Raw genomic sequence first — 57393 nt, forward strand, 5'->3', positions numbered from 1 at the left:
AAGTACGCCATGCTCGGCGCACCAAAAAAGAACCCCGCAGCTCTTTGAACTGCGGGGTTCTAAAGGTCGCAAATACGAAGCCGAGACTTAGGCCTCGAGGAAATCGCGCGTGATAGAAGAGTCAATCTTGACGCCAGGGCCCATGGTGGAAGAAACCACAACGGACTTGACATAACGACCCTTTGCAGAAGAGGGCTTCACGCGCAGGAGCTCGGTGAGAAGAGCACCATAATTCTCTGCAAGCTTGGAAGCATCAAAGGAAACTTTACCCATAGCAACGTGGCAGATGCCATAACGGTCTGCACGATACTCAACACGACCAGCCTTGAGCTCGCCCACCATCTTTGCAACGTCCATAGTAACGGTGCCAAGCTTGGGGTTGGGCATCAGGCCACGGGGGCCAAGGATACGACCGAGACGGCCAACCTTACCCATCATGTTGGGGGTAGCGATAACAGCATCAAAATCGATGTTGCCCTTTTGAACCTCAGCAACAAGGTCATCAGCACCGACGATATCAGCGCCGGCCTCCTGAGCCTCACGGGCTTTCTCGCCCTCAGCAAAAACAGCAACGCGAACGGTCTTACCAGTGCCGTGAGGAAGACTGATGGAGCCACGAACGTTCTGGTCGGCCTTACGGGTGTCAACGCCCAGACGGATTGCAACGTCAACAGTCTCATCAAACTTTGCGACAGAAAGCTCTTTCACAAGCTCCATCGCCTGCATGGGGGTATACAACTTGCTCTGATCGAGCTTTGCTGCGGCCTCGTTGTACTTCTTTCCGTGCTTTGCCATTGTTCCTCCTTGTGGTCAACGGGCGGCGTGCCCTCCCACATCTACACTCGCTTTGCGGCGAATCCGCATGCGAGAAAACTACAAACTAACAAACAGAACTACTCAGCGATAGTGACACCCATGGAACGAGCGGTACCAGCGACAATCTTCTTTGCCGCCTCAATGTCATTTGCATTGAGGTCGGGCATCTTGATCTCAGCGATCTTGGTGACCTGCTCATCGGTGAGCTGACCAACCTTGTCGCGCTGAGGCACAGCCGATGCACTCTTGAGACCAAGCTCCTTCTTGATGAGGAAGGCTGCGGGAGGAGTCTTGAGAACAAACTCAAAGGTGCGATCCTCATAAACAGTGATCTCAACGGGGACAACGTCGCCCATCTTGTCCTTGGTCTGTGCATTAAATGCCTGGCAGAACTGCATAATGTTGACCTGAGCAGCACCCAGAGCAGGGCCTACGGGAGGTGCAGGGTTTGCCTGACCAGCAGGAATCTGGAGCTTAATAAAGTGTGTAACCTTCTTCTTGGGCATTGGATGCCTCCTGTATAAGTCTCGAACTTGCTATCTGCAAACGGGTACCGAGAAGCAATCCTCACCGATGTCGGACCCGCATTGAAGCCAAACTACTAATTAATCGAAGCAACCTGATCCATGGTGAGCTCGACGGGTGTCTCGCGACCAAAGATAGTAAGCATTACCTTGATCTTGCCAGACTCAGGCATAATCTCAGAAACTGTACCGTCAAAATCAGCCAAAGGACCAGAGACAACGTGGATGGATTGACCCACCTCAATGTCGGTGGTCGTAATCTTGGCGGGAGCAGAAGAATCGCTGCGAGGATTGACGCGGCGCATAATCTTGTCGTACTCGCTACGGCGCAAGGGTGTAGGCTTGCCGCCAATGCCAGCAAAACCCGTTACGCCAGGAGTATTGCGGACAACAGCCCACGTGTTGTCATCAATCTCCATACGCACAAGGACATAGCCAGGAAAGACCTTCTCGTCCTTGGTGATACGCTCGCCACCTTCCTTAAGCTTGGTAACCTCCTCCATAGGAATCTGGATATCAACAATCTGATCCCTCATGTTGTAGGTATCGATACGATGCTCAAGGTCAGTTTTGACTTTGTTTTCGTAGCCTGAATAGGTGTGAACGACATACCAACGCTTTGCCATGACTACCCCCTCAGACCTGTAAAGCCAACCAATATGGAGACAAAGCCCATATCAACAAGCCAGACGCAAATACCAAAGATAACTAATGCAACGATAACGCCGAGAGACCAATTGCGCAGCTCGTCCTTAGAAGGCCAAGTAACACGATGCATCTCAGACTTGACATCGGCAAAGTAGTTGCGAATACGACCAAAGAAACCGGTCTTTTTCGCTTTGGCGGGTTTTGCAGCCTTGGAAGACGAAGACTTGGCAAGATGCTGCTTTGCCTTGGGCTCCTCGGTGCTTGCCGCAGCCTGAGCCTCGGCAACCCTCTCACGCTCTGCGGCGCGGGCTTTACGGGCGCTTCTCTTGTTACGATCTTTGTTCGACATTCGCGAACCTCTTCCGGGCTCTCATGGGTAAAACTTCGTCTTTATCATGCAAACCGGCTAGCACCCAAGGGGTGATAGCCGGTGGTGTTTCTGGCAGGCCAGGAAGGACTCGAACCCTCGACATACGGTTTTGGAGACCGTCGCTCTACCAACTGAACTACTGGCCTATGTATGACCCTATTTTAGCGGGTCTCCCTGTGAAGGGTATGCTTGTGGCACCACGGGCAATACTTCTTCATCTCAAGACGATCAGGGTTGTTCGACTTGTTCTTCTTGGTGGTGTAGTTGCGACGCTTGCACTCGGTGCAGGCGAGAGTAACCAGTGTACGCATAACTCCTCCTATTACAAAGCCACAAACGTGACTCGTTAGTGACGCGGTTGAAAACATTAGCAGCTTATGCAGCATTTTGTCAAGAAATGATTACTCTGCTTGCATACATCACAGAATTATCAAAGCTTGGAAGTGTCCAAATGCCCTTGTAGGGGGCCACATGAGGTTTAAGCCGAACTCTTACACGGGAAATTTTGGGCCCTAGATAGATCTGCTTTCCTACAGATAGATCCGCTTCCCTAAGATCTGCTTCCTACGGATAGATCTGCTTTCCCACTCTGGCACAAAAAAACCCGGCACCACTGGGATGCCGGGTTGCGACTATCTACAAAAGTACTAGTCGATGATGGTGGAAACACGACCGTCGCCGACGGTGTGGCCGCCCTCGCGGATAGCGAACTTGAGGCCAGGCTCCATAGCGATGGGGTGAATCAGGTCAGCCTTGATGGTGACGTGGTCGCCAGGCATAGCCATCTCAACCTTGGTGCCGTTGGCGTCGGTGAGCTCCTGGATGTCGCCCGTGACGTCGGTGGTACGGAAGTAGAACTGAGGACGGTAGCCAGAGAAGAACGGCGTGTGACGGCCACCCTCGTCCTTGGTCAGAACGTAGATCTCACCGGTGAATGCGTGGTGAGGAGTAACGCTGCCGGGCTTGCAGAGGACCTGACCGCGCTCGATGTCCTCGCGCTTGACACCACGGAGCAGGATACCGACGTTGTCGCCAGCCTCGCAGAAGTCCATGGTCTTGCGGAACATCTCGATGCCAGTAGCAACAGACTTCTGGGTCTCCTTGATACCAACGATCTCAACAGGCTCGTTGAGCTTGAGCTCGCCGCGCTCGACACGACCGGTAGCAACGGTACCACGGCCGGAAATGGTCATGACGTCCTCAATAGCCATCAGGAAGGGCTTCTCGTTGTCACGAGCAGGCGTGGGGATGTAGGAATCGACTGCATCCATGAGCTCCCAGATGCACTTGTACTCAGGAGCATCGGGATCGGTGCTGGTGGACTCAAGAGCCTTGAGAGCAGAACCACGGACGATGGGCAGATCGTCTCCGGGGAAGTCATACTCGGAGAGGAGGTCACGTGTCTCCATCTCAACGAGCTCGATGAGCTCGTCGTCGTCAACCATGTCGCACTTGTTCAGGAAGACGATGATGTAAGGAACGCCGACCTGACGGGCGAGCAGGATGTGCTCACGAGTCTGAGCCATGGGGCCGTCGGTTGCTGCGATGACGAGGATTGCACCGTCCATCTGAGCAGCACCAGAAATCATGTTCTTGATGTAGTCAGCGTGGCCAGGGCAGTCAACGTGGGCATAGTGACGGCTCTCGGTCTGGTACTCAACGTGAGCAACAGAAATGGTGATACCACGCTCGCGCTCCTCGGGAGCCTTGTCGATCTGATCGAAGGCCTCAAACTTAGCCCAGCCCTTGAGGGAGAGGACCTTGGTGATGGCGGCCGTGGTGGTCGTCTTACCGTGGTCAACGTGACCGATGGTGCCGATGTTTACGTGTGGCTTACTACGATCGAACTTCTCCTTGGCCATTGCCATCCTCCTTCGGGAAACAGCCTTTTGGCCGCCCTTCTAAAACCTGACCTGCTTATGTCATGCGGCGGAAGAAACCACCGCTTGAACTCTGGTACCGGTGACTGGATTCGAACCAGTGACATCGCGGGTATGAGCCGCGTGCTCTAACCAGCTGAGCTACACCGGCATTTCGACGAAACCGCCGTCATGCTTGAAAACAGAAATGGAGCCCGCGACCGGATTTGAACCGGTGACCTCTTCGTTACCAACGAAGTGCTCTACCGACTGAGCTACACGGGCACATGGTGGGGATGTCTGGACTCGAACCAGAGAACCCATAGGGAGCGGATTTACAGTCCGCCGCAGTTGCCGCTGTGCCACATCCCCATTCCGTTTTCAATTGCTTCCGTGCTCGCACGAATGCATTAATCACGTTAGCGGAAGAAATACTACGGTTCAATGCTTTTCTTGTCAAACAAAAAATATCCATTCCACGGTACCGGGCGTTTCCATATGGGGCGATTGGAGTCAGGCTGGGGTTGCATTACGGATATATTAATAGAGGTAAGATTGCCTTTAAGCTGCAGTTTTATCTTCCAAAGCATTAGGCTTCTAGGTGCCGGTCCCCTATCTGGGTATTGAGATACTTCTTTCACAAGCAGTTCACAAAGCTTCTTTCTGCAGGCGCCCGCAATAACATCGAGGTCCCAAGCCCCCTGCGGCAGATGCAAAACGCCTCCAGCCCTCGTAAACGCTTCACACGCGTCACTGGATCCTCGTAGAGGATGGCAAAAGTACCCCAAAGCCCTGCTCAATTTTTTACTGCGGGTGCTTTATGAACCCTCTGCAAGCAAAAAGGTGTTTCTTGAACCCGTTGTCTTCCATTTAATACAGGCGGTTCAAAACCGTACCAAATGGCTCGAGAAATCCCAGATAAAAATTTCTGCAAGGGCGCATTGTGAACCCGATATGGGCTAAAAAGTGCTTCTTGAACCCGTTGTAGCCATTTTTCCACAGAGGGTTCAAGACCGTACCAAGTGCACAAGAAAAGGGCAGGTAAAAATTGGCACAAGGATGCTTATTGAACCCGATGTGAGTAAAAGGGCGCATATTGAACCCGATGTGGGAAAAGGTGTGGGCGAAAGGGTGCATTGTGAACCGCCTGTGGGGGAGCGCGGGTAAAAGGATGCACGCAGAAGGATACATTGGAAACCGCCTGCAGCTAAAGGCTGCTATCGTTCACAGCATGAAAAAAGGCCAGAGCCGAAACCCTGACCTTGTGTTTTCTGGAGCCAGCAGAGGGAGTCGAACCCCCAACCCACGGTTTACAAAACCGTTGCTCTGCCATTGAGCCATGCTGGCTTGCGTCGCACATTATGCCATAAGCCGCCCCAGTGCGTTGCTCGATATAACGAAGAGTCCATATTCCAAGAAAAACTACGCAAGACATTCAATCTGAGTTTGCTTTGCCAGCTCCATAGCCACGGCAAGCTCAAAATGCCCCGTCTCGGGCGTAAGGCAGTTCGCCGTAGCGCAGGCCATCGCAAATCGCAGCTGTTCGGATGGCACGTCCCCCCGTGCAATAGCAACATCAAACGCACCAATCATCGTATCACCAGAACCCACCGGGTTTACTAGCTCGATAGCAGGCGGAGTACCCTTAAACACGCCCTCATCAGAACACATCACTGCTCCGCGAGAACCCAACGACACTACAACCTCTTCTATTCCTCGTGCATGTAACTCGCGCGCAGCTGCAACCACCTCGTCAAGCGAGCAGGGCTTGTGACCCAAAATAGCTGCAATTTCATCGGTGTTTGGTTTAATCAAGAAGGGCTTCCCTTCAATACCGCGCACCAAATAGTTCCCTGAGGTATCCAAAACCGCGCGCGCACCCATTTTGCGCACAATACGCACTAGTACGGCATACACGTCATCCGCAACCCCAGCGGGAGCTGAACCCGAAAATGATATGACATTGCATTTTGCAGCAATTTCGCGAAGTTTCTCTTTTAAGCGTTCAAGCTCAGCAACATTTATAGAACGCCCAGGCTCGAGAAACTCGGTTGAACGCTTATTAGGCTCAAGAATATTAATACAGCAACGAGTCTCTGCCTCAACACGAACGAAGTCTTCTTCTACCCCATCTGCCGCAAGCAACTCACAAAGCAAGCGTCCGTTGTTACCCCCTACAAACCCTGTCGCAATAACTTTTTCGCCACATGTATGCACGGAGTGCGCAGCATTAAGCCCCTTTCCACCTGCAGTATCAATACACGTCGCAACACGCTGCACCTCTCCCACGCTTATAGGCGCCTCGAGGGTATACGCCTTATCAATTGAAGTATTAAGTGTGACCGCTGCGATCATTACAAGCTTCTCCTTACCGCATTGTGTCCATACACACTGCGCCATACGTGATGTCTATTGGCACCGCATGCATACAGCGTCCATACACATCGCGTACACACACAATCTCGCGCGTATATCACAAAACCTTATTTCCCATGGCGAACATTTTTTGAGATTTGATACCACCTGGGCTGCCATTAAGTACCAAAATTGCAAGCAATCTTCCAATAATGCCGATAAAACCTACACCGCTAATAAAAGACGATGTACATTATTCTCGTTAAACACATCATCTTGCAATGTGGTAGCTATAAAAAATACCAGTTTACCTGCATATTTACCGCGAACGGTCAAACATGACCGCTCACAGTAATGAGCTGGTTCTTTTTTTCAAAACCCAGATTGAAGTGAGAGTCCACTGGTTCTATTTTTGTTGCAGTGGAAATGTGGTACCTACCAGTTTTCACAGGTTTTTCTACATAACTGCCATATTACGGGCACAGATACTGTATCTGCTCTCCCCAGTTTGCACATAAGACGATGGCATAGGAACAAATGAAAGGTGACGTAATGGTCGGTTGCATCCTTACTGGACACGGCGAGTTCGCGAGTGGTCTTGGTAGCGCAGTTGAAATGGTTGCTGGCCCCCAGGACAACCTAACGGTTGTAACTTTCCGTGAATCTGAGGCAGGCGACTACACAGCTCGTATCGCTAGCACTATTAAAGATTCCGTCACAAATTATGGCAACACGGTAGTTTTTTGTGATCTCATGGGTGGCACGCCTTTCAACCAAGCAATGCTTGTCTCTCAAGAAGTCCCCGGCGTAGATGTAGTTACCGGCACAAATCTACCCATGCTGCTTGAGTGCCTTACATCCATTAGTAATGAAACCACAGCACCAGAGCTCGCTGCCCTCGCACTTGAGGTCGGTCAAGAAGGCATTGCAAATCCTGTACTTGGTGTTGGTGCTGCTGATGATACGTACGACACAGAAGAGGACGGCATCTAATGACTAGCAGCTTCTGGCAGCAGGTTCTTTCTTCATCCGTCGCTCTTCTTATCCTCTTTGCCATTATTACGCTGGTCTATGCCCTTGTGAGCTACAGCAAAGGTCGCAAGCAACGCAATTACTACAAAGAGCTTCACAGCAAACTCAAAGTGGGCCAGCAGGTTGTTTTTGCTGGTGGCTTGATTGGTGTTGTAACACGCGTAGGTAATGAAACCTGTGACATTCGTCTTAAGTCCAATGCAGAGGTCGAAGTTTCTCGCTTTTCTATTCAGCAGATTGACGGAGTGAAATAACTCCGCGTGGTCACACAGCTCATCAAAAGTCTGCAGTAGCAGACGGAAAGGGGCGCATAATGGCAGAGCCCAACATCGTATTGGTTCGTATTGATAATCGCCTTATTCATGGACAGGTCGCCACCCAGTGGACTGGCAGCGTTGGAGCAAATCTCCTCCTTGTTGCCAATGACGAAATTGCCACCAACAAGATGCGTCAAAATCTCATGAATATGGCAGCGCTCGCAGGTGTTGCTACGCGTTATTTCTCTATTCAAAAGACTATTGATGTCATCCATAAGGCTGCGCCTCGTCAACACATCTTTATCATCGTTGAAAATCCTCAGGATGCCCTACGCCTTGTCAAAGGCGGTGTCCCTATCAAAAAGCTCAACATTGGCAATATGCATATGTCCAGCGGCAAGCGACAGGTTGCAACCTCTATCGCGGTTGATGATGCGGATGTTGCTGCTTTTAAAGAACTTCAGGATGCGGGTGTTGAGCTCTGGATTCAGCGTGTCCCCAGCATTCCCGCTGAAAACACTGACAAGCTCTTTAAGTAAGCAAGTCTTACGAACAGCTTTTTGCACTTAGCCACACGTTGGCACTTGTGCACAACTTATTTTGGTCATTCTGCCTGACGAGGGCCCCGGCAGGCATTTGCTCCAATATGGCCACTAGCGGCAATGTCTTTGGTCCTATTCTCTTCCTCATCATCTTTAACTTGGTTCAGTTTGCTCTGCGCTTTGGTTTGATGAACTGGTCCTACAAGATGGGCATGTCTGCGCTTGATAGCCTCATGGCAAATATGCAGGCCTTCACCCGCGCGGCTTCCATCCTCGGTGTTTTTGTAGTTGGCTGCCTTACCGTCACCATGGGCGGCACTCAAATCAATGCTGTTATCCCCAATGGCACCACTCAAGCATATGTTGCGCACACCGCAACCGTTGCTAACGACGAGGTAGCAAACTTCGAGGTCATCAAGACCAACGATAGGGGTGTCACACTCTCTGGTATGAATGACAAGGATGGCAATCCCCTCTCTGGTACCGACGCAAACGGCAACCCCGCCACTGCAGGCGCTGTTGATCTTGGCAATGGCATGAGTGAAGTTACCTATATGGAGATGGTGGAATCCTCCGTCAACATTGACATTGCAAACATCCTTGACAGCATCTGCCCCAAGCTTGCTCCAATGGCAATCGTTATGCTGCTCTATTACTTGTTCTCCAAGAAGAACTTCACGCCTATGAAGGGTATCGTGCTCGTACTCATCATCGGCATCTTGGGCGCTGGTCCCTTTGGCCTCTGGCCAAGCATTTGGGGCTAGGCTTTCCTAGCACGTCCCCGCAGGACGCACGAGCATATCTTGTTCGTGCGTCCCCTTTTTTCTTGAACCCATGCCGAAATATTTTTGCTATTACTTGTACATAGCCCACCTGAAAGGAGGAGAAAGGTGACTATCGCCTCTCGCAAACAGCCTCTCTATGACCAATTAGTTGATATCCTCAAAGAGAAGATTGAAAACGATTTGGAACCTGGCGACCTTCTTCCTTCTGAACGTGAGCTTTCCCTACGTTACGGTTTATCTCGCACAACAGTGCGTCAAGCAATGGGTGAACTTGAGGCCTTAGGCTTGGTAACACGTGTGCACGGGCGTGGCACCTTTGTTGCCCATTCCGAAACTGAGGTAACCAATCTTTCTGCTACATACAGCTTCACCGACCAGATGCGTCGCGCTGGCCGTAATCCCCAAACCAAAATCTTGGAATTCAAGCTGGCAGAGGCGCCCAAGCAGGTTGCAGAAAAGCTTGGTCTCCGCCTAGGAGAGCACATCTACCAACTCCAGCGCCTAAGGTTGGCTGATGGTATCCCCATGATGCTGGAACGCACGTATCTGCCTGCAACACAGTTTATAGGCTTGAGCTACGATGAGGTCTCTACAAGGGCGTTGTACGAAGTAATGGAGCAAGAATACCACCAGACAATTCGCCTGGCCCAAGAGGACTTTAGTGCAAGCATTGCTCGTTCGGATGCAGCTATCTACCTAGACATCCCTGAAGGATCGGCAATTTTAAAGCTCGTACGAATCACTTTTAATGAGAAGAACGTACCCATTGAATTTACCCGTAGCGTTGCCCGTGCTGATCAATTCAAATACCGCATCACTCATTTCAGAGGCTAAGCAAAAATCGGGCTAAGCAAAATCGCTGTTGAGATTTCAAAGCTATGCAAATCCTGGCTTTGCTTGTCCTCTCTCTAATCCCTAAGACAGAAAAAATAGCCAGCTTTGCTGGACTAAAGGAAGCGTGATTACATGTACAAAAAATCGATTGATGAGCTCACCGCTCTCGGGGCTGACATCACGACTCAAGAAATTGTGCAACAGCCCGAACTTTGGGAAGACACGCTCTCCATTTATGACAACAACATTGAGACTATTGCTAAATTTGTTGCCAGAGCAAAGACTCTAGGTGGAGACCGTCACACCCATGTTATCTTTGCAGGCGCTGGAACTTCTGCTTATGCAGGCGATACCCTTGTCCCCTATCTACGCCGTCAGGGCGACAACGATAAATTCATCTTCCAGGCATTGGCAACCACTGATATTGTTTCTGCACCTCGCGATTTCCTGCGCCCTGAGGACCCTACGGTGCTTGTCTCGTTTGCTCGTAGTGGCAACAGCCCCGAAAGCCTAGCAGCAATTGAGCGTGCTGGCCAAGTTGTTGAGAATATCCTCTACCTCAATATCACCTGCGCACCCGATGGCAAACTTGCCGTACAGTTTGCAGAGCGTAGCGATGGTCTCACGCTGCTGATTCCTCGTGCTAACGATCGGGGTTTCGCCATGACTGGTAGCTACAGCTGCATGACTTTGCTTGCTGCCCTGATTTTTGACACCTCCTCTTATGAGGACAAGGCTGCTTGGATTGCACAGGCCGCCAAGATGGGTCGTGAGGTTATCGAGCGTGAAGATGAGATTTGCAGTTGGCTTGAGGGCGACTTTACTCGCATTACCTACCTAGGCTCTGGTGCGCTTGGTGCAATGACTCGTGAAGCCCAGCTCAAGATTTTGGAGCTAACCGCTGGAAAAATTGCAACCTCGTTTGATACTTCTATGGGCTATCGTCACGGACCCAAATCCTTTGTTAATGAAAAAACACTGGTCTTTGACTTTGTCAGCTCCGAACCTTACACCCGCCAGTATGATCTCGATATTCTCAACGAGATTGGTGGCGACGGCATCGCGCAACACACTGTTGCCATCCAGCAGCAAAGCAAACTACGCGGGCGAGTCTTTTGACTTCGAAGACGACCATCTCATGCCTGAGTTATATCTGGGACTGCCCTACATCTTGTTTGCACAGACCGTTGCACTCAACACCTCAATCAAGGTTGGCAATACTCCTGATACACCTTCCCCTACTGGCACTGTCAACCGTGTCGTGAAAGGCGTGAGCATTCATCCGTTTGAGTCCTAAGCAACTTGCTCTTATACCGTTTGCAGACCCGCGTTGCTTCGGCTCTCGCATCGGAGCCGCGGGTCTTTTACCCTAGTGTGGATGTAACTAATTCCCTAGTCTCTGGTGAGACAGAAATGAGGCGTTATGAGTACTTATGCCATTTACGCTGATAAGTTTGTGTTGGCAGGAAGGCTGGTGGGGCCTGGTTATTTGCCCGTGGTTGAAGGCAAATTTGGCAACTTTACTTACGAGAAGCCTGCGTGCGAAATTTTGGACAAGACGGGCAAGTGGATCGCTCCTGGTCTCGTGGACATCCATATCCATGGTTTTTATGGTCACGCAACAACTGATATAGATCCTGATGGTATCAACGAATCCAGTCTTGGCTTGGCAAAGTTTGGTACGACGGCTTGGTGCCCAACCACTTTTACCAACCCTGTAGAAACCATCGGTCGCGAGGTGGCCGCCATTGCCGAAGCCAATCACAAGCGAGACACCAACTTCTTGGGTGCACGCATTGCTGGCATCTTCCTCGAAGGGCCTTTCTTTACCATGAAGCACGTGGGTGCTCAAAATCCCGACTATCTTATTGATCCTAAATACGAGATTTTTGCCGATTGGCAAGAAAAAGCTGATGGTCTTATTGTCCGCAGCGGCCTCGCTCCTGAGCGTAAGGGCTCGGTTGAGTATATCTCCCGTCTGTCTGCCGAGAGTGTCGCTTGTGCCATTGGCCATTCTGACGCGACGCACGAACAATGTCTCCAAGCTGTTGATGCGGGTTGCACAACCTTCTTGCATACCTACAACGGAATGCGAGGTCTACACCACCGCGAGCCAGGCGTTGTAGGTGCGGCAATGACCACTCCAGATACTTTTGCCGAGGTCATTGGTGACGGTAAGCATGTGAACCCTGTCTCTATCAAGGTGCTGATTGAAACCAAGGGCTGGCAGCATACGCCTCTTATTACCGACTGCTTGGGTTGTGGAGGCCTACCAGAAGGCCACTATATGAGCGGTGGCCTACCCGTTGAAATGCGCGGCGGTGCCTGCTATCTCACTGAAGGCCATAATGCTGGTAGTTTGGCCGGTAGCGTGGCTCGTCTTATTGATGTAGTTAAAAACCTATATGACTGGAATTTGGTGACAGCTGAACAAGCTATTCGCATGGCATCCGAAGTCCCCGCTCGCGCAACACGCGTAGATCACAAGGTTGGCTTTATCATGCCTGGTCGCAATGCTGATTTCATCGCGCTTAATCCAGATATGACGCTTGATGCAACCTATATCGGTGGCGCACTTGTTCCTGTAGAGTAGACGATGCGTTAGCATGTGCGGTTTTCGGTAGCGCACGACCAATGATGTGAGGCACCCTCGTGTCCGCGGAATAATTCCCCCCATTCTGCGGTCGCGTGCCAAAAGCTCCAATGCTTCTGCATTGGAGCTTTTCTTTGTTACGCAGGGCTCAAGGCTCATGTTTTCTTTACAACGTAAGAGCTGCGCGAGTTGCTATGTAAGGACTACGCAAAACACTATGCACAAGGACTTCACCAAGCACTACGCGCAATAACTTCACCAAACACTACGCCTTATTGGTAGAGCCTAAGTTGTCCATATGACTCATGACAACTGCTTTGATGTTTTCCATACCAGGAGCTGCAGGTTTTTTGGGATCAAAGTTGGCTGGATTGGTAGCCATGTAATCCATAAAGCCTTTGGAGTAAGCTTGGCGAAGTTCGGTAGCATAGTTCACTTTGCAGATGCCGTTTTGAATGGCCTCGGCAACTTGATCGTCAGGTACGCCAGAAGTACCGTGCAAAACTAGGGGGATCTCCAAACGGCTGCGAATAGCCTTAAGCACGTCTTGCTCAATATGTGGGATGCCTTGATAAACGCCATGTGCCGTACCCACCCCTACCGCAAGGCTCGTGCAATGGGTACGCGCAACAAACTCCTCAGCCTCATCGGGATCGGTATAAGGATTCTCGCCCGCAACCATAGGGCCATCGTCTTCCTTGCCGCCGACTTTGCCAAGTTCTGCTTCAACAGGAAGCTGGATTGCTTGGGCAATCTTAGTAACAGAAGCAGTCAAAGCAATGTTGTCCTCAAAGGGAACGTGGCTGCCATCAATCATAACCGAGGTATAACCAGCGCGAATGGCTTGGGCACAGCGATCAAAGCCATCCCCATGATCAAGATGCAGCGCAACGGGAACACTTGCGGCCTCAGCAGCAGTGCGCGCCATAGCAACAAAGTAATCAAGGCTCGCATATTTCACAGAACCAGGCGTGGTCTGCATGATAACTGGCGAGCGCTTCTCCTCTGCCGCTGCTACAACCGCCATAACAAACTCGAGATTTTCGACATTAAACGCACCAACTGCATAATGACCAGATTGTGCCTCGAGCAACATTTGCTTGGTATCAACAAACATGGGGTACCTTTCTTTTTCGAAATGAGCTTGCTTTATACTTTCGATATCGCAAGATCTGCTTTCTTATTTATGAAATAGACAAGCAAAACCATTGCTTTTCTCTTAAGAGCTAAGCCCATTCTACGATGTTTTGTTTTTAATTTTTGACTGTATTTATGCAGGTATATAGCCTAATTTAGCCATATTTGAAATGCTCTGATAGGTATTTGCTTTCTTTTATATACCGCGGAATGATTTGCCTGAGTTTTTTGTCTTAATGCAATAAAAGAAAAGTTATAAACTTATTTTGAGAAAGCAAAGCGAAAGCATATCTTCTTCATACTTGTAAAGAGGAAAGCACATGACAGAGCACCTAGCGAAAAACACAACGCCTACTAGGCTTTCTTTCGTCGAAGACCGTCGCGCCGAAATCATGAATACTATCGAGCAAAAAGGAAAGGTTCGCGTTGATCAGCTTGCGGAACTATTTGGTGTTTCGCGCGTGACTATTCGCGGGGATCTTGATACGTTGAGCCACGATGGACGTCTCAAACGCACGCATGGAGGGGCAGTTGCCTTTTCAAAAACCGTAACCACTTCGGTGCAGGAGCAACGCATCAACATTAATGCCGAAGCAAAACGTCGCATTGCTCTCCGAGCGGCACAGCTCGTACCTAATGGGAGCTCAATTTTGCTTGATTCTGGTACCACTGCGATTGAACTTGTACGTGCATTGAACAATCACAAGGATCTGACTGTGGTCACCAATGATCTCAGCGTTGCAGATTTGGTGGACCGCTCAATGCCTGCAGCCGATGTGATTTTTCTTGGTGGGCTGCTGCGCAAAGGGCACCGCTACGTCAGCGGTCCTCTTACTTTACGCTCGCTCGATTCGCTGCGTCCCGATATTGCTTTTGTGTGCCCTACTTCCTTTGTCCCCCAGCGTGGATTTATGACAAACAACCAAGCAATGGCCGCCCTCAAGGAAGCGTTTTGCCACTGTGCAGACAAGACCTATATTTTGATGGACTCCAGCAAGCTCGGTGCAACAGGGCTACTACGTTTTGGAGATGTCGGCGATGTCGATGCTATCGTTACTGAAGCAGACCCTGCTGGCCTCATTGCTGCTGCAGCTGAAAATGGAGGCGCTCAACTTATTGTGGCATAGCTGTGATATAGCGCTTTTGGTGCGGCGCCCTAGTAGGCAATCCATACCTTTCCCCGCAGGTAGTTCACGTTGCACCCTTTTGACTGTGCTCTCCTCACAGACGGTTCAATAAGCACCTTTTTGCCCGCATCGGGTTCAAAATGCGCCCTTGCACCAATTTTTACCTGGGCATTCTTCGGCGGTTTGGTACGGTTTTGAACCGTCTGCATTAAATGGAAGACAACGGGTTCACAATGCACCCTTTTTCTTGCAGAGGGTTCAAAATGCACCCTCGGAAGAAAATTTACCTGCACTTTTGTGAAAGCAGAGCGACGGTTTTGAACCGTTTGTATGGGTTGCGGACACTTTCGAACCGTCTGCGGGAACGCGCGACGCTATTGAACCGCCTACAACTACTGCACCTGAAGGCCGCGAAGAGCGACGGCGGCAACGCTACTCGCGACCGAGCAAGGCATTAAGTTTGGCACGCGTCTCAGGGTCCAAGCGGTCTTCAACAGTCATGCGAGCGTGCGTACGCGCGTCGAGTTCACGCGCAACTTCATGATCAACGCGTTCCATTTCTTGCACAAGCAAAGCGCTCGAAATCTTGGTAACTGACGATGCATAAGGGCCCAGTCCAGCCGTCGAACGAATGGCCCTATCGGAAGTCACCAACGCAACATCCCTGCCCGCCCGACGCGCCTGCGAGCAATAACGTTCAATTACTGAATCGGCACTTTCGCCTTGCTCGGAAAATACGATTTTGACACCTGCAGCTTTTAATATTGGACGCTCGGGCGAGAGATTTTGCGCACCGTCATACACAATAACAGCCTCGTAGCTACCTTGTGCATACGCAGCAACATCGGCAAGCAAAGCTTCGCGTGCACGCTCAAAAGGGTCCACAGCAATCGAGCCGCCACCCGCTGCACGTCCGCTACCACCAGCAGACATGTGTACAGGATTGCCATCCTCGTCTATCAAATCTTCGTAGCGTGGAGTTGCACGCAACACGTTATAGCCATCAACAACAAGCAGGGCTTTTCTTGCCACGCTACTCAGCCTCCGAAACACGACGAAGCCACTCGTAGCACATCACGGTTGCCGCCTGCGCCACGTTGAGTGACTCAATACGTCCACGCTGAGGCAGTTTACAGCCAAAATCACAGTGCTCCATCACAAGACGGGATACACCGTCGCCCTCGGACCCCATAACTAATGTAAGGCGCCCTCCCATAGGAGCAGACCACACGCTATCCTCGGCATGCTCGGTCGCAGCACAGGCCCAAAAACCCACTTCTTTAAGTTTATCGAGCACTGCAGGCAGATTGGCTACCTGTACTACGGGAATATGCATAACAGCACCAGCAGAGGTTTTATATGCGCCAACACCTACACCAGCCGCACGTACCTTAGGGATGATGACACCAGCAGCTCCCACCACTTCGGCAGATCGGACAATAGCGCCAAGATTTCCCTGGTCAGTGACATGATCTAGCACCACGATAAGAGCGTCCCCATCGCCTGCGCGTTCAATCACATCGGACAATGAGGCATAACGATAAGGCGCCACCTGACAAGCGATGCCCTGATGTGCACCATGTGATGACACCACATCCAGGCGGTCGCGCGAAACTTCCTCAACAGGAATACCTGCAGCCGACAATCGCTTGACAAGACTTCCTAATGACGCATCGCCTGTAGCAACCAACGCCCGTTTCAGAGGAACCCCCGCTTCAAGCGCTTCAGCGCAAGCACGACGGCCCTCGATATAGTCTGCACCTGAACGACGCTCACTAGGGCGGCGCGCACTTGCATGACGATTGTCACCACGATGCTCATTGGGACGTCTGCCACTAGCATTGCGCATATTGCCACGCCGCGAATCGTTCTGCTTGTTCGGACGAGACGAGCTATGACCAGCGGCTTTTCTTGGCTGCTTGTTATTCAAAATCTACACCCCACCTCTAAGCGTATAACGCCAGAGAGTCGATTAATTCTTTGTGCGAAGACGAGCACCGGCTGCTGTGTCTTCAACTGCTAGTCCGAGCGCGGCAATACCATCGCGAATAGCGTCAGCGGTGCCCCAGTTTTTCTGAGCGCGCGCAACTTGGCGAGCAGCCAGCAGTGCTTCAGCCGCCTCAGCCGCAGAATCACCAACATAGCCCGCCTGCTCACGTGCAAGATCGATGAGACCTGCAGGCAGCTCTTCCTCATCGCGGGAAAGCTCGATACCCAACACCTCGGCAAGCTCGATAATGGCATCGGAAGCACGCAGCGCCAGTGCAGTCGAAATCTCAGCACCCGCAGCATCAAGATAGCTATTTGCAGCGGTAACCAGCGCAAAGATTGCCGCTAAACCACCAGCAGTGTTAAAGTCATCATCCATTTGGGTGACAAATTCGCTATGAGCCTCATCAATAGCAGCACCAAGAGCGCGATCTTGCTGGGTCAACGTACCATCCTGAGGAGCATTCTGTGCTGCCCAACGTAGATTTTTAACGCAAGTCTGTAAGCGCTCAAGCGTACCTACAGCACCATCCAAGCGCTCAAAAGAAAAGTCCAATGGCGAGCGGTAGTGAGTTTGCAACATCAATAGACGCACTGCACCTGCAGGATACTTGTCCAAAACTTCCTTGAGCGTGTAGAAATTGCCCAAGCTCTTGGACATCTTTTCGCCCTCAACGCGTAACATGCCCGTATGCATCCAAGTATTTGCCAAGGGTTGACCCCAAGCGCAATACGCCTGAGCAGTCTCGTTTTCGTGATGCGGGAACACGAGGTCTGCACCGCCACCGTGAATATCGATAGGCGTGCCCAAGTAATGATGAATCATTGCACAGCATTCGGTATGCCAACCTGGACGACCCTCACCCCAAGGCGATGGCCATGAGGGCTCGCCTGGCTTTGCGGCCTTCCACAGTGCAAAATCCAAAGGATCACGCTTGTCGGTATTTTCCTCGACACGCGCTCCCACCTGCAGTTGATCGATGTTGCGACCAGATACAACGCCATAGCGATCGTCACTTCGTACAGAGAAATACACATCTCCCGATTCGACCTCGTAGGCATGACCGCCTTCAATCAAGGTTGAAATCATGTCCTGCATGGCGGCAATCTCACGCGTTGCACGGGGACGGATATCCGGATCGAGCACACCTAAACGATGCATCTGCTCGATAAAGGCGCAAGAATATTCCTCAGCAACCTCAGCAGCAGTGCGGCCCTGCTCATTTGCCCGATTAATAATCTTGTCATCCACATCGGTAAGGTTCTGCGCAAAGGTAACTTCGTAGCCTTTGTAGGTGAGATAGCGACGAATCACGTCAAAAGCAAGAAATGTGCGGCCATTACCAATGTGAATCTGATCGTAGACAGTAGGACCACAAACATACATGCGCAGCTTGCCGGGCTCGATAGTCTTGAGTTCTTCTTTGCGGTGATTTTGGCTGTTGTAGACGAGCATAAAAACTCCTCGATAGTAGTCGTGTGTGCTGATTTTAACGCGCCTGTGTGACAGGCGGATTCAAGACCTGCTTTTCTTCAAGCAAAACCACAGCCCATGCGGCAATTCCTTCGCTTCGACCCACAAAACCCAGATGCTCAGTCGTGGTAGCCTTGACGCCTACCTGCTGCAAATCCAAATGCATCGCAGTAGCCAGACGTTTGCGCATCATCTGACGATAAGGTGCCAGGCGCGGCGCTTGGGCAGCAACCGTACAGTCTGCGTCCATAATCTGCCAGCCATTGTCGCAAAGCAAAGCACATACGCGTTGGAGCAGCACAATCGAGTCCGCATCTTTATATGCAGGATCGTTATCGGGAAACATCTGTCCAATATCGCCAGCGCCTTCGATACGAGCAGCGCCAAGCAGGGCATCCATCAGGGCATGCGTTAATACATCGGCATCTGAGTGTCCTGCAAGTCCACGGTCAGACTCCACCGTAACGCCACCCAAAATACAGGGACGTCCTGCCGTCGCATCAGCAAAAGCATGCACATCAAAGCCATGCCCAATACGCATATACTGTCCTTTCAAAGCCGACATCAAGCCAGCCTGATCCCCTTAAAAGCCACAACCTTCTTGTGACAAGCGCTGCTCAAGTAGTGCCTCTGCCAAAAGTGCATCTTCGGGAAGCGTCACTTTGAGGTTGTTATTTCCGCAGTTTACACACGCAACACGCCCGCCTTGTCGCTCAACAAGGGATGCATCATCGGTGCCTACAAATCCCTCCTGCGCTGCCAAACGATATGCCTCAAGCAGAGCAGTCCGATGAAAAATTTGAGGCGTCTGAGCGCACCAATAAAAGCTTCTGTCAGGAGTCGAGATAACCGTTGTCCCTTCCACAAGCTTGAGCGTATCAATTGAAGGGCTGGCAGCAATCGCACCAGCAAGCGTAGCATCTTGCTGCAGCTGATCAATACAGGCCTCGAATGCCTCAGGTCGTGCAAGCGGCCGCGCTCCATCATGCACTGCAATCAGTTTGCAATGAGCGGGAATACGGCTCAGGCCATGTGTAACCGACTCCTGACGAGTCGTCCCACCTTCGACATAGCAAATGGGATGGATGAGAGTCAGCGTATCTTCGATGAGCTGTTGGGTCTGTGCAATATATCCTTTGGGTACCACAACAACAAGTGAACGTACCGAAGCGGTGCGGTCAGCCGCAAGGACCGACCAACACAAGACGGGCATACCGGCCAGCGATACGTACTGCTTGCCTGCAGGGTTACCAAAGCGCTGACCTAGACCTCCCGCAACGATGATTGCACAGGTAGACCTATCAGCGTTGCAATCGCCTTGGCGCTGCGCCTGTGCAGCGTTTGCGACCTGCACGTCCTGACGGCAAAGCTCATCGCAGCAACTCATACACGGTTCCCTTGCATACGCTGCAGCGTATCAAGCAAAATATTGGGATTGCGAACACCCAAATCGCCAACATGTTCGGGATGCGCTGCAATAGCGTCAATCAAACGACGCAGTGATCCATACTCATTGACCAGCTTGTCAGCTACACCATCGCGCACAACCGAAACATTGCTCAGCGTGCGCAGGCCCAAAGGCGTAAGCGGTGAATCTTCGCTACGATCTTCAAAGCCCAAAGCCGCGGCAACTGTCTTTGCAGAACGCATTTCCCCATTGCGCATCTCATGGAAAGCGCGACGTATTGCGCGGGCATTTTCCTCAGTAGAATCAGCCGCATAGTCACGAATCATCAGCGTGTACGTCTCGTCCATGTCGCCCACAAACTCGTCACGCTGCATCGCAATGGTGCGCCCCTCCGAACCAAGCTCCATGATCACACCGCTAAGCTCCTGCGACTCGGTCATCAGCACTTCAAAGAGGTAGAGCACATCCGTAACATCACGTATGGTGACGTAATCATCAAGCTCAAGCGTTGTCAGGCGAAGCAGACCATGATCAAGCTGCATACGAGTATTTTGCATCGAAACCAGCAGCTGGTTGACCATACCCATCAATTCGGGCACGGTGCGCATTTGAGTGCCGCGGCCATCGATAAAAAAGTTGACAACCTGACGACGCTGAGACACAGAAATCACCAGTGCCTTGGTCAATAAGCTCATACGCGCGGCCGTGCGGTGACGCATGCCTGTCTCGGATGTTGGCAGAGATGGATCGGGATTGAGGTGATAATTGGCACGCAAAATCCTTGTGAGATCCTTGTCCACCACGATGGCGCCGTCCATCTTTGAGAGTTCAAAGAGGCGGTTTGCCGTAAACGAGATATCCAGCTTAAAGCCATCATCGCCAGCAGCGATAACATTTTCCACATCACCGATACAGATAAGCGCACCAAGATGAGCGGCAATAATCATGTCAAGCGCATGGCGAAGAGCTGTGCCAGGAGCAGCTTGGCGTATTGCTTCCTCAAAACGCTCGGCGGTAGTTTTTTCGTTATCAGCTGGCGCGAGTATGTCCATGCATTACCTCCATATGCGAAGACGGGCTGCGTCGATTCTGTCCTGTACCCTTACCCTTACCAGTATAAGGCGGTCGCGCGTCTCTAACAGTATTCTCCTCGTCTTTCTCGTTTCTCCTCCTCTTTCTCGTTTTCTTGTCACGGTATTTTTTCTTCTTCATCTCAACCCAGATATCTTCTCTATCTCAACCCAGATATCTTCTCTATCTCAACCCAGATATAAACAGTAAACATTCCTATTTATGGAGAAACTATAGTGAGAACGCTTCCTATTAATCTTCTCCTCTATTCGGGGTATAACACTTATCAGTAACTGTTACTACTTATTATCGGAGAGGAGTTGAGATGAGATATAGCAAGCAGCGTGAGGCAATTCGAGCTTTTGTGATAAAGAGCCACGATCATCCAACTGCGCAGGATGTGTACCAGGGGGTACAGGCTGAGTTTCCCAATATTAGTCTCGGAACAGTCTATCGTAACCTCGTGCAACTTGCGGAAAACGGCGATATTTGTACGGTGAATGTAAGTGATGGGAGTACCCACTTTGATGGGCATACCACTGCTCATCAACACTTTACCTGTGTTCGCTGCGGGAAGATTTTTGACGTGAACTCCCCTCACGTGGAGGAGATTCAGAGTCTGTTGGCAAAAAATCTCCCGGGTCAGTTGAGTTCATTTGAGTTGACACTCCGCGGTATTTGCACCTCTTGTCTCGCCAAAGAACAACAGAGAAGCAGCCGTTCATAAGCACTAAACGTGCCATTGAGCTGCAAGAAAGGAATCATCATGCTGAACGACAAACTTAATACTCTTCTTGCTGATTGGGCAGTTGCGCATCGCAAGATTCAAAATCTCCACTGGTACGTAAAGGGTCACGCCTTCTTCCAAGTCCATGCCAAACTTGAGGAGTATTACGATCAGGCAAATGAAGCAGTTGATGAGGTCGCTGAAACCATTTTGATGAATGGCGGCAAGCCTCTTTCAACCATGAGCGAGTTTCTCGACGCTTCACACATTGTTGAGCGCGAGTCTGATTTCATTAGCGTTCCCGAAGCATTCGAGACCGTTAAGGCTGACTATCAGACAATTCTCGCAGATGTTATGGATGTTAAGACCACTGCAGAAGAGGAGGGTAACGTACTGGTCTCTAATGCAATGGACGAGTATGTCGCTACCATCTCCAAGAACCTGTGGATGATTGGTCAATCTTCCCGCTAAACCAGCGCATCCTAACACTGCGTATATATAAAAGCCCTGCGTCTAAATTCCCCATTATTCGCAGGGTTTTTGCTTGTAAACGTATACATCACAGCACTCTCATCACTAAAGGGTTCAAAAGTACTCTCATTACTAAGGGTTCAAAAAGCATCCTTGAAATTGCAAATCAGGTCAGATTTTCTCGAAGTTCGAAACATGAACCATCTAGGGAAGAAGAAGCAGAAAGATGAACCATCTATCGAAATTTATCTAAATTTTGGCTTTTGATAAGCAGCAGGAACGGTTATCCCATACGAAAGGGTTCCTCATTCTCTTTTAGGGCTACTGAATTGGGTTCCTGATTCTCTTTTGGCACAAAATTGACCAGGCGACGCCCCGCCCATCTCTGGAGAGATGTTCGATGGAACCAGCCGGAACCTAGCACTAGCACTGTGCGCTTTGAGTTCATTGGAGAGAGATGTCCGATGGAACCAGCCGGAGCCTTACGCGAGACATCACGCGGCCTCATGCACACAATCTCCCCACATCGAGTTTTCCCTCTCCCCAGATACAGCGTTTTTGTTTCCAAAAGAAGTAATATCCGCGAGAGTGCATACGTCAGAGGTAAAGTCTCATACCAATACACTAGGACGGCACAGCAGCACGCCAGGACGGCACAGTCGCCACACACGTAGGGAGGGGGCAGACATGAGGGGAAGCATCGTCGTAGCTATGCTCGGCCTCCGACGCCAGAATCGACGTACCTCGCCCGCATGCCGTGCGTACCTTCTGGTTAGCTAAGAGAGAGCCACAGGAAATCAAGCCAGTCGACGCCCGGCATGACCGGGCTTTTTCTTGCCGCGGATGCGGCAGTGACTCCGTCTACCAACTCGTGTGAGGGGAGAAGAGCATGAGTGCAGCAGCAGCTTCCACCAAGGAAAGGGTCGTCCTCGCATATTCGGGCGGCCTCGACACGTCGGTTATGGTCAAGTGGCTCCAGTTGGAGAGGGACCTCGACGTCATCGCCATCTGCGCGAACGTCGGCCAAGACGCAGAGGACCTCGAGTGGGTCAAGCAGAAGGCCCTCGACATGGACGCGATCTACTCTGATGCTGTCGACCTGCGCAAACCCTATGCCAGCCGCATCCTCAAGAAGGCCGTCCAGGCCAACGCCCTGTACGAGAACACCTACCCGTTGCTCTCCGCGCTGTCTCGCCCCATGATCGCCAAGTACCTCGTCGATTATGCGCACAAGCATGGCGCGCGCTACATCGCCCATGGCTGTACGGGCAAGGGCAACGACCAGGTGCGCTTCGAAACCTGCATCCACGCCCTCGACCCCGAGATCGAGATCATCGCCCCCGTCCGCGAGTGGGACCTGCTGACGCGCGAGCAGGAGATGGCGTGGGCCTCCGAGCACAACGTCCCTGTTCCCACCACTGCCGCCAAGCCCTACTCCATCGATGACAACCTCTGGGGGCGTGCCATCGAGTGCGGAGTGCTTGAGGACCCGTGGAACGAGCCTCCTGCAGACATCTGGACCATGACGGTCGATCCCAAGGACGCCCCCGACGAGCCCGAGTATCTCACCATCGGCTTCGAGAGGGGTGTGCCCGTTTCCGTCAACGGCGAGAGGATGAAGTACCTGCCGCTCATCATCAAGGTAAACGAGATCTGCGGCAAGCATGGCTTTGGCCGCATCGACATGGTCGAGAATCGCCTCGTCGGCATCAAGAGCCACGAGTGCTACGAGTGCCCCGCGTCGCTTGCCCTCATAAGGGTGCATCAGGCCCTTGAGCAGCTCTGCCTCGACCGCGACACCCAGCACTTCAAGCATCAGATCGACCAGCGCTGGGCCACGCTCGTCTACGACGGCCTGTGGTTCTCGCAGCTCAAGGAGGCCCTCGACGCCTTCGTGGAGTCCACGCAGGAATTCGTGACGGGCGAGGTTCGCGCCAAGCTGTACAAGGGCAGCCTCACCGTCGTTGGCCGCAGGAGCGATTACGCCATCTACGACTATGGTCTGGCTACCTACAGCGAGGGCGATACCTTCGACCGCGCCAGCTCCCATGGCTTCATTGAGCTTCACAGCCTTCAGAGCAAGACGTGGTCCAGGAAGCAGGGGCCGGGTGCGCGCCGCGCCGCCGAGGGACACGACTTTGAACAGTTCTAGGATAGAATGGACAGACGCTTTCGGACAGCTCTCACAGGGGCTGTCCCTCGGCTTCAGGAATGTTTGGACGAGGAGAGCACATGGCACTGTGGTCAGGCAGGTTCGAGCAGAGCGTCGACGAGTTCACGATGCGATTCGGTGCGTCCCTGCCCATCGACAAACGCATGTATCGCGAGGACATCCATGGGTCGATCGCCCATGCCCGCATGCTCTCTGAGCGGGGCATCATCAGTCGTGGAGACTTCGAGCGCATCGAGGTGGGTCTGCTTGAGATAGAAAACCAGATCAGGCAGAAGCGCTTTCGCTACGGAGCGGAGGACGAAGACATCCACATGGCTGTCGAGGGCGAGCTGATCGAGGACGTTGGCATCGCGGGCGCGCGTCTCCACACCGGTCGCTCACGCAACGACCAGGTCGCTGCCGACACCCGTCTGCTCGCAAAGAACCTGCTCGTCGACCTTATGGCCGAAAACTTCTCGCTGCGCCGCGTGGTCACGCGTGCCGCACGCAAGAACATGGGTGTTGTCATGCCGGGCTACACCCACATGCAGCACGCCCAGCCAGTGCTCTTCTCGCACCACCTGCTCGCATACTTCTGGATGTTCACGCGCGATTTCAAGCGCCTCCACAATGCCTTCGTCGCTGCGGATGCCAATCCGCTGGGTGCCGCCGCGCTCGCCGGCACCACCTATCCGCTCGATCGGCATCGCACGAGCGAGCTTCTTGGCTTCGACCATCCGATCCCCAACTCAATGGATGCCGTCTCCGATCGCGACTTCCTCCTTGACCTTGAGTACGCCTGCTCGGTCTCGATGATGCACCTCTCCCGTTTGTGCGAGGAAATCGTGGTCTGGGGCACCACGGAGTTTGGCTTCATCACCCTCTCGGACTCCTATTCCACCGGCAGCTCGATCATGCCACAGAAGAAGAACCCGGACTTTGCCGAGCTCACGCGAGGAAAGATGGGTCGAGTCGTGGGCGACCTGGTGGGCCTTCTCGTCACCATGAAGGCCTTGCCGCTTGCATACAACAAGGATCTGCAGGAGTGCAAGGAGGGCGCCATCGATGCCGCCGACACGCTGCGCGACTGCATGATCTGCGTCGAGGGCATGATCGACACATGGGAGGTCCATGCCGACGCCATGCGCACGGAGGCCGGGCTTGGCTTCACCGCCGCGACCGACGTTGCCGACTACCTGGCGAAGCGCGGCATGCCCTTCCGAAAGGCCCACGAGGTCGTTGGCCAGCTCGTTCTGTATTGTGAAAAGAGCGGGAAGGCCCTCGAAGACCTCACCCTCGAAGAGTTTCGCACGGCCTCGCCGCTCTTTGGCAACGACATTGTGGGCGAGTTGGATCCCGAAGGGATCGTCTCCGCTCGCACCACGTATGGCGGCACGGCCCCCGACACGGTTCGCGACCAGCTGAGAGAGGCGAGCCGTACCCTCAAGAGGGATCGTCGCCAGGTGAAGCTGATCCGCGAACAATCCGTCATGAAGGTGTGAGGGCGGCCGTCCTTGTGCCGGAGCCTTCCCCACGCAATTCATGCACGCAGATCGTGCGGTTACAGAAAGAGTCGCCCATGCCATCGCTTGCGCTTGGAGACCTGTTGGTTACTGCATAAGGGAGGTATTGAGAGCCGCCCACGCCGTCGCTTGTGCTTGGGAACCCTGCCCATCGAGTATAAGTAGAACGCAAACCACAAATGGTTCAAGTTTCGAGGTAAGTAAGCGTAAATGGGCAGGTCATTTTTTCTCGAAGTTCGAAACATGAACCATCTATCGAAATCTATTCAAATTTTGACGTTTGACAAGCAGGAACGCGTTGAATCATCCCCAAGTGCCAAACAAACCTAAAGGACGCATGAAACAATCTGTGGCTTGTGGCATTTAACCTTCTTGTACCCCTCTTCGCTCTCACGCACGATATGCGCCATTCGTTGAAATTTGTATTGCAGCATTTATGCTGGTAGATGCACTGATTTTTAAGACAGGTGCTTTCCCGGGTTTTGTCCTGACTTTTTGTATTCATAAAAGCACTGGTAGTTGGGCTGACATCAAAAGAAATGTAGTAATAATTAAACAAAACTACCTATGAATTGGCGTATATCGTACGTGAGAGCGAAGAGGGGTCATCGTTGCGGGGTCTTCCACTCAAAAAAGGTTCCTAATTCTTCTCAGATAACGAAAAGGGTTCCTAATTCTCTTTTAGGGCTACAAATGCGCAGGTAATTTTTTCGTCTGTGATGCTTTAGGAACCCTTTTCAGACGAGATGATGAATTAGGAACCCTTTTCGCATGGGGATGATGAGCACTTGATAAGCAGAACTGCGCTGCTTGAAAGAATGCGTGGTCTTTGGCAAGCGCAACGATGTTAATTGAAACAGTTTGTGACGTTTGGCAGACGGAGTGGCATGGAAGCAGGTCGATACCACGTTTTCTCGTATGCCGATTTGTCCAGATACATGACATGCCACAAAAAAGGGACCTGGCAAAACCAAGGTCCCTAGTTTTGCTTTACACAAAAGTACTTACCCAGCCGAACCTTCGAGGCTACCTCCGTTTACAGGTGTACGACTCGCAGCATCACTGCCCGCGCCTAAATTCCAGCGTTCACGGGCGCGCGGCGCGTCTAGGTGGACTCTTTCTTCAAACTTAGGAATCTCCCCCTGACGCTTAGAAAAGACCACTTTCTCTTCGCCGTCAACTTCGGCAGTATCCACGCAAATAATATCGCCTGCAGCATAATTGCCTTGTAGCAAAGCCTCAGCCAAAGGATCTTCGATGAGTGTCTGAATCGCGCGACGCAGGGGACGAGCACCATAAATCTTATCCGTACCCTTACGGGCCACAAAATCAGCTGCCGCGTCGCTCAGCTCAATAGACATGCCTTGACCCACCAGACGCCTGCGCAAATCACCAACCAACAGTTCAACAATCTGACGCAATTGCTCACTGGTAAGCGACTTGAAGACCACGATTTCATCAACGCGATTAAGGAACTCAGGGCGGAAGAGCTTCTTGAGTTCACCTTCAACGCGGCTGCGAATTTCTTTGTCCGACAATCCGCCATCACCCTGGCTAGTAAAGCCCATCGGAGACGTATGAGCTATCTCACGCGCACCAATGTTAGAGGTCATGATGATAACGGTATTGGAGAAGTCCACATGACGACCTTGTCCATCGGTCAGACGACCTTCATCAAGAATCTGAAGCAAAACATTGAAAACGTCAGGGTGAGCCTTCTCGATTTCGTCAAAAAGTACAACCGAATACGGGCGGCGGCGCACCGCCTTGGTAAGCTCGCCACCTTCGTCGTAGCCAACATATCCAGGAGGAGCACCAACTAGCTTGGAAACAGTATGCTTCTCCATAAACTCACTCATGTCAAAGGAAATCAATGCATCTTCGCTACCAAAGAGAAACTCTGCGAGCGACTTCGCTAACTCGGTTTTGCCTACGCCCGAAGGACCTAAGAAGATGAATGAACCGCCAGGCCTGCGAGGATCCTTAAGCGGCGAGCGTGAGCGACGAATGGCACGGCTCACGGCACTAATTGCCTCATCTTGACCAATAACGCGCTGGTGCAGAGCGCCCTCACACCGCAAAAGCTTCGCGGCCTCCGCCTCAGTAAGGTTGGATACAGGCACACCCGTGATATCAGATACCACATCAGCGATGGCCTGCTCATCAACTGTTACTACATTGAGAGCCTGCTTGGCATGCCACTCTTCTTCAAGCTGATTACGCTTGGTAGTAAGACTTTTTTCCTCATCGCGCAGACGAGCAGCTTCCTCGTACTCCTGCGCATCTGCTGCCTCATCTTTTTTTGCAGCTAGTTGAGCAAGCTCCTCATCAACACGAGCAAGCTCGGGCGGCAACGACATCTTGTGCACACGAGTACGAGCGCCTGCCTCATCAATGACGTCGATGGCCTTGTCGGGCAAAAAACGATCCTGGATGTAGCGGTCGGACAACGTTACTGCAGCGTTGAGAGCTTTTTCTGTATAGCGCACATGGTGGTGTTTTTCATAACTACTACGCAGGCCAGAAAGAATCTCCAACGTATCAGAAATACTCGGCTCACCGATGTAAACAGGCTGGAAACGACGCTCAAAGGCGGAGTCCTTCTCAATATGCTTGCGATACTCCTCCGCAGTTGTCGCGCCAATAACCTGAATTTCACCACGTGACAGAGGCGGCTTCATAATGGATGCAGCATCCATTGAGCCTTCGGCCGAGCCAGCACCCAACACCGTATGAATTTCGTCGATGAACAAGATTATGTCGTCAGAAGATTCCACCTCAGCGATAACCTTCTTGAGGCGCTCTTCAAACTCACCGCGATATTTTGAACCCGCGACCATGGCAGCCATATCAAGTGTCCAGATTTGCTTGCCACGTAAAATATCAGGCACGTTGCCCGCAGCAACTAACTGAGCTAAACCTTCAACGACAGCAGTCTTGCCAACACCAGGGTCACCCAAAATAAGAGGATTATTCTTTTGACGACGAGCTAGTACCTGCATCACACGCTCGGTCTCGCGATCGCGACCAATCACGGGATCAAGCTTGCCTTCAGCGGCGAGCTTGGTAAGGTTGCGACCAAAACGCTCTAGCAACGAATCATCATCGTCTTCATCAGGACGCTGACCTGCAAACATTTGTCCAAAACTCACGGGAGCAGACTGATGATGCGACTCGTGAGGTTTGTCTTTGTTAACGAGCTCTGCCACTGCATTGCGCACAGCATCAGCCGAAATACCCATACGACCCAACGCGATCATCGCAATACCGTCACCCTCGCTCACGATACCCAGCAAGAGATGCTCAGTTGCAATATACGTCTGTCCGTGTGCCATGGTTTCGCGATAGGCATTTTCTAGCACGCGCTTGGCACGCGGGGTAAAGGGAATGTGTCCACCGGAACCTGGCTGCAAATCCTCGCTAGAAATCTGACGAATAGTTGCCAAAGTTTCCTCATAGGTCACATCTAGTGACGCAAGAGCCTTGGCCGCAATGCCATCGCCCTCTTTAATCAGCGCGAGCAGCAAATGCTCCGTGCCAACATACATTTTGCCCAGACGTTGAGCTTCGTCTTGGGCGAGGCTCATAACTTTCCGAGCTCGATCGGTAAATTTTTCGAACATGCTCACACTGCCCTTCTGCGCCGCCATTCGCAACGCCATGCTGCCGTGATGGTAGCGTCAGCTTCTTACTGGTAGTCTGTTCACGTTTACCCACATAAGCAGCTGAATAAACACTGCTCTGCACTTTGTATCAAAAAGACGGGCGCCATCCCTGACGTCCGTCTTTAATTCCGCTTCGTAGTAAAGCAACGCAGCACATACTAGCAACCATATACGTGCATTCTGGCTGCCTAGTTAAAGGCCTCGCTAGTTTCTACAAGCTCCTGCTCGGCTGCAATGACGCTCGCAAACAGCTCGTCGAGCGTAATGTCATTGAGTTCGGCACCGTGTGCAATAACATCACGATCGCAGCCAGCAGCAAATTTTTTGTTCTTGAATTTCTTCTTAAGGCTCTTAACTTCAAAATCAGTCACAGAGCCCGAGGGGCGCATACGAATACAAGCATTAATCAGACCGCTAAGCTCATCAACTGCATAGAGCACGCGCTCCATCTTGAGCTCGGGTGCAGGCAGTTCAGGATTGATGTCATAGTTGTGGGTCTGAATAGAGTGCGCTAGCGCGGGATTGGCACCTGCCTCGGCAAGCAACTCGGCCGTCTTGATTGTGTGGAGCATATCGTCTTGCCACTTCTCCCAATCAAGGTCATGAAGCAAACCAACCTGACCCCAGAAATCAACATTTTCAGGATCGTACTTCTCGGCGTAATAGCGCATCAGGGCCTCGACCTGCTGGCCATGCAAAATATGATATTCATCTTCGTTGTACTGCTTAAGCAGGTCAAACGCCTGCTCGCGAGTCAGTCCGCTCTCAAGTTTGTCTGCCATACTTCCCCCTTTTACTTTGGAACCCTGCAGCTAACGTTTTGTGGCAGCTGCAAGGTTCCCAGTTTTGCTTAAGTATAAACGCGAGCACAGAGCAGACAAGGCTACTGTGCTGCACTGTTGCGGCAATTTAACGATTCTCTGGCTTCATATGCGGGAAGAGAAGCACGTCACGAATCGAAGGCTGATTGGTCAAAAGCATAACCGTGCGGTCGATACCAATGCCAATACCACCCGCAGGGGGCATGCCATACTCGAGCGCACGCACGTAGTCGTAATCGTACTCCATGGCCTCATCATCACCCGCGGCTTTTGCCGCCACCTGCGCCTGGAAGCGACTTTCCTGATCAATGGGGTCATTGAGCTCGGAAAAAGCGTTGGCATACTCGTGACCAGCAATCACCAGCTCAAAACGGTCGGTCAAACGTGGATCATCATCTTTGCGCTTTGCCAGCGGTGAGACCTCAACGGGATAATCACAGACAAAGGTTGGATTGACAATCTGACTTTCGCAGAACTCATCATAAAGAGTAAAGATGAGCTTACCGGCACCCCAGCTTGGCTCCCATTCGAGACCGTTTTTCTCAAGAAGCTCACGCAAATGTTCAATGGGTGTGTCAATACTGATCTGCTCGCCCACGCGCTCAGAGACAAGTTCATTCATGGGAGCAGATCGCCACTCACCTGAAAGATCGATGGTGTAATCACCGTAGGGAATTTGCTCACTCTCGTTGACAGCGGCGTTACCCGCCTTAATGAAGCCTTCCGCGAGACGCTTCATCCCCTCAAGATCGCTATAAGCGCAGTAGGCCTCCATACTGGTGAACTCAGGGTTGTGGGTGAGGTCCATGCCTTCATTGCGGAACTGGCGACCCATCTCCCAGACGCGCTCCATACCACCTACAATGAGGCGCTTGAGGTGGAGCTCGGTAGCAATGCGCAGGTAGACTTCCTGATCAAGCGCATTGAAATGTGTGGTAAAAGGACGAGCGTTAGCGCCGCCGAGGGTTTCCTGCAAGATGGGAGTCTCAACCTCAAGATAGCCCTGCTCCAACATATAGCTGCGGAAAGCAGACAGGATGCGCGAGCGCTTGACAAAAACATCCTTTACCTCGGGGTTCATGATAAGGTCTACATAGCGCTGACGATAGCGAACTTCTTTGTCAGTAAGACCGTGGAACTTCTCGGGCAGCGGACGGCAAGCCTTGGAAAGAATCGTGATGTTGGTCGGCGAGACAGAGAGCTGGCCACGACGGGTACGCACAACGGTGCCGGTAGCCTCGATTACGTCGCCCAAGTCGAGCATGTCAAGGATGTCCCACTTATCCTCGCCTAGCACATTAATGCGGCAAAATAGCTGCATTTGACCAGTGCAATCCTCGATTACGATGAAGGAAACTTTACCTTGTCCACGCTTTGCTCGAACGCGACCGCCAAGGGTTACAACGTCATCCGTATCGCTACCATCTTCAAGGTCGACGTAACGCTCCTCAAGCTCAGCAGCATGTGCAGTGATATGACTTTGAATAGGATAAGGATTGATACCCTGATCAAGAAGAGCCTGACGTCGTGCGCGGCGTTGAGCTCTCTCGTCGTTTACGGATGGGGCGGCCTGTTCGGTGGTGGCGTCCTGCTCTGCCATGTGAGCGTTCCTCTCGTAAAAATAAAGGCCCACCTGCGTGGTATTTATGCAGGTCAAAGGCCTTGGCTTTACCTTTAATGCAGTATATAACGCGCTGTCAGCCCAGGTCTATGAGCTGCCAGCGCGTGAAGATGCGTCGATGTGTTAGCGAGTAATGTTGGTAATGGTAAGATCACGTGTCTTACCGGAGGGGGTAACATAGCTAATCTTGTCACCCACAAGGTGACCCATACTAGCTGCACCAACAGGGGATTCGTTGGAAATCTTATTCTCAAGGGAGTTGGTCTCGGTAGTACCAACGATGGTGAAAGAGGTCTTTTTGCCCTTGGAATCCTCGAGCTCAACCGTGCAGCCCAGCGACACAGACAACTCGCCAGCACCAATCTCAACCACGCGGGCAGTCGAAAGAATCTGACGAATCTCGTTGATACGAGCAGCATTTTTGGCCTGCTCTTCCTTGGCGGCGTCATACTCAGCGTTCTCGGAAAGGTCTCCCTGTGCGCGAGCCTCCTTGATTGCCTCGATGATCTCGGTGTTCTTGTCGCCCTCGCGATACTCGAGCTCCTCAACCAGCTTGTTGCGGCCCTCGGGGGTGAGCGTCATCTCAGTCTTTGCCATGTGCTGCCTTCTATGTGTCGAAATGGGTGGTACTAGCTGATAAAATAGGTGATATTAGCTGATATTTTATGATTACCACGGGAATAAAACTTAACAGAGCAAAACGCAGCCGCTCGGCCTCAACCGAGCAGTTGCACATACACGACGGCTGACCGCCGATATCTTACTCGGTATCCTTGGTATCCTTGTCGTCAGTCTTTTCGGCATCAGACTCAGAGCTTTCGCCCTCTTCCATGCCCTCGCGGACATTTTTGACGGTCTTGCCTAGTGCAGAACCAAGTTTCGGAAGGTTCTTGGGCCCAAAGATGACCAATGCAATGCCGAGAATCAAGAGTAGCTCGGGAACGCCCATACCAAGTATCATGTTTAACCTCCGTGGGTGCGACCACCGCGTTTGCGATGTGTTTGCAAGCGTGTAGTATACCGCATATCTTTATATACTCACAATTTCTCTGGGGGTGGATTTGCATGCCAACGCTGCTTGTGGCACTGATTGTGGTTGTGGGCGCGTTAGATATATTCATCCTGTGTCTGCCATGGTTACTGAAAAAGCGTGGGGTTTGGTTGTGGTGGCGAACCAAATTTGGGCCAGCGCTGGTATTTGATTCGCAAGATGATGATGGGAGGACCGTACGCCTACTAAATGTGCGGGGGAAATACCAGTCGGTGGGCTATGTGGATCCTGAGCTACGCTGGGAGCTAGCCTGCATTTATCACAAGTATTTTGCGGAAATTGTCGATATTGTGAATCTAACGAGGGATTCATGCATCACTGAATCTAAAGATCAGGCGGAAAATGATGCAGATCGTCAGTCCCTTTTAAACTCTGGGCACTGCTCTTCTCCCTATCTCAACCAAGTGTCTCCTTCGGATTACTCATGCCAGATTTCTTCAGCGCTCAAACCAACTGCTGTGGTTATTGGTGGCGGCGGATACTCCTTTCCCAAATGGCTGGTTGCACATTGCCCATGTTTGCATACGGTAGTTGTAGAAATTGACCCAGCAATTACCAAGATTGCGCGTGAACATTTTTTTCTTAATGAGCTCCTGGAGGAATTTCCCAATAACGCACCCGAGCTCATTTATGATGATGGCTGGACATGGCTGAGGAGCTGTAATCGAAGTTTTGACTTAATAGTTAACGATGCCTTTAGCGGAAAACATCCGCTAGGTCCTCTTGGAACGGCTGAAGGTGCACAATTAATACATCAGCATTTGAGGAGTCAAGGTATTTACCTTGCTAACGTTATTGCACCACTTGAAGGCAAGGGTTCTAGGCATTTGCGGGATACATGCCAAACATTTTGTGCTGAATTCAAATATGTGTGGCTGATTCCGGAGGATGAGGAAGACCCGACCATTGTTGCTGACAATTGTCTTGTCGCCAGCGATCATCCTTGGCCCATCTCCCATCGCTACCGCCTGTCTTAGGTAACCCCGTTCTATCTAAGACAATTTCAGCCTCATCACTAAATCAGCTTTGATCTTCCCATCCGGCTTTACTCCACTCACGCCACTCAAACCAGAACCAGCTTCCGTCTCATCATCTAAATCAGCTTCGGTCCTACCACCTAGGTCCTCTTTTGCCTCACTCACTAAGCCACATTCCTGAGTTTTAATGACCCCTATTCGCTCTAAATGACGATATGCGCCATTGCCTAGTTTTTAGCAAGTGATGTTTTTGCAGGTAGATTGACCGAAATATAAGGCAGGTGTTTTCCCGGGTTTTGACGTGCCTCAGGCTATATGCAAAGCCGCTGGTAGATGGCTGTACTGTGGAGAATCTATATCAAATATTAAATAAAAATGACTGCTAAATGGCGCACATCGAACGTCAGAGCGAATAGGGGTCTATTTTTATCCTCTGCCCATACAATAAGCGCCATTCAGTGAAATTGTTAGGTTTGATTTTTGGCTTGGATGGGTATGGTCTGCGTATAAGCTTTCAGTTTGAACACAAAGAGGTTATCTATTGCAGCCGCCACAGCAGCCGCATATTGTTCTCTCGCACACAAGCGCCTTGTGGTACCACCGCCTGGCCGCTGTAGGAATATTTTCTCCGGCCCTTTCGTGTAATTACAAGACTCTTGAATTGGCAGAGGATTGTTTATCCAAGGTGCCTCATTTAGACAAGTCTTGGTCCCACATTTCAACAGCGGATCTTGCCGCTCGATCTATCTATATTCAGAAAGATGTCGAGAATTTTTTATTAGAGCATCCTCATGAAGACCCATGGGCCGCGTTGGCTGCTTCTTCTCTACTACCTCATAATTTTCAGCTACTAAAGAAAATAGAGCTCCTTTGCAATTCATCAGCTCATCGCCATTGGCGCAACAATGTGGCCGTCCACCGCTACTCTACAGCGCTCCCTAAGGGATCGGTTTTGCGAGCTGGAGTCGGTTTGTACGTAGTGTCCCCAGAATTTACGATTTTCCAGATGGCGCGTTATCTCAAGGATGTGCACCTATTAGCAGCACTTATTACCGAATTTTCTGGGTCTTACGCATTGTTACCTCAAGGGCTATTGTGCTGTTCGCGCTATACAGCCGAAGGGAAGGCACCGATACAAAATGGCCGTTTGATTGGAGATGGCTATGTTGAATGCACACCGCTCATCTCAGTAGATAATCTCAAACATCTTCTAAGCAAATATCCAGGATTGCCTGGAAGTACACTTGTTGAAAAAGCCCTTAAAGCCAGTGGTAATGGCAGTGAATCTCCTTTTGAAACTGCAGTAAGCGTTGAGTTGCAGCTCATTCGAAGTCGTGGTGGTGCAGGCGCAGGCTCGGCACGATTAAATGAAAAAATACCTTTTAATGAGATAGAACAACAAATGGCAAATGGCCGCAGTCACGCTCGTGCAGATATCTTGTTTGTTCGCCCTGATTGCAAACGAATAGACGTTGAACCTGGAGGAGCATTCGGACACTCAGGTAAAAAGGCGATGGACTTAGATAGGCGTCGACGCCATGCACTTGAACATGCTGGCGTAGAAGTTATTGACATCACATGGGATGAATATGTCAATAAGGATGTGTGGGAAACAATTTGTCGACGAATAACGAATCATCTTGGAAAACGCTTTCACGTGCCATCATTATCGATACAAAATAAACAACAACTGGTTCATGATGATTTCTGTAATTGGAATTGCATGCGGATATTCCCGCCAGATGCATGGCGGAGATAGCACCTAGCTTAAACTCCGATTCAAATGGGCTGAACACAGGCTGACTGAAACCCCTATTCGCTCTGACGTTCGATGTGCGCCATTTAGCAGTCATTTTTATTTAATATTTGATATAGATTCTCCACAGTACAGCCATCTACCAGCGGCTTTGCATATAGCCTGAGGCACGTCAAAACCCGGGAAAACACCTGCCTTATATTTCGGTCAATCTACCTGCAAAAACATCACTTGCTAAAAACTAGGCAATGGCGCATATCGTCATTTAGAGCGAATAGGGGTGGCCGGCTGGGCCGGCCACCCCTATTTTGTAAAAAGATTGGGAATCATTTTGTGGCTGAGCCACCGGTTGTTGATGAAGGAGCTGAGGCTGCATCATTAGGTTTTGCAACATCAGCCTCTTTTGCAGCATCGGTCTCTGAGGGTGCATCTGTAACAGTTGCAGCCTCCCCGTCTTTCGCCTCAACCTCAAATCGCAACTCATCAAGTTGCTTGATATGCACGTGCACCAAGCCTCTTATCTCAGATTTCTTAAAACTATCCAACTCATCCGTTGTCTTGAGAGTCGCAACCAAACGCTGAGATAGTGCGCCCGATTTGCTGTCATACGCATTAACCGCACCAACCCTATATGACACAAAGCCTGGACAAATGGCCTCCAACTCCAGCGTTGTCTGTTTTACCTCATAACTATCTTGCACAATAAATGCCTCACCCGAGTTTTGTGCCATCGTCTCATTTACCGCATGAACCGTCAGTAGCACACAAGGGATAAGAAAGATTACCGTGCCAATCGCTACGCGCCGACGCAACACCATTGACCTGTGCATTGCCGCTTCGTTCTCTGCAGTATTCACCGCTTCGTCCCCATTTAAATCTCGTTTGAGGGGAACTTTCAACAGCATCATTACCAGCTGGGCCGACACCGCAATAAACACCACATTCAGCAGAAACTCATAAAAAGCGCCAGCAAATAGCGTGAACTTTGCCATCGCAATACCATAGCCAGCAGCGCATAAAGGCGGCATTAGTGCAGTCGCTACTGCAACGCCCGAAAGCAACGTACTCGGTTCTTGATTGCGCGAAATTCCAAGTCCACCCGCAAAACCTCCCGCCAAAGCAATCAGCACATCCCAGATATTTGGATTGGAATTAGTCAGCAGCTCAGAAGTCTCATTTGAGATAGGAGAGATCACGAAGTACAAAGTTGACGTAATCAGGCAAATAATCACCTGCACCACAAAACCAAACAGCAGCTCACGCAACATACGCGAGTCAGCGGTCGCCACCGCATAGGCAAAACCCATAACTGAACCCATTAATGGACAGATAAGCATGGCACCAACAACTGCTTCGGTTGAATCCATATTAAGACCCACCGACGCTATCAGCATCGCCACAATTAACAAGCACAGATGGGGTCCATCAATTCGCGCGCCAGCCTGCACGCGGCGACGAATCACTTGGTAACTAGCTCGCCCATCGCGTACATTTACGAATTCCCGGAGAAGCCGCGTGAGATTTGTCGCAACCACGCCATCTCCTTTCGTTGATTTTAAAATAGGGCAATCTTGCTGCAACCATGTTCAATTGTAGGCGTAGTCTACGAGGTCTAAAATCTTTGATGAGTTGGTAACGCATCAAAATCGCAGAGCGCAAACCCGCAACTGAAAGTACGCCCATGCCCTTTACAAGAAGAACCTCTTGGTTTCACCCAGTCCTTATTTGCCTTCTCAGCATCTCAATTGCCAGCACTATCATCGGGTGCGGCACCGTGCATAAAACACCCGATGACTCAACAGCTACAAGCGGCACACCGCAAGCACAGGGCTCCATGGCCCAGACTGCACCTTCTCCCGCCGTTCCGAGCGCTACAGAACTCCGTGCAAAACTCAACATCAGCGAAGACTTCCGTAGCGCGTTTGACCATGGTCCAAAGCCCATCTCCAGCCAACTCTATATCGTGATGCACGACACTGAAACCGACACCGATGCAACTGGGGTTGTGAATTCTTGGGCAGCCAGTGGCAACCTCGTTGCAGCACATTTTGTTGTCAACAAAGACGGCTCCATCATCCAATGCGTCCCACTTGACCGCATTGCGCATCATGCAGGGTTTGGCGACACAGGACATAACGAGCATTTTGGCACCACAGACGAAAGTCGTGATGACAAAGCGGGGACCCAGCCCATTGGTTCTTGGGCTTCAGACTATGGCATGAATTCGTATTCAATTGGCATTGAAATGGTACACATCAGCACTCATGGCGAAGAATATCCAGAAGCCCAACTTGTGGCAGTTGACCAGCTCATTGCCTATATCGATGCATATTTTGCTGCAGAAGGTCAAACGACACCAAGCAAAATTATCGACCACAAGGCTTGGCGTTCGGGCAATTCAGACACCTCACCTGAATTCGCAACATACCTCAAAAATCTCCAGACGACTCGTACTCACGATGGCTACACACGCTAGGGCCGCTCTAAACCCACTCAAAACTCACGCTAAACTCAGGCCAAATTTTTACCTAGGTTCTTTCTTTATTTCTTTGTCGGTTGCGCCTTGGGATACAGCGCGTTGAACTCCTCAAAGTACTTATTTTTGTTATTTGAGTCATACACTGACTTAAGTACCTCTTTAATTTCATCATCGTGATCTTTGGAATTGGCACCATAGGAATTCGCCTTTGACCACGCACGGTTGATAACATGAATACGCTGGTACAAATCCTCCGCAAGCGTAGTCATATTCTTAAAATCGTCGCTATAGGGCGAGTCACGAGGCACAGCCAATGCCTCAATATCATTTTTCAACTGAATCAAATCCGCCTCAATGGTGGCGGCAGAATTTGCAAACTCATTGCGCTTGCTCATGTCAGGCTTGAGATAGTTTTCGTTAAAATCACTCGAGCAAAGCCTTACTGCATCATCATATCCACCAATGCTTATATAGATTTCACTCAGTTTCTTATAGTAATCCAAAGCGGGCACCGAAGGCTCGTCTTTGCTTGTATCAGGTTTTATTTCAGGTGTCTCAGTTTTTGCATCCTTAGCATCTGTCTTTGGCGCGGCAGGAGCAGGTTTTTCTACGGGAGGCTGAACTACACTCTCATTGGGTTTTTCGCTGGGCCAAAATATAATCGCCAACACAGCGCAGGTAGCAAGTACAATCACAGCTATGGCTACCGCAGCAATAATCGTATTGCGGTCACGACGCGGAGTCGCAGCTTGACGGACTACCACAGGAGAGACGGGCGCATTTGCCGCCACAGGTATATACTCTGTCGGCGCATTATCTTCCATCAAAAAGGTCTCATCCAAGTTTGTGGTATCTACAAAAAGACCTAAATCATCCTGGCCATCCGCCGCTTCTTGAGCAGCAAAAGCTTCGTGATTGCCCTCAAGTATTTGCTTGCTTTCATCGCGAGACAAAGGCTGCGTAAGGTCATTGGACGTGGCGGGCTTAGACGCAGGGTTGACAGGATTTGCCACAGCCTGAACAGCAAAATCAACGGCCACCCGTGTGCCACAGTTAGGACAGAACTTTGCTTGCTCATCAAGCAGAGCATCACAGTTTGTGCAATACATCATGCCCCCTCACCTACCACCAGTCCATCCCAGCTTATCGCAATGCAAAACTGATAGCCAAAACAAGAATGGGGAGCGGTGCAGCAACCGTAATCACACCATTCAATCCTGCCAGAGTCTTACGAGAGTTTCTTCTTTCGAAATACCAAGTAAGTATTGAGGTTTCCTGTACGTCCGTCAGCTGAAAAACACTCTTGTAGTTCCGCAAGATCAGAAGAAGCATTCACAAGTGCGGCAATTTCATCCGCATCAAAATGGTGACAATAGCGCCAGACATGAGGGCACTCCTGCCATCCCAGCAGAAAATCGTTAGACTCTAAATCGGCCTGCGATATACCCAGTTTGTCCAACGCCTCAGCAGTAGTTTCTTGAGCACGACTAGCAAGCTTGGGACTATTCATAAATTGCCAAAATGATATGGCGCAGGTGCCACCTGGACGCGTAGCCCCAAGCAACTCTTGAATAAGGGCAATACGAGCGGCTTGGGTGGACACGTGATGCATAAACCCAAAGCAAAGTGACAAATCAACGGCCGGAAAGGTTGACTCCAGCAGACCAGATGTATTCTTACTTATAAGCTCTTCAACGATATCTATTTGTGTAAATTCAACATCCCAAGGAAGCAAAAAAGCGCTCTGACGTGCGAGGGACACGCAGTTGTCTACCGCATAGTATGCAACGGAGGTATGTGGTTCTGCCACATCAGCACTTTTCTCAGACGCACAGGACATCTTTAATGTATGCGCGAGAAAATCCCCAAAGCGCAAATTGCCACATGCCACATCCAATACGGATAACGTCCGCAAGTCGTAAGAAGATATACCCGCAAGCTCGACGACTTTTTTCCACCCCTGCCAAGGTGCCTGGCGCGTTTGTGAGAATGCAGCAGCCTGAGCTTGGTAAAACTCTGTATTCAAGCGGTTCAGCCGTCGCGCAATTTCAATATTCACTGACACATCCCCGCCTCAGAGTAAAAATAAACGACCAAATCCAATGTACGGTACATGCTAGCGCGAAATTCGCGTTTATCTTGCCTTGCTTATAATTGCATCTCAAACAGACTGAAGTGCGGGAGAGATGCATGGAAGAACTCTTGCTGGACATACTTGAACACCTACGCGCACTGCCAGCAGAGCGCTCGGACGATGCGTTAACTCGGTCTGAGTTAGATGCTCTTTGGCGCAAACATAACCGCGGAGTGCGCAACAACGAAAAACACCTCTCGAAGCGCTTCATCTTGCCTTTTTATCAAAAAATAAAGCAGGAGGATCCTGGTCGCTGGGTGCGCTGGGATATTGATAGCACGCTTGAAAGACGCCTTATTCGTACCATCCAGATGAAGCCCCATCGCACGGGATCAGGTGTGGCAACCATCACTGTTATTACGCGCCCCCAAACTTGCTCGAGTAATTGCTTGTACTGCCCCTGCGACCTGCGTATGCCCAAAAGTTATCTTGCTAACGAGCCTGCTTGCCAACGAGCAGAGCATAACTTTTTTGACCCATATCTGCAGGTTGCCGCTCGTCTATGCGCGCTATCGCAAATGGGACATTCTATCGATAAAATCGAGCTCATTGTACTTGGCGGGACATGGAGCGACTATCCGCGCGGTTATCAAATTTGGTTTATTCGCGAGCTATTCCGCGCCCTCAACGACTGGCCCATCACCAAAGAAACCTTACGCCAACGCTATGACCGCTACCGTAAGTTGGGTCTTGCGAATAGTCCTGCTCAACTAAGCCAATTTGTAGAGACGCAGCAACTTTTAGTTAATCAGGGCAAAAAAAGCTTCAACGACGCATTTCATGATTTATATCAAAAAAGCGAGGCTCATCAAACCGCCTCAAAATATATGAATGCGCATATGGATGAGCTGGTAGCCGAGCAACTACGCAATGAAAGTGCACAACATCGTGTAGTAGGACTTGTTATCGAAACGCGTCCCGATACCATTGCCCCGCAAAATCTCACGCTATTTCGTCAGATGGGCTGCACGAAGATTCAGATGGGCATACAAAGCACCCGGCAAGAAATCCTTGATGCCAATCAGCGTTACACCAGCTTGGAACAGATTCGCAGGGCCTTTAACCTTATTAGGCTTTTTGGTTTCAAAATTCATGCGCACCTGATGGTGAATTTGTTGGGATCTACGCCAGAGTCAGACAAGCAGGACTTTCAAGCATTTGTAAATAGTCCCAGTTTTCTGCCTGACGAAATTAAACTTTATCCCTGCGCGCTGGTAGAGGGAACAAAGCTGGTAGAGCATTTCAGGGATGGCTCGTGGCGTCCATATAGTCGAGAAGAGCTTGTTGATGTGCTCGTGAGCGATGTGCTTGCAACACCACCTTACATTCGCATTTCTCGTATGATTCGTGACATTAGTGCAGATGACATCCTTGTGGGAAACAAGCATACCAACCTGCGCCAAATGGTAGAAAACGACATCCGGAGTGCAGGCGCAGCGGGCCTAGTACAAGAAATTCGTTTTAGAGAAATCTCCCTAGACAAGATTAACTTTGCTGAACTAACGCTGGATGATTTCGCCTATGAAACTACCGTTTCGAACGAGCACTTTTTGCAATGGGTTACCCCTGAGGGCCGAATCGCAGGTTTTTGCCGTCTATCTCTTCCTAAATGGGAGCTACTTTGTGACGGGCATGTCAATGTCAGAGCGGATGAGCTGCCCACCGCACCAGGACAGGCAATGATTCGTGAAGTACATGTCTATGGTCAAGCAGTACGTCTTGGTCGAGCGGATGCTGCCGCGCAGCACAAAGGCTTGGGTCGCCAGCTAGTTGAACGTGCATGCGACATCGCCCGCAACGCAGGCTACAGCAGCATCAACGTCATTAGCTCAGTAGGCACCCGCGCCTACTATCGACGCCTCGGTTTTGAGGATGCAGGGCTCTACCAGCACCGAGAGTTTACGGCAGATTAGCAAAGGCAACACACTGCGACATTGCCTGTGCAATTAGCAGCTCAATGCGACAGCTTCCCTGCATTTGGGCGGGTAAAAATTCTACAAATGTCGTACGGCGCTCCTTTTTGCACAGGCAGCGCCACGGGTGTTTGTAGCCAAGCGTAACTCTCCAACTTGCCGTCTCCATGAATCCCAACGTTTAGGACTTCTTGCCAAATGGTTTAAATGCGAGACCCTGTATTGTACGTGTTACTTCAACATATCTTGGATGAATCCTGTTCTCAAGTTGTCGCACAACTGGCTCTAGACTTGGCGTATAGCACATAACTATGGTAGGAACGATACCGATAGATTTTCCTGGATTTCTTTGTGTCGAGTCATAGGTCACAAAGACAAACGTTCCTTTCGCAGGACTTACTCCCACCACATCTTCAATAATTACTTGTTTAAAAAACACCTCTTCATTAATGAATATGTGTAAATGAAATTCACGTGGGGTATGTTGTCCAAGTATAATATCGCGTCGATTAGGTAACAACTGCACATCTTCTATTCTTGCAAGAGCAATCTTTCCGTGGCGTACCATGAGTGCCACGGAAAGATCTTCAAGATGCCGCACGAGAAAATGCATGAGCATATACCCTGCAACCAGCAGGACCAAGGCATAGATTACTCCAGCAAACGTATAGCCATTTGCAGCATTAACTACTGGGCCAAACCCAAAAAAAGTTATAACTGCAATAGCAATAAATACCACGCTGGTAATGATATGCGTCCGAATTCTAGCTGTCTCGTACATACTTCTCCATCGTAGTCCCAGTATTAGTGATCCATTGGCATTACTTTATCGATGGCTGGCGTCTTTGATGTAATGCGATTACGGAACTCCTTGAACACGGGATGCTGCTTCCAGCAACCAATATCATCAGTTACCTTGAAAGCAATAGTTTGATAAAAAGGCAAAACATAAAGCGGCATTAAACGTGGTTCACGCATATCAAAAGGTAAGCGTACAGCGCGCGAATCGTCTATCTGAGGATTATTGGTCACAGCAAAACACCGATCAGTGACAGCGTTTGTTGCATAAAAAATCTGATAAAGACGATCGCTACCATTTTCAAAATCATCTATAAAAAAAACTGTATAGTTAGGAGTTAGTTGTAAATTGGGACCGTGAATGTATTCTTCAGCCTCATAGGCAAAACTCGGTACCTTAATTGTCTCACCTAACTTGAGAGCACCTTCACAAGCGACACCATAACCCTGAGCAAAACCACAGTGATATGCAACTGTCATAGATGTAAGCATCGCCCGATTGCGGTTATAAAAATCCAATGACGCCTCTTGGACAACCTTGTGCCGAGAGGGCACCTCAGCCATCTCGTTGCGGACCTTCTGGTAGACAACGCTGTCAATCCTGCCGGAAGCATAAGCTGCTTCTAGTGCAAAAAGCATCAGAAACTCAGCCAAAGTTGCAACACCTTTGGTTACATAACCAATTAGCTCTGAGCCCACGCCATAATCTACAAGTATGTCTGCGTGGTCTTTAAAATCGCTCTGCAGGTTGCCTGTAAGACCTATTGCGGTATAACCCAGTTCATGTATTTTATCTAACGCCTTAATAGAATTAGTAGAGCAGCCGCTTTGGGAGATTGTGAATACAAAGTCATCATCCCTCAGGAGATTTTTATAAAACAGAAAGGAGGCGGGAGGTAAAACCTGCACGTCGACATCCAGATACTTCATCATGAATGGTTTCGCACACTGTGCGGCATTGAAACTCGAGCCGCATGCAATAATCCACACATGGTGATAAGAGCCTGCACGCCATGCATCCACTAAAGAACGTGTGAGACAAGTTGAATGCTCTAAATTGAGTGCTAATTGATCTGGCGTCTCTTGTACATAGGTAAGCATTGTTGTAGCGTCACTCATAATAATCTCTCAAATCCCATCTACTTCAGATTCATCCTCAACATCTGTCAGCTTGAATTCCACTAATGATCGATGCCCTGCGTCTAATATTGTTTCGATGAAATTATCTGCACGCACATGATCATCACGTTCCAAAACTGCAGTAAGCAATACCGCCACACTTGTACCCGCAATAACATGGACGTCATCGCGATTTGCAGCAAGAGTGGCAGCAATTTTAAATGGAGATCCACCAATAATATCCGTGCAGACTATGATGTTTTCACAACCCGCCAATCTGTCAAAAGCAGCAATTATTTTTTCAGCAAGGCGATCAGTTGAATCACCATCCTCAAAGTCAACGAGTTCAAACGCCTCCTGCTCACCTGCGAGTAGGCGCACCGCAGACCCCATGCCTGTAGCAAAGTGCCCGTGTCCCGTTATGAGAATTCCTAGCATCTAAATCCCCAATCTATCTGTCAGATATCGCTTAATCTGCTTATGATTGTCAAAGGCGAAATTTGCCGCCGTAAGGTCTATATTGACGCCAGGCGTATGTAACGCTAATACCTCAGCACCGGCACGTAACCCAGCTTCGATTCCATACTGCGAATCCTCAATTACGACGGTTCGACTGGGATCTGCTCCTAACTCACTAATCACATACGTATAAATGGCTGGATTCGGTTTACTTTCTTCAAAGCATTCCCCTGATGCAACCACATCAAAGGCACCTTCAAGTCCAAGCTCACTGATAACTTTTTTAAGGTCGCGCATGGGACTTGATGAAGCAATTCCCACCCTAATTCCCTGCTCCTTCAGCCAGCAAATGAGCTTGGCGGCGTTAGGTATCTGAATATCTGCAAAATTAATTGTGTGGCTCATGAAGTATTCTGCGATAACACACTGCGCATGAGGAACATCCATACCGAGATAGGATCCTATTATCTTTGCTTGGTGCTCATCTGAAGCCCCACGAAGCGCCGATACGTCAGAGGCGCTCATTTCTTTCCCGTATTTCCGAACAAGTTGTTGGCAAAGTTCTGCATAGAGTGGCTCTGTATCTACAATGACACCATCATTGTCAAATATAACGGCATCTGGACGCGAGAAGTCAGTACCATGCCCGAATGCTCCACGCTCTTGACACATTCGTTCAGCGTGAGTAGCAGCATCTATAAGAGCTTGGGTACAGGCTTCCTGATCGGGAAGTTTCCCTTTATATTTCCAGCCACGCTTAACCAAGCCGACGGTCAGAGCTGTAATAAAAGAGTCACCAGCACCTAAGGTATCTAAAGGTTGCTTATCTGCTTCAATACCAAAAGCTCTCAAAGCACCATCGCTAAAAAGTATGGGAGCCTTTGGACCACGAGTCACGAGAACGGGGCATGTAAGATCTAAGGCAGCATAAAAGTCGGCTGCCTCGTTCACGGTAATACCCTCACAGCTAAATTGAGCCAAGTCAATATAAGGAGCCACACGTTTGAGATAATCAGATGTCCAATATTTTTCTTTCTCACCAAAGTCAAAAGAAAGAATATTTCTATAGCCCGCAAGGCGTGGAAGGTCATCTTCGACATGTGCGTTACAGCTCGTAAGGATTACATCTGCATCGCAAACAGCTTTAAGTTGGTTCTCATTGAGGGCGAAATAGTCCGGCCAATTTTTTCCTAATTCATTACGAAGCCAACGATGACTTGCTCCGCAAGGCTCGCTAATGCATCGTTTGGTGGTACCACCAGCAACTATCCGACAAGCAGAAAAATCAACCCGTTCAGCTCGAAGCGCAGCCATAATGGCACGGCCCCATTTATCATCAGCAATAGAACCCAAGTACACACCTTCACAGCCCAAACGTGTTGCCGAAACTGCAACATTTACAGCGTTGCCGCCTGGGTAACCGTAATCCGTTCCACCCCAGAGGTCGAAGACGTTATCTCCCAAACCTACAATTTTCATCAGTAGACCTCTTTACGGTAGTAACGACGCGTATCCAACGAGTGCTGACAGACCACCTCAAGATTCTTCGAAATCCGTTGAAGAGCTGCGTTTATAAGCACGGGCCCCAATAGAACACGCCAACGCTCAAGCACACTTGGAAGCGCAAAATCAGCAGCATCAATGATTGTCAATTTGTCTGTATGGTTTGCGGCAAAACGAGCTACTCGTAAATCGAGCTCACGTGTAGGTCCTTCTCCAATTAGTAATGTGAGAGGCACGCTAGGACCAAGCAGTTCAAGAGTGCCATGGAAAAATTCCGCACTTGTTACTGATTTAGTACGAATCCAAAGGCTCTCTTCAAGCACACACATAGCATAGGAGTAGCAAACTGGCCACAGATCACCCGAAGCTACCCAAATATGGTAGGGCTCTGCACAATACGCATGTGCATAAGCCCGAGCACGTTCATCAAACTGCTTGCGAACTGCATTAAGAGCTTCGCCCAGCATTTCGAGAGCTGATGCAAAATTTTCATAACCTTTGAACTCGCTGCGGTTAGCAAGAATCCTGCCAACAAAGAAGTAAAAGGGAAATTCAAGCGGACGGCCATCACCAAAATGGAAGGCATAATCGGAAAGATTAGCTAAAGGCGAGGCGTCGGGTCCCGTGGACGAAAAAATCTTCGCTCCTCTTTTATGTAACCACTGAGCTGCTTTTACCGTCTCTATTGTGTCACCCGATTTGCTGGCCATAAGCACCAAAGTACCAGGGCCCACCATATTGCAACCACTAGTAATTAGATCAGCCGCCTGCACACTATACACTGGCAACACACTCATATGATCAATCATGGATCCAAAGGGATCTATGGTAGCCTGCGAGCCACCGACTGAACAGATAAGTACGTTCTGAATGCCACAACCACAAGCTTTATCGGCCAACTTTTCAATATGAGTACGCTGAGAGTAGATGTGTTCTGCTCTATCTAGAAAATCCTTCTCGTCAAAATTTGCCATCTGAACCATGCGGTGAAGCCCCCTTCTTATTGCATTATTCAGAAAATGACATGTTTTATAAACTGGGCGATGAGTTATCGCAAGCTCACCGCCCATTTATAATCAGACGCGGGGTATAAATCCTTCTACATCCATCCAAGCAGTGCCATAAGGATGCCAAAGACAATAATGCCTAGAATTACCACTAGGACGTTAGCATCTTTACGGAAGAGCCAGTAAGTCAGAAAAACAAAGCCTAGGGGCAACATGTTGGGAAGGATCCCATCAAAAACGCTCTGAACTGTCGTGCCACCGATACCGAAAACAAGAGTATCGCTAAAGGCCAAACTGACATAAGAAGGGATAAGGCCGCCCACAACCATCATGCCCAAGATGCCAGCCGCTTCGGTAAGATACTTTGTGCTCTCGCCAATATTCTCGACAAACTTTTGACCAACGGTATAGCCCAGCTCAGCAAACCACATGCGGGAAATTGCCGCAACAAACCAAATTCCCATGTAAAGCAAAGGTCCTAATACAGAGCCTTCTTGTGCCAAAGAGCAACAGATGGCTGCAGAAATTGGCAAAAGAGTGAACCAAAAGATAGCATCTCCTAGACCTGCAAAAGGCCCGAAGAGACCATTGCGAATACCAGCAATAAGATTGCGATCCTCGCGACGTTCTTCCATTGAAATAATGAGGCCCATGAGAAAAGCACCCATATGCATTTCGGTGTTCATAAACTGCATGTTATAAGTCATGAACTCGCTAAGATCTTTCTCAGAGTCCCCATAGAGCTTCTGAAATGTAGGTAACATCGACATGGTAAAACCAGGCGCCTGCATACGCTCAAAAGAGAAACCGCCCTGCATGCCAATGGATAGCAAGCCCATGCGATGAATATCTTTCTTACTAAGTTTACGCTCTGTATTCTCATTAGATGCCATCAATCTCACCACCCTCATTTGCTGCCTCAATGGAAACTTTTGCCTCATCAATCTTCTTTTCATGCGCATAATTGATGTAAGCAAGGGCAGCAGCGGTAATAGCAACCGGCAAAACATTGGGTAACGCGAGGAATGTTGCCATCACAAAACCTAAGAACAGATAAGCCAAGTTTTCTTTCTTGAGCATAACCATAAGCAACATACCAAGACCAACGGCAGGAAGTAGGCCGCCTGCAATCTCAAATCCATGAACCAGCCAAGTGGGAAAAGTATTCACAAAAGATTGGATTGGACCTTGTAGTGCAAAAGAGCAAAGGAAGGCAACTAGAGCCACTACAGCAGCCTTGAAGATTACTGCAAACCACACCAAGTTAAAGAGCCCCTTAGCATCTGCCTTAGCAGCATACTCATCGCATTTATGAGCAATTACTACATAGCCAGTATTAAAACCAATACCAACCCACTGAGCTAGAAGGGCAAACGGGAGCGACAAGCCAACCGCAGCCTCTGGACTTTGACCCGTAGTATGAGCAAGTACCACAGTCATAATGCCTGCCATCAGAGGATCGGGTGGAACCGTTCCACCAACCGTCAGTAAACCAAGGTAGGACAACTCGGTAACTGCACCACACTTAACACCAAGCGTAACGTCACCAAGTGCAAGACCGGTCAGGAAGCCTACAACCATGGGGCGAAACCAATAGAAGGCCTCGAAGGTCTGATCCATTGCGCAGATAAACGCAACGAGCAGAATCAACAGGCCTTGCAATAGGGTAATTTCCATTTTTTTCCTTTCCCTATTTGCGTGTGGACCATACCGACAGGGGTAGAAGTTATCCCTGTTAATCCCTCCTTCCTGTTAGATATCGTATTTTCTTGAATTAGGAAGTACTTGGATATAAAGATTTACTCCCTTGGCTTTCATTGCATCAAAATCAGCAATATCCTCGTCATCCACATAGACATGAGCTTCACAGTATTTCTTTTTGCCTGGTTGCTCGTGCATGTTACCAACATTTACCTCATGTATAGGCACTCCACCGTCAATTAGGGTGCGCATATCTTGGGGGGTTTTGACAACAAGAAAGATATGCTGTCTCGGGCTAGCTTTTGCAATAACATCAATGGTCTTCTGAAGTGTGAAAAAACGAATGCCCACGCCCGACGAGTCTGCGGTCATTTTCATTAACGATTTCTGCATAGCATCATTTGCCGCAACATCATCTGCTACGACAATAAGATTGGCACCAGAAGCGCCCACCCAAGAATTACCGACCTGCCCATGTACCAAACGATTATCAATACGTGCCAAAACAATATCGGGTTCAGCCATCTTTTTACCTCTACTTTCTCGGACCCTATAATTGCGGCGTGCGCTGGGGCGGCGCCCATATCTTTTGGCTCATGCGCGATGCATCGGCCGCCCCAGGCGACAACATCGCACATGAGCCTCTAGACAATCACTAGAGTACAACGGTGGTACTTTCATATTGTCAATTACATCATTAACAATTGGCTAATCGGCGCTATTTTTTCTGTAAAAGGTCTTTACATATTTACACTTACTTCACAGGCTCTTCATCCACAGTAAGTTCGCCAGAATAATATGAGCGTGTAAATTCAACCTTTACGCCGTCTATATCCCGAGATACTTGTAAATACCTAAAAAGAGGATCCCCTTCATGTTTATCTAAAAGAGCTGCAATCGTATCGTTAGCAAGTACTGCACTCATCTTCGAACTTGCAGAAGCAACACTCTTTCCGCACTGACTCATTGCGCGATATAGACTCTCCGTATTGAAATCATAGGTATCAAGCCCTGGATATAAATAACATGGAATATATGTTTCTAAGAAAAAGGATGGCACCCCATCCGTATAACGCAGTCGAACCAACTTATAGACTTCTTCATCCTCAAGTAGGCCAAAAGTTTCATTGACCTCCTGTGGTGCTAAACATCGCTGGAAAACGATAACTTTTGTTGTAACGACTTTGCCCATATCTTGCATTTCATCAACATAGCTTCGCAATTCATGATGAAAATGCTGAGCTACATCAGGCTGACACACCACTGTTCCGCGGCGACGCCGGCGCTCAAGATAGCCCGCATCTACTAGAAGCTGAAGTGCTTGTCGCACAGTGGGTCGGCTTGCAGAGTATTGCCTAGCAAGTTGGGTTTCAGTGGGGATTAAATCACCCTCCTGGTAGATGCCATCCTCAATTTGCTTGAGCAAGTCATCCTTGATTTTTCCATAGAGAGTACCCATGCTCACATCCCACTACTCTTTCACTGATTGCTATATCGTAGGCTATTGTATGAATTCCAAATTTTTTAGTATGGCATTCAGATTCGAATAATATGTACTTACAATTATAACTTAGGACTTACAATATATAACAAACGAGTCATACCAATCACTTTTCCGGAAGGGGTATCCATGGCTTCCTACACGCTTGATAATTTAGCACGTCTGATTGATCACACAAACCTACATGCAGATGCAACCGAGGTAGATATGCACAAGCTCTGTGAAGAGGCTAAGCACTATCACTTTAAGATGGTTGCCATCAATCAAGTACAGGCATCCTTCTGTGCAAAGGAACTTAAGGGAACCGATATTGACACGGGTGCAGCTATCGCCTTTCCCCTAGGCCAGACTTCCATTGCTGCTAAAGTTTTTGAAACTCGCGATGCCATCAACAATGGCGCAAATGAAATCGATTACGTAGTTAACCTCACACAAGTAAAAGCTCACAACTGGAACTATGTCGCAGATGAAATGTGTCAGATTGTATCTGTCTGTCACAAAGTCGATGCTCCTTGCAAAGCAATCTTTGAAAACTGCTACCTTACGGAAGAAGAAAAAATCGAGCTCTGTCACATAGCCTCCGAAATTAAACCCGACTTTATCAAAACTTCTACAGGTTTTGGGAATGGTGGCGCAACGATAAAAGACGTGTGGCTCATGCGAAACAATGTGAGTTCTGATATCCAAGTTAAGGCAGCGGGAGGTATCCGCACTGCTGATTTTTTCCTCGATCTAATCCGTGCTGGAGCAACGCGTATTGGTTGTTCCGCTGGTATACCTATTATCGAAGAAATTCGCAGACGTATGGAAGCTTCTGGCATAAACGTTATCGAACTATAGCTCGTTATTATTAAATAACTGATTTATTTAAGGCTTAATCTCTTTTTCTCTCTGTGATATGACACTACATGCCATGTCACCATCAAGGGATGATGCCATAACATCCGTGGTCCAGAGAAACGCATAACTGCACGTATTCTCTCGCGCATCTGCGGCTTGTAGCAATGCACTTTACAGTTCGAGCAGAAGGTCTTTGTCTTCATAAACGGACAGCGCCGGCTTCTTTCCTGTGCATAATTGAGCAACTCGTTACATTCGGGACAGAGCTCTTCTTCCTTCGTGCCGTGATTTTTATGGCAATACAGCTTAATCATTTCCGAGACTAGTGCCATCTCACGCTGACGCTTTTGTTCAACAGCAGTGTTAGACATATCACGCATCAGGACAGCCGGCCATTCTCAACAGAGTAGATATCATCGGCAATCCGCAGGGTGGATGCCCGGTGAGAAACGAGCGCTATCGCCTTGCCATCAGACGACTCCTTGAGCGCCTTGAGAACGACCGCTTCATTCAGGCTGTCTAAATTGCTCGTCGGTTCATCAAGAAGAACAAACGGCGCATCATGCAAAAATACCCGCGCAAGCCCAATCCGTTGCCGTTCCCCACCCGACAGGGTACTTCCCAGCTCACCGACCAGCGTGTCATATCCTTCAGGCAACATCATAATGAACTCATCAAGTGCGGCCTTTCGGCACGCCTCCCGAACCTCTTCGTCTGTTGCATCAAGCCGTGCAATACGGACATTGTTCATAATCGAGTCATGGAATAGATCTGTATCTTGTGTCATGTAACTCTCCATGGCACGCAAATCCTTGGTATTTATCTTGTTGATGTTCCTACCCGAAACGCTTACTGCGCCACCATCTGCTTCGTAAAAACGCATCAGCAATTTGAGTAGCGTGGACTTGCCACTCCCACTCTTGCCGATAATGCCTACGATCTTACCTGGCTCGAAACTCATCGATATGTCCTTAAGCACCTGCGTTCCACCATACGAGAAGGACAGTTTGTCGCACCGCGCTTCGGTAAACGATGTGGATTCCTCTCCCGCAACGTCTACGGTCTCTGGAACCTCATCGAGAATATCCAACACCCTGCTACCAGCTGCAACCGTACTCTGAAGGGTTGTCCCCAAACCAGCCAATGCTGCAACAGGTCCATAGGAGGAAAGCAGGGCGAGGACAGAAATTACAACACCAGAGAAATCTAAAGCACCTGTGTCATATAGATAAAGAGAACTGATAAGCATGAGCACGTCAAAGATCAAAATTACCGTATAAGAAATAGCTGTATTGCAACCAGTAAGCTTACTCAACGTTCCTTGAGCTGCTGCCAGTTCATCACTCATCGCATCCATCTGCGCTCGGCGTCGTTTACCCTCACCAAATTGAATTGTCTCATCAAGGCCACGGATGCTCTCAAACACAAACGATGACAGCTCACCAGATTGATAGCGGATGTCATCGCCGATAGCGCCACTGATCTTGGAGACAACAGCGGGCACCAGCACTCCAACCGCTAGAAACGCAACAAGTGCCAGTAGTCCCAGCAAAGGATTGAAGCTACCAATGAATAGGCACATTACAGTCTCAGTCAGAATGGCAATACATATCGGTGAGATGGTGTGTGCATAGAAAACCTCTAGAAGCTCCACATCGGAGGTGATAAGTGAAACAAGGTCACCCTTATCTCTACCCTCAAGTTTTGCGGGGCATAGCCTCCTCAACGCTTGGAACACTTTGTCTCGTATGATCGCAAGTAGCGTAAAGGCAATGTAGTGATTCGTCTTTTGCTCGATATAGCGCAAAACGGCACGGAAAAGCACCAGCAAGGGCAGAAGCACGAATATCGTGCCAAGGGGAAAGGGTGTTTTGTAACCAAGTGCGGCGAGTAGCGCATAGCCACCAAGCACTGGTATAAATTGCACCGCTAAGAACGCAAATGTTCCCGCAACTACAGCAAGACACATATGTCCCGTCAATGGTCTTACCAGGCCAAGCATCTGTAGGAGAACCCCAACTTTGCTTCTCTTTTTCATTGTGCGGCCTCCAATCCATAGGATTCGAGTTCTAGTTGGGTACGCCAGAGATGTTCATAGACATCGCATGTCTTTATAAGCTTTTCATGAGTACCCGAGCCGACAAGATTTCCGCCGTCCAGTACGTAGATGCAATCAGCATGTTTGATATTTGCAAGTCGATGAGAAATCATGATGATGGTCTTGGTGTTCCGCATCGCAAAAACGCGTGACAAAACCACCTGTTCGCTTTCGATATCAATGCTGCTAGTTGCCTCATCAAGTACCAAAACTGGCGCGTCATGCAATATTGCTCGCGCAAGGGCAAGCCTTTGGCGCTGTCCACCGGAAAGATTCTTTGCTTCCTCAAGAATGAGTGTGTCCAAGCCCTGCTCACCTAAAAGAAAGTCCTTGAGTTCGCATTCCTCGAGCACTTGCCACAATTCTGTGTCGGTTGCGGTACGTTTGGCCACAAGAAGATTCTCTCGAACACTACCCTTGAACAACCTGCTGCTATGGCTAATGTACGTTAGGGTGTTCATAAGTGACGGGGTCACCACGTCAGTCACAACTGTGTCCCCAACCGTCACGCTTCCTGTTTGAGGCACTGCTCGCCCCATCAACAGCGCCGCAAGCGTCGACTTTCCGGAGCCGCTCTCACCCACAATGCCAATAAAGCTGTTCTCAGGTGCGCGTAGACTAACCCCATGAAGAACTTCTCGCTCTGTGTTGTAGGAGAAATGTACCTTGTCAAAGACGACGGTATAGTCTTCACCGATTGTCTTTTCCGCCTGCTCGGGCTCGGGCAGATCTAGGAAATGAAAGATCTTGTCGCTTGCAGCAAGTCCATTCATCGCCACGTGAAAGTAGCTGCCCAACCTACGCATGGGAAGAAAAAAGTCCGCGGAGAGCAGAATCATAAAGAGACAGCTTGCCAATCCAATGCTGCCAGCCACGAATGCACGACAGGCGACGAGTATTCCAAGTGCTGCACCACCATACGCAAAGAAATCCATGATGATAATGGAGTTCAGCTGCATACTGAGCACTTTCATCGTTACAAAACGAAAGTGTTCGGACTCCTTGTTCATCTCCTGATTTTTGAACTCGTCAGCTTGATAGACTTTGAGCGTGGTCATGCCCTGTAAGTTCTCAAGAAAGGTGTTGCCAAGCTGCGTATACTGTCCCCAGTACTTGGCAAGAAGCTTTTTTGCCAGCTTCTGCACCATCACGATGGCTCCAGGAATCAGCGGTACGCACACAAGAAGGACTGTCGCCGCATACCAACTGCCTGCAAAACCAAACAGAAAGAACAGCGTGATTGGTGCGAGAAAGGCATAAAAGAACTGCGGCATGTACCGACCAAAATAGCTCTCCAACTGGTCAACACCCTCTACGGACTCTTGGACTATCTCTGCAGTGCTCACCTGTTCTGCATAGCGACTGCCCAGCCTCAACAGCTTGTCATAGATAAGGTCACGCAACCTGCGCTTAACTGTCTTTGATGCACACCAACTTGCCTCTTCGGCAAGCTTGTCTGTAAAGAAACGCACAACAATGGTCACCGTGATAAGCACAAGAGCTCTGGGCAGCGCCGCCATCCCCCACTCGTGTGTGTAAAAGCGCTCAATCGTAACCGCAAAAACAGCAATCATCACAGCATTGCAAACCAAGGTCACCCACTGAAGCAGTACGTTAGCTACGATGTGTTTTCGACTCTCAGGACAAAGCTCAATCAATCTCTTATCGAACATACACACCTTTTCCTATGCCAGCTTCAGTGAACTGTTAACTTTATCTAACCAATGAATGCTATCACACTGTCATTAATTTTCTTCCGCCTTAAAAGAGGCATCGTGCGAGACAGACCGCGCGAAAAGCACCACGCAACACTCGTAGAATTTTTAGGAAGCAATTCTTGTATGTCTTCTGCATGCAGAGGATATGGGCGGTTCAACAACTTTATTACTGCATAAAGCACAGATCAGACGAGGTCTCCACCACTCGCCTATGGCTCCTTGACATCTTTCTCGAACACTGCAGAGAATGGGAGAGTACCTATCTACCAGTCCCCATCCATCCGCGCAAACGAATGCTTGCACGATGGCACGAGAGGAAGGATGAGCATGGCAACATTCACCACAAACGACGGCGTCAGCATCTATTACGAGGTCACAGGGTCGGGACCTGCGCTTTTCATGCTGCCGGGCTGGACCTGCAGCACAAAGTTCTGGATGCACAATGTGCCTGAGCTCTCAAAGCACTTCACCGTCGTGACCATGGATATGCGCGGGCACGGCGAGTCCGAGAAAGTCATGCACAGCCACCGTATCTCTCGCTATGCAATGGACGTAAAGAACTTGCTCGACCACCTCGATATCGACGACGTTACCGTGCTCGGTTGGTCGATGGGAGCCTCAATCCTGTGGAGTTATATCGAGCTTTTCGGTAACTACCGCCTCAAGGGCCTCATCTGCGTCGACCAGTCGCCCGCGCAGTACACTGATCCCGACTGGCAGTGGGGTCAAAAAGGCTGCTACGACGTCGAGATGTTCATCCGCACCTGCATGGCAGCACAATATGATCCCAAGGGCGCTGCAGCAGGTCTGGTTGACGCCTGCCTTAACGGCACCGCCTCAGGCGAAGATGCTGCTCTTCTTACCTCGGAGATCTGCAAGTGCCCGCCCTACGTGCGTATCGAGATCATGCGCGACCACACCAATCTTGACTGGCGCGACTTCATTCCTCAGATTAAGCTACCCACAATGGTTTGCGTCGCGCGTAAAAGCAACGTGTTCGACTGGCACGGCAGTGCATGGGTCGGTGAAAACATCCCAGGCGCTAAGACCGTGTTTTTCGAAGAATCAGGTCACATGCTCTTCTGGATGGAGTCCGAGAAATTCAACACAACAGTAACCGAATTTGTGAAGTCAATTCAATAGCACCGTAGCGTGGCTTGTATCGTTCTTGTGCTTGAGCATGACGAGGAAATGTGCTTGGGCCAAGTTTTCTGGCAAAGACCACACCCACGCCAGCTTCGCCACTCACAGAAAGTCTAGGTCGACGGAATACTATAGACAGTTCCAGTCGCCACGTAAACCAGGGATCAAAGCGCATGTGCTCTGATCCCTGGTTTCTTGTCAGGTCGATTAAATTTCTATGAAGTACGTACGCAAAGCGTCTGGAGTTTTGTCGCAAAGTCAGCAACCACTCGATCCTAAGGCCAAGGAGAATATATTTCGACTCAAGCAGTGTGTCCGCATGTCCCGCGCTCGATTGGTATCATCGTTTCGCGAGTGAACCCAAGAGGACATGAGGCCGCCATGAGAATCGAACGGGCGGAAGGTTGCGCGAGGCGCCTCCTTTTATATACCGAGCACCACCTCGTCGCTCTGAACCACCACAACCGGGCGTGCCTTGCTGGCATAGCTGTCATCACGAAGCATCCACACCTCTCCCCGTCTCACCTCATCGCCTCCAAAGCCATGCGCGTGGCAAAGTCTGTCGCCTCGGTCTCATCCTCGAACGGCTCCACCGAAACGGGATCACGGAGACGGACATCGTAGGGAAAGCCGCCGCATTCATTGAAGCTATAGATGAATACGCGGATGGCATCCGCCGGCGTGGTTCCCAGCCTGCGCGTGGTCTCGCGGAAGATCTCTGCTTGGTCGTCCTCGACCCGGGTTGCGAACTGCGTGCGTTCCATCTTCTCTCCTCAACAATATTCAACATATTGCTTAGTATTATACCATTATGCCAACTCTTGCTGCCTCATAAACTCCCTCTGTGACGTGTTGTTATCCTTTTGCTGTTCGTTGAGGAGACTCATCTTTAGTGTTTGGCACTACAACTTTTTAGGATCACGCACACAATCTAATGTCAGGAAAACTAGTTTTAAACTGGTATTTTTTGGCTTTTAGCTTAACTTGACAAAGGAGTCTTTGAGTTTGAAATTCAACCATGTAAATTTGGTTTAATGACAAGCAAGCTACTGGTAAGAAGTGATGCTGCTACGCATATCCCTTACATCATACGTTATGTAGCACCACCCCAAGCTCACACCTGGGGTGGTGCTGTAGCTAGACATAGACATAATCCACAAGAAGGCAATCTCTGCTTGAATTATCTCTCATCAAAGCTATACGACGTAACAACCCTACAACAGGTCATACTTTGACCTCATGCGCATTACAAGATCTGATGCATCACGGAACTCTCCGCGCGCAAAAGCTTCATCCGCTTCTAAAACGCGGGCGCGAAAATCTTTCTCCGAACCAAGTGTAAGCGGGTCTTTTGGCACAGCAACGATCTCAACACGCTTGCCATCTGACAGGAAA

At 49.8% G+C, this 57393-nt stretch carries 54 protein-coding genes, 5 tRNA genes and 1 pseudogene (1 of these 60 only partly in view); 18 read left to right on the forward strand and 42 right to left on the reverse strand.

All coding sequences use genetic code 11. The annotated features are described in order from the left end of the window. Nucleotides 1-87: 87 nt before the first annotated feature. From rplA to HMPREF9069_RS05960, 12 genes are all read right to left on the reverse strand, one after another. Nucleotides 88-795: a 50S ribosomal protein L1 gene (gene rplA, locus HMPREF9069_RS05900; protein ID WP_021626272.1), complete on the reverse strand. Its 708-nt coding sequence runs from the start codon at nucleotides 793-795 to the stop codon at nucleotides 88-90. A 98-nt stretch (nucleotides 796-893) separates the two neighbouring features. Next, entirely contained in the window at nucleotides 894-1322 is a 429-nt protein-coding gene (gene rplK / locus HMPREF9069_RS05905) for a 50S ribosomal protein L11 (RefSeq protein WP_021626273.1), read from the reverse strand. Between the two features lie 95 nt (nucleotides 1323-1417). After that, nucleotides 1418-1966, reverse strand: coding sequence for a transcription termination/antitermination protein NusG (nusG, locus tag HMPREF9069_RS05910; protein WP_021626274.1), 549 nt, complete (start codon nucleotides 1964-1966; stop codon nucleotides 1418-1420). Between the two features lie 2 nt (nucleotides 1967-1968). Next, nucleotides 1969-2337 carry a preprotein translocase subunit SecE gene (secE, locus tag HMPREF9069_RS05915; RefSeq protein WP_021626275.1) on the reverse strand — a complete coding sequence of 123 codons (369 nt, stop codon included), beginning with the start codon at nucleotides 2335-2337 and terminating at the stop codon, nucleotides 1969-1971. Nucleotides 2338-2428: 91 nt separating this feature from the next. Next, nucleotides 2429-2504 (reverse strand) — tRNA-Trp (locus HMPREF9069_RS05920). A 15-nt stretch (nucleotides 2505-2519) separates the two neighbouring features. After that, nucleotides 2520-2669 carry a 50S ribosomal protein L33 gene (rpmG, locus tag HMPREF9069_RS09040; protein WP_021734649.1) on the reverse strand — a complete coding sequence of 50 codons (150 nt, stop codon included), beginning with the start codon at nucleotides 2667-2669 and terminating at the stop codon, nucleotides 2520-2522. A 336-nt stretch (nucleotides 2670-3005) separates the two neighbouring features. Next, nucleotides 3006-4220 carry an elongation factor Tu gene (gene tuf, locus HMPREF9069_RS05930; protein WP_021734590.1) on the reverse strand — a complete coding sequence of 405 codons (1215 nt, stop codon included), beginning with the start codon at nucleotides 4218-4220 and terminating at the stop codon, nucleotides 3006-3008. Between the two features lie 92 nt (nucleotides 4221-4312). Further along, nucleotides 4313-4389 (reverse strand) — tRNA-Met (locus tag HMPREF9069_RS05935). A 37-nt stretch (nucleotides 4390-4426) separates the two neighbouring features. Beyond that, nucleotides 4427-4502: transfer RNA gene (locus tag HMPREF9069_RS05940), tRNA-Thr, on the reverse strand. A 3-nt stretch (nucleotides 4503-4505) separates the two neighbouring features. Beyond that, nucleotides 4506-4589, reverse strand: a tRNA-Tyr gene (locus HMPREF9069_RS05945). A 900-nt stretch (nucleotides 4590-5489) separates the two neighbouring features. Beyond that, a tRNA-Thr gene (locus tag HMPREF9069_RS05955) sits at nucleotides 5490-5564 on the reverse strand. 75 nt (nucleotides 5565-5639) lie between these two features. After that, nucleotides 5640-6572 (reverse strand): 1-phosphofructokinase family hexose kinase, encoded by a 933-nt coding sequence (locus HMPREF9069_RS05960; RefSeq protein WP_035438659.1) that lies wholly within the window; start codon nucleotides 6570-6572, stop codon nucleotides 5640-5642. A 552-nt stretch (nucleotides 6573-7124) separates the two neighbouring features. Between HMPREF9069_RS05960 and HMPREF9069_RS05965 the strand changes: the two genes are divergently transcribed. From HMPREF9069_RS05965 to nagA, 7 genes and pseudogenes are all read left to right on the forward strand, one after another. Further along, nucleotides 7125-7565, forward strand: coding sequence for a PTS sugar transporter subunit IIA (locus HMPREF9069_RS05965; RefSeq protein WP_035438660.1), 441 nt, complete (start codon nucleotides 7125-7127; stop codon nucleotides 7563-7565). Next, on the forward strand, nucleotides 7565-7858 hold the full coding sequence (gene yajC, locus HMPREF9069_RS05970) for a preprotein translocase subunit YajC (protein WP_021626283.1): 294 nt from the start codon (nucleotides 7565-7567) through the stop codon (nucleotides 7856-7858). Before HMPREF9069_RS05965 ends, yajC begins: the two co-directional genes overlap by 1 nt. 59 nt (nucleotides 7859-7917) lie before the next feature. After that, entirely contained in the window at nucleotides 7918-8400 is a 483-nt protein-coding gene (agaV, locus tag HMPREF9069_RS05975; RefSeq protein WP_021626284.1) for a PTS N-acetylgalactosamine transporter subunit IIB, read from the forward strand. Nucleotides 8401-8447: 47 nt separating this feature from the next. Then, nucleotides 8448-9167, forward strand: coding sequence for a PTS system mannose/fructose/sorbose family transporter subunit IID (locus tag HMPREF9069_RS05980; RefSeq protein ID WP_286127402.1), 720 nt, complete (start codon nucleotides 8448-8450; stop codon nucleotides 9165-9167). Nucleotides 9168-9293: 126 nt separating this feature from the next. Next, complete coding sequence (locus tag HMPREF9069_RS05985) at nucleotides 9294-10022, forward strand: GntR family transcriptional regulator (protein ID WP_021626286.1); 729 nt, start codon at nucleotides 9294-9296, stop codon at nucleotides 10020-10022. Nucleotides 10023-10154: 132 nt separating this feature from the next. Beyond that, nucleotides 10155-11319, forward strand: a pseudogene (locus HMPREF9069_RS05990) (AgaS family sugar isomerase). A 126-nt stretch (nucleotides 11320-11445) separates the two neighbouring features. Beyond that, nucleotides 11446-12615 (forward strand): N-acetylglucosamine-6-phosphate deacetylase, encoded by a 1170-nt coding sequence (nagA, locus tag HMPREF9069_RS05995; RefSeq protein ID WP_021626289.1) that lies wholly within the window; start codon nucleotides 11446-11448, stop codon nucleotides 12613-12615. A gap of 265 nt (nucleotides 12616-12880) precedes the next feature. On the opposite strand, the gene HMPREF9069_RS06000 is transcribed toward nagA, so the two are convergent. Continuing rightward, nucleotides 12881-13732 (reverse strand): class II fructose-bisphosphate aldolase, encoded by an 852-nt coding sequence (locus HMPREF9069_RS06000; protein ID WP_021626291.1) that lies wholly within the window; start codon nucleotides 13730-13732, stop codon nucleotides 12881-12883. Between the two features lie 340 nt (nucleotides 13733-14072). Here HMPREF9069_RS06000 and HMPREF9069_RS06005 point away from each other — a divergent pair, with 340 nt between their 5' ends. Further along, a complete protein-coding gene (locus tag HMPREF9069_RS06005) occupies nucleotides 14073-14879 on the forward strand; it encodes a DeoR/GlpR family DNA-binding transcription regulator (protein ID WP_021626292.1) in 807 nt (268 codons plus the stop codon). Between the two features lie 432 nt (nucleotides 14880-15311). Here HMPREF9069_RS06005 and HMPREF9069_RS06015 read toward each other — a convergent pair whose 3' ends face one another. From HMPREF9069_RS06015 to disA, 6 genes are read right to left on the reverse strand one after another with little or no spacing between them, the layout of a single operon-like run. After that, nucleotides 15312-15911: an NYN domain-containing protein gene (locus tag HMPREF9069_RS06015; RefSeq protein ID WP_021626294.1), complete on the reverse strand. Its 600-nt coding sequence runs from the start codon at nucleotides 15909-15911 to the stop codon at nucleotides 15312-15314. A gap of 1 nt (nucleotide 15912) precedes the next feature. Continuing rightward, nucleotides 15913-16809 carry a 23S rRNA (guanosine(2251)-2'-O)-methyltransferase RlmB gene (gene rlmB, locus HMPREF9069_RS06020; RefSeq protein ID WP_051317807.1) on the reverse strand — a complete coding sequence of 299 codons (897 nt, stop codon included), beginning with the start codon at nucleotides 16807-16809 and terminating at the stop codon, nucleotides 15913-15915. Nucleotides 16810-16851: 42 nt separating this feature from the next. Further along, entirely contained in the window at nucleotides 16852-18324 is a 1473-nt protein-coding gene (gene cysS, locus HMPREF9069_RS06025; protein ID WP_021626296.1) for a cysteine--tRNA ligase, read from the reverse strand. Between the two features lie 34 nt (nucleotides 18325-18358). Further along, a complete protein-coding gene (gene ispF / locus HMPREF9069_RS06030; protein WP_035438662.1) occupies nucleotides 18359-18883 on the reverse strand; it encodes a 2-C-methyl-D-erythritol 2,4-cyclodiphosphate synthase in 525 nt (174 codons plus the stop codon). Between the two features lie 42 nt (nucleotides 18884-18925). Beyond that, on the reverse strand, nucleotides 18926-19729 hold the full coding sequence (gene ispD / locus HMPREF9069_RS06035) for a 2-C-methyl-D-erythritol 4-phosphate cytidylyltransferase (RefSeq protein WP_021626298.1): 804 nt from the start codon (nucleotides 19727-19729) through the stop codon (nucleotides 18926-18928). Next, nucleotides 19726-20802, reverse strand: coding sequence for a DNA integrity scanning diadenylate cyclase DisA (disA, locus tag HMPREF9069_RS06040; RefSeq protein WP_021626299.1), 1077 nt, complete (start codon nucleotides 20800-20802; stop codon nucleotides 19726-19728). Before disA ends, ispD begins: the two co-directional genes overlap by 4 nt. Nucleotides 20803-21146: 344 nt before the next feature. Here disA and HMPREF9069_RS06045 point away from each other — a divergent pair, with 344 nt between their 5' ends. From HMPREF9069_RS06045 to argH, 4 genes are all read left to right on the forward strand, one after another. Beyond that, a complete protein-coding gene (locus HMPREF9069_RS06045) occupies nucleotides 21147-21548 on the forward strand; it encodes a Fur family transcriptional regulator (RefSeq protein ID WP_021626300.1) in 402 nt (133 codons plus the stop codon). A 39-nt stretch (nucleotides 21549-21587) separates the two neighbouring features. Continuing rightward, nucleotides 21588-22019, forward strand: coding sequence for a Dps family protein (locus tag HMPREF9069_RS06050; protein ID WP_021626301.1), 432 nt, complete (start codon nucleotides 21588-21590; stop codon nucleotides 22017-22019). A gap of 889 nt (nucleotides 22020-22908) precedes the next feature. Continuing rightward, nucleotides 22909-24171, forward strand: a complete 1263-nt coding sequence (locus HMPREF9069_RS06055) for an argininosuccinate synthase (RefSeq protein ID WP_021626302.1) — start codon at nucleotides 22909-22911, stop codon at nucleotides 24169-24171. 80 nt (nucleotides 24172-24251) lie between these two features. Then, on the forward strand, nucleotides 24252-25673 hold the full coding sequence (gene argH / locus HMPREF9069_RS06060; protein ID WP_035438663.1) for an argininosuccinate lyase: 1422 nt from the start codon (nucleotides 24252-24254) through the stop codon (nucleotides 25671-25673). Between the two features lie 1025 nt (nucleotides 25674-26698). Here the strand turns inward: argH and HMPREF9069_RS06065 are convergent. The 5 genes from HMPREF9069_RS06065 to tatA form a co-directional block, all read right to left on the reverse strand. Next, a complete protein-coding gene (locus HMPREF9069_RS06065; RefSeq protein WP_035438665.1) occupies nucleotides 26699-29317 on the reverse strand; it encodes an ATP-dependent Clp protease ATP-binding subunit in 2619 nt (872 codons plus the stop codon). 230 nt (nucleotides 29318-29547) lie between these two features. Beyond that, nucleotides 29548-30141, reverse strand: a complete 594-nt coding sequence (locus HMPREF9069_RS06070; RefSeq protein WP_021626308.1) for an HD domain-containing protein — start codon at nucleotides 30139-30141, stop codon at nucleotides 29548-29550. Between the two features lie 127 nt (nucleotides 30142-30268). Beyond that, entirely contained in the window at nucleotides 30269-31780 is a 1512-nt protein-coding gene (gene lysS, locus HMPREF9069_RS06075) for a lysine--tRNA ligase (protein ID WP_021626309.1), read from the reverse strand. A 144-nt stretch (nucleotides 31781-31924) separates the two neighbouring features. Beyond that, nucleotides 31925-32398, reverse strand: a complete 474-nt coding sequence (greA, locus tag HMPREF9069_RS06080; protein WP_021626310.1) for a transcription elongation factor GreA — start codon at nucleotides 32396-32398, stop codon at nucleotides 31925-31927. Between the two features lie 163 nt (nucleotides 32399-32561). Continuing rightward, entirely contained in the window at nucleotides 32562-32762 is a 201-nt protein-coding gene (gene tatA / locus HMPREF9069_RS06085; protein WP_021626312.1) for a twin-arginine translocase TatA/TatE family subunit, read from the reverse strand. Between the two features lie 104 nt (nucleotides 32763-32866). On the opposite strand from tatA, the gene HMPREF9069_RS06090 reads away from it, so the two are divergent. Beyond that, nucleotides 32867-33829 (forward strand): spermidine synthase, encoded by a 963-nt coding sequence (locus HMPREF9069_RS06090; protein ID WP_021626313.1) that lies wholly within the window; start codon nucleotides 32867-32869, stop codon nucleotides 33827-33829. Nucleotides 33830-33844: 15 nt separating this feature from the next. Here HMPREF9069_RS06090 and HMPREF9069_RS09240 read toward each other — a convergent pair whose 3' ends face one another. Next, nucleotides 33845-33994 (reverse strand): hypothetical protein, encoded by a 150-nt coding sequence (locus HMPREF9069_RS09240; RefSeq protein WP_021626314.1) that lies wholly within the window; start codon nucleotides 33992-33994, stop codon nucleotides 33845-33847. A gap of 376 nt (nucleotides 33995-34370) precedes the next feature. On the opposite strand from HMPREF9069_RS09240, the gene HMPREF9069_RS09420 reads away from it, so the two are divergent. Further along, nucleotides 34371-35588 (forward strand): hypothetical protein, encoded by a 1218-nt coding sequence (locus HMPREF9069_RS09420; protein WP_035438667.1) that lies wholly within the window; start codon nucleotides 34371-34373, stop codon nucleotides 35586-35588. 323 nt (nucleotides 35589-35911) lie between these two features. Here HMPREF9069_RS09420 and HMPREF9069_RS08900 read toward each other — a convergent pair whose 3' ends face one another. Beyond that, entirely contained in the window at nucleotides 35912-37120 is a 1209-nt protein-coding gene (locus tag HMPREF9069_RS08900; RefSeq protein ID WP_051317808.1) for a DUF389 domain-containing protein, read from the reverse strand. A 239-nt stretch (nucleotides 37121-37359) separates the two neighbouring features. Between HMPREF9069_RS08900 and HMPREF9069_RS06105 the strand changes: the two genes are divergently transcribed. After that, complete coding sequence (locus tag HMPREF9069_RS06105) at nucleotides 37360-38061, forward strand: N-acetylmuramoyl-L-alanine amidase (RefSeq protein ID WP_198009732.1); 702 nt, start codon at nucleotides 37360-37362, stop codon at nucleotides 38059-38061. Nucleotides 38062-38126: 65 nt separating this feature from the next. Here HMPREF9069_RS06105 and HMPREF9069_RS06110 read toward each other — a convergent pair whose 3' ends face one another. Next, nucleotides 38127-39176: a zinc ribbon domain-containing protein gene (locus HMPREF9069_RS06110; RefSeq protein ID WP_021626318.1), complete on the reverse strand. Its 1050-nt coding sequence runs from the start codon at nucleotides 39174-39176 to the stop codon at nucleotides 38127-38129. A gap of 116 nt (nucleotides 39177-39292) precedes the next feature. Then, nucleotides 39293-40123 carry a class I SAM-dependent methyltransferase gene (locus HMPREF9069_RS06115; RefSeq protein ID WP_021626319.1) on the reverse strand — a complete coding sequence of 277 codons (831 nt, stop codon included), beginning with the start codon at nucleotides 40121-40123 and terminating at the stop codon, nucleotides 39293-39295. 131 nt (nucleotides 40124-40254) lie between these two features. Here HMPREF9069_RS06115 and HMPREF9069_RS06120 point away from each other — a divergent pair, with 131 nt between their 5' ends. Beyond that, nucleotides 40255-42111, forward strand: coding sequence for an elongator complex protein 3 (locus tag HMPREF9069_RS06120; RefSeq protein ID WP_021626320.1), 1857 nt, complete (start codon nucleotides 40255-40257; stop codon nucleotides 42109-42111). Between the two features lie 181 nt (nucleotides 42112-42292). Here the strand turns inward: HMPREF9069_RS06120 and HMPREF9069_RS06125 are convergent, their stop codons facing one another. The 9 genes from HMPREF9069_RS06125 to HMPREF9069_RS06165 form a co-directional block, all read right to left on the reverse strand. Continuing rightward, entirely contained in the window at nucleotides 42293-42892 is a 600-nt protein-coding gene (locus tag HMPREF9069_RS06125; RefSeq protein ID WP_021626322.1) for a hypothetical protein, read from the reverse strand. 23 nt (nucleotides 42893-42915) lie between these two features. After that, a complete protein-coding gene (locus HMPREF9069_RS06130; protein WP_035438672.1) occupies nucleotides 42916-44028 on the reverse strand; it encodes an SIS domain-containing protein in 1113 nt (370 codons plus the stop codon). Nucleotides 44029-44037: 9 nt separating this feature from the next. After that, nucleotides 44038-44466: a PTS galactosamine/N-acetylgalactosamine transporter subunit IIA gene (gene agaF / locus HMPREF9069_RS06135; protein WP_021626324.1), complete on the reverse strand. Its 429-nt coding sequence runs from the start codon at nucleotides 44464-44466 to the stop codon at nucleotides 44038-44040. After that, nucleotides 44467-45966 carry a PfkB family carbohydrate kinase gene (locus HMPREF9069_RS08905; RefSeq protein ID WP_021626325.1) on the reverse strand — a complete coding sequence of 500 codons (1500 nt, stop codon included), beginning with the start codon at nucleotides 45964-45966 and terminating at the stop codon, nucleotides 44467-44469. Next, nucleotides 45966-46973, reverse strand: coding sequence for an SIS domain-containing protein (locus tag HMPREF9069_RS06145; RefSeq protein WP_021626326.1), 1008 nt, complete (start codon nucleotides 46971-46973; stop codon nucleotides 45966-45968). Before HMPREF9069_RS06145 ends, HMPREF9069_RS08905 begins: the two co-directional genes overlap by 1 nt. Before the next feature lie 116 nt (nucleotides 46974-47089). Further along, a complete protein-coding gene (locus tag HMPREF9069_RS06150; protein ID WP_021626327.1) occupies nucleotides 47090-47890 on the reverse strand; it encodes a PTS system mannose/fructose/sorbose family transporter subunit IID in 801 nt (266 codons plus the stop codon). Then, nucleotides 47880-48674 carry a PTS mannose/fructose/sorbose/N-acetylgalactosamine transporter subunit IIC gene (locus tag HMPREF9069_RS06155; protein ID WP_021626328.1) on the reverse strand — a complete coding sequence of 265 codons (795 nt, stop codon included), beginning with the start codon at nucleotides 48672-48674 and terminating at the stop codon, nucleotides 47880-47882. The genes HMPREF9069_RS06150 and HMPREF9069_RS06155 overlap by 11 nt, the downstream gene beginning before the upstream one ends. Nucleotides 48675-48749: 75 nt before the next feature. Continuing rightward, nucleotides 48750-49223, reverse strand: a complete 474-nt coding sequence (gene agaB / locus HMPREF9069_RS06160) for a PTS galactosamine transporter subunit IIB (RefSeq protein ID WP_021626329.1) — start codon at nucleotides 49221-49223, stop codon at nucleotides 48750-48752. A 229-nt stretch (nucleotides 49224-49452) separates the two neighbouring features. Next, nucleotides 49453-50157 carry a GntR family transcriptional regulator gene (locus HMPREF9069_RS06165; RefSeq protein WP_021626330.1) on the reverse strand — a complete coding sequence of 235 codons (705 nt, stop codon included), beginning with the start codon at nucleotides 50155-50157 and terminating at the stop codon, nucleotides 49453-49455. A gap of 171 nt (nucleotides 50158-50328) precedes the next feature. On the opposite strand from HMPREF9069_RS06165, the gene deoC reads away from it, so the two are divergent. Next, nucleotides 50329-51039: a deoxyribose-phosphate aldolase gene (gene deoC / locus HMPREF9069_RS06170; RefSeq protein ID WP_021626331.1), complete on the forward strand. Its 711-nt coding sequence runs from the start codon at nucleotides 50329-50331 to the stop codon at nucleotides 51037-51039. 23 nt (nucleotides 51040-51062) lie between these two features. Here deoC and HMPREF9069_RS09045 read toward each other — a convergent pair whose 3' ends face one another. From HMPREF9069_RS09045 to HMPREF9069_RS06180, 3 genes are read right to left on the reverse strand one after another with little or no spacing between them, the layout of a single operon-like run. Then, on the reverse strand, nucleotides 51063-51419 hold the full coding sequence (locus HMPREF9069_RS09045) for a nitrous oxide-stimulated promoter family protein (RefSeq protein ID WP_021626332.1): 357 nt from the start codon (nucleotides 51417-51419) through the stop codon (nucleotides 51063-51065). Next, nucleotides 51419-53077, reverse strand: coding sequence for an amino acid ABC transporter ATP-binding/permease protein (locus HMPREF9069_RS06175; protein WP_021626333.1), 1659 nt, complete (start codon nucleotides 53075-53077; stop codon nucleotides 51419-51421). Before HMPREF9069_RS06175 ends, HMPREF9069_RS09045 begins: the two co-directional genes overlap by 1 nt. After that, nucleotides 53074-54810, reverse strand: a complete 1737-nt coding sequence (locus HMPREF9069_RS06180; protein ID WP_021626334.1) for an ABC transporter ATP-binding protein/permease — start codon at nucleotides 54808-54810, stop codon at nucleotides 53074-53076. Before HMPREF9069_RS06180 ends, HMPREF9069_RS06175 begins: the two co-directional genes overlap by 4 nt. A gap of 372 nt (nucleotides 54811-55182) precedes the next feature. Between HMPREF9069_RS06180 and HMPREF9069_RS06185 the strand changes: the two genes are divergently transcribed. Then, nucleotides 55183-55998, forward strand: a complete 816-nt coding sequence (locus HMPREF9069_RS06185; protein ID WP_035438674.1) for an alpha/beta fold hydrolase — start codon at nucleotides 55183-55185, stop codon at nucleotides 55996-55998. A 521-nt stretch (nucleotides 55999-56519) separates the two neighbouring features. Here the strand turns inward: HMPREF9069_RS06185 and HMPREF9069_RS06190 are convergent. Then, entirely contained in the window at nucleotides 56520-56762 is a 243-nt protein-coding gene (locus HMPREF9069_RS06190) for a hypothetical protein (RefSeq protein WP_021626337.1), read from the reverse strand. Between the two features lie 450 nt (nucleotides 56763-57212). Continuing rightward, nucleotides 57213-57393: the 3' portion of an AbrB/MazE/SpoVT family DNA-binding domain-containing protein gene (locus tag HMPREF9069_RS06195; RefSeq protein WP_021626338.1), read on the reverse strand. The gene runs 98 nt beyond the window's last position; 181 of the gene's 279 nt are visible here — the last part of the coding sequence; the start codon falls outside the window, past its right edge; it ends in the stop codon at nucleotides 57213-57215.

Origin of the sequence: Atopobium sp. oral taxon 810 str. F0209 (assembly GCF_000466405.1) — a bacterium.
Classification (GTDB): Bacteria; Actinomycetota; Coriobacteriia; order Coriobacteriales; family Atopobiaceae; genus Olegusella.

Bases quoted from the DNA above. Each gene is read 5' to 3' on its own strand.
- HMPREF9069_RS06145 (WP_021626326.1), bottom strand. From the start codon at position 46,973: ATGGTTCAGATGGCAAATTTTGACGAGAAGGATTTTCTAGATAGAGCA.
- HMPREF9069_RS09045 (WP_021626332.1), bottom strand. From the start codon at position 51,419: ATGCGTGATATGTCTAACACTGCTGTTGAACAAAAGCGTCAGCGTGAG.
- deoC (WP_021626331.1), top strand. From the start codon at position 50,329: ATGGCTTCCTACACGCTTGATAATTTAGCACGTCTGATTGATCACACA.
- HMPREF9069_RS06090 (WP_021626313.1), top strand. From the start codon at position 32,867: ATGCCAACGCTGCTTGTGGCACTGATTGTGGTTGTGGGCGCGTTAGAT.
- HMPREF9069_RS06190 (WP_021626337.1), bottom strand. From the start codon at position 56,762: ATGGAACGCACGCAGTTCGCAACCCGGGTCGAGGACGACCAAGCAGAG.
- rplA (WP_021626272.1), bottom strand. From the start codon at position 795: ATGGCAAAGCACGGAAAGAAGTACAACGAGGCCGCAGCAAAGCTCGAT.
- ispD (WP_021626298.1), bottom strand. From the start codon at position 19,729: ATGAGTTGCTGCGATGAGCTTTGCCGTCAGGACGTGCAGGTCGCAAAC.
- greA (WP_021626310.1), bottom strand. From the start codon at position 32,398: ATGGCAAAGACTGAGATGACGCTCACCCCCGAGGGCCGCAACAAGCTG.
- HMPREF9069_RS06165 (WP_021626330.1), bottom strand. From the start codon at position 50,157: ATGGGTACTCTCTATGGAAAAATCAAGGATGACTTGCTCAAGCAAATT.
- HMPREF9069_RS06155 (WP_021626328.1), bottom strand. From the start codon at position 48,674: ATGGAAATTACCCTATTGCAAGGCCTGTTGATTCTGCTCGTTGCGTTT.
- HMPREF9069_RS06065 (WP_035438665.1), bottom strand. From the start codon at position 29,317: ATGTTCGAAAAATTTACCGATCGAGCTCGGAAAGTTATGAGCCTCGCC.
- nagA (WP_021626289.1), top strand. From the start codon at position 11,446: ATGAGTACTTATGCCATTTACGCTGATAAGTTTGTGTTGGCAGGAAGG.
- HMPREF9069_RS06055 (WP_021626302.1), top strand. From the start codon at position 22,909: ATGAGTGCAGCAGCAGCTTCCACCAAGGAAAGGGTCGTCCTCGCATAT.
- HMPREF9069_RS06125 (WP_021626322.1), bottom strand. From the start codon at position 42,892: ATGTACGAGACAGCTAGAATTCGGACGCATATCATTACCAGCGTGGTA.
- agaF (WP_021626324.1), bottom strand. From the start codon at position 44,466: ATGCTAGGAATTCTCATAACGGGACACGGGCACTTTGCTACAGGCATG.
- HMPREF9069_RS06050 (WP_021626301.1), top strand. From the start codon at position 21,588: ATGCTGAACGACAAACTTAATACTCTTCTTGCTGATTGGGCAGTTGCG.
- cysS (WP_021626296.1), bottom strand. From the start codon at position 18,324: ATGCTCGTCTACAACAGCCAAAATCACCGCAAAGAAGAACTCAAGACT.
- ispF (WP_035438662.1), bottom strand. From the start codon at position 18,883: ATGCGTATTGGGCATGGCTTTGATGTGCATGCTTTTGCTGATGCGACG.
- HMPREF9069_RS06180 (WP_021626334.1), bottom strand. From the start codon at position 54,810: ATGTTCGATAAGAGATTGATTGAGCTTTGTCCTGAGAGTCGAAAACAC.
- rplK (WP_021626273.1), bottom strand. From the start codon at position 1,322: ATGCCCAAGAAGAAGGTTACACACTTTATTAAGCTCCAGATTCCTGCT.
- HMPREF9069_RS06150 (WP_021626327.1), bottom strand. From the start codon at position 47,890: ATGGCATCTAATGAGAATACAGAGCGTAAACTTAGTAAGAAAGATATT.
- HMPREF9069_RS06175 (WP_021626333.1), bottom strand. From the start codon at position 53,077: ATGAAAAAGAGAAGCAAAGTTGGGGTTCTCCTACAGATGCTTGGCCTG.
- HMPREF9069_RS06130 (WP_035438672.1), bottom strand. From the start codon at position 44,028: ATGAGTGACGCTACAACAATGCTTACCTATGTACAAGAGACGCCAGAT.
- rpmG (WP_021734649.1), bottom strand. From the start codon at position 2,669: ATGCGTACACTGGTTACTCTCGCCTGCACCGAGTGCAAGCGTCGCAAC.
- HMPREF9069_RS06110 (WP_021626318.1), bottom strand. From the start codon at position 39,176: ATGATGTATTGCACAAACTGTGATGCTCTGCTTGATGAGCAAGCAAAG.
- agaV (WP_021626284.1), top strand. From the start codon at position 7,918: ATGGCAGAGCCCAACATCGTATTGGTTCGTATTGATAATCGCCTTATT.
- lysS (WP_021626309.1), bottom strand. From the start codon at position 31,780: ATGGCAGAGCAGGACGCCACCACCGAACAGGCCGCCCCATCCGTAAAC.
- HMPREF9069_RS06045 (WP_021626300.1), top strand. From the start codon at position 21,147: ATGAGATATAGCAAGCAGCGTGAGGCAATTCGAGCTTTTGTGATAAAG.
- agaB (WP_021626329.1), bottom strand. From the start codon at position 49,223: ATGGCTGAACCCGATATTGTTTTGGCACGTATTGATAATCGTTTGGTA.
- argH (WP_035438663.1), top strand. From the start codon at position 24,252: ATGGCACTGTGGTCAGGCAGGTTCGAGCAGAGCGTCGACGAGTTCACG.
- HMPREF9069_RS05960 (WP_035438659.1), bottom strand. From the start codon at position 6,572: ATGATCGCAGCGGTCACACTTAATACTTCAATTGATAAGGCGTATACC.
- HMPREF9069_RS06120 (WP_021626320.1), top strand. From the start codon at position 40,255: ATGGAAGAACTCTTGCTGGACATACTTGAACACCTACGCGCACTGCCA.
- tuf (WP_021734590.1), bottom strand. From the start codon at position 4,220: ATGGCCAAGGAGAAGTTCGATCGTAGTAAGCCACACGTAAACATCGGC.
- tatA (WP_021626312.1), bottom strand. From the start codon at position 32,762: ATGATACTTGGTATGGGCGTTCCCGAGCTACTCTTGATTCTCGGCATT.
- HMPREF9069_RS06185 (WP_035438674.1), top strand. From the start codon at position 55,183: ATGGCAACATTCACCACAAACGACGGCGTCAGCATCTATTACGAGGTC.
- HMPREF9069_RS06070 (WP_021626308.1), bottom strand. From the start codon at position 30,141: ATGGCAGACAAACTTGAGAGCGGACTGACTCGCGAGCAGGCGTTTGAC.
- yajC (WP_021626283.1), top strand. From the start codon at position 7,565: ATGACTAGCAGCTTCTGGCAGCAGGTTCTTTCTTCATCCGTCGCTCTT.
- HMPREF9069_RS05965 (WP_035438660.1), top strand. From the start codon at position 7,125: ATGGTCGGTTGCATCCTTACTGGACACGGCGAGTTCGCGAGTGGTCTT.
- disA (WP_021626299.1), bottom strand. From the start codon at position 20,802: ATGGACATACTCGCGCCAGCTGATAACGAAAAAACTACCGCCGAGCGT.
- HMPREF9069_RS06000 (WP_021626291.1), bottom strand. From the start codon at position 13,732: ATGTTTGTTGATACCAAGCAAATGTTGCTCGAGGCACAATCTGGTCAT.
- nusG (WP_021626274.1), bottom strand. From the start codon at position 1,966: ATGGCAAAGCGTTGGTATGTCGTTCACACCTATTCAGGCTACGAAAAC.
- HMPREF9069_RS06005 (WP_021626292.1), top strand. From the start codon at position 14,073: ATGACAGAGCACCTAGCGAAAAACACAACGCCTACTAGGCTTTCTTTC.
- secE (WP_021626275.1), bottom strand. From the start codon at position 2,337: ATGTCGAACAAAGATCGTAACAAGAGAAGCGCCCGTAAAGCCCGCGCC.
- HMPREF9069_RS08905 (WP_021626325.1), bottom strand. From the start codon at position 45,966: ATGAAAATTGTAGGTTTGGGAGATAACGTCTTCGACCTCTGGGGTGGA.